Source organism: Rhizobium sp. 05L419 (assembly GCF_056397845.1).
On the sequence record NZ_JBFTOF010000019.1, the window covers coordinates 57,547 to 115,217 of the forward strand.

Below are 57,671 nucleotides of genomic sequence, written 5' to 3' on the forward strand. Positions count from 1 at the left end.
TCGTCATTGCGCTGAGACGCACCGTTGTTTTGAGACGTACCGAGACCAAGTGCCGTCTGACGGCCGCCGATCATTTCGATGTAGACTTCGGCCAAGAGTTCGGAGTCGAGAAGCGCGCCGTGTTTCGTGCGGTGCGAATTGTCGATCCCATAGCGGCGGCAGAGCGCATCGAGCGAATTCGGCCCCATCGGGTTCTTGCGACGCGCAAGCGAGAGCGTATCGGTCACGTGCTCGGGCAATATGGACGGCAGGCCGACGCGGGCGAGTTCCGAATTGATGAAACCCATATCGAACGTGGCATTGTGGGCGATCCACTTACCGTCGCCGAAGAAATCCAAAATCTCTTGCGCGACCTCAGCGAAGGGGCGTTTGTCCTTCAGAAATTCATCGGTTATGCCGTGCACCGCCAATGCATCCGGATGAACCTTCTGGTCGCCCGGGTTGATATAGATATGCAGCGTCCTGCCGGTCGGGAAATGATTGAAAAGCTCAATGCCCCCGATCTCGATGATGCGATCGATGCGGTTGTCCAGGCCAGTGGTTTCCGTATCGAAGATGATCTCACGCATTGGCGAATTCTCCGTCGGCAAGTCGCCGCTTCAGGTCCGAGACGATCTCTGCGACCCGCTGCCTCGCCATGTCGATGCTATGTCCGGTATCAATCACATAATCGGCCCGCGCGCGTTTTTCGGCATCCGGGGTCTGGCGCGAGAGAATCATGTTGAATTTGTCTTCCGTCATGTTCGGTCGCGCAAGCACCCGCTGCCGCTGAATCTGTGGATCGCAGCTTGCTACCACGATAGCATCCACCCTTTTTTCCGCGCCGCTTTCGAAAAGCAGCGGAATATCGAGGATCACCATCTCCGTACCCTTCGCCCGTTCGCGCTCGATGAACTCCACCTCACGCTGTCGGACGAGCGGGTGGACGATCGATTCAAGCTGCTTGAAACCGTCGGGTCTCAGGGCGAGTTGGCGGGCTAGCTCCTGCCGATCCACCGCGCCCTCCCTCATGGTCCCGGGAAAGACGGCGTCGACGAACGGTGCTGCCTCGCCCGAATAGAGATCGTGAACCACCGCATCGGCATCGTTCACCGGAAGGCCCGCTTCGGCAAACAGCTTTGCCATCGTCGACTTGCCCATTCCAATCGAGCCGGTGAGTCCAATCCGCAGCATCAATGGTGTTCCATATCGGCGATGATCAATGAACGAAGATCCTGGGTAACGACCGGCCGTTGCCCGAACCATTTCTCGAATCCCGGGACAGCCTGGTGCAGAAGCATGCCAAGGCCGTCGACCGTTGCAAAGCCCTGTTCTTGCGCCTGCGCCAAAATCGGCGTCTTCAACGGGATGTAGACGATATCGGTCACAACGGCGTTCGGCAGCAATGGGGAGAAGTCGATCCGTGGGGCTTCATCGCCATCCATCCCGAGCGATGTGGTATTGATGAAGAGACCGGCATCTTTCATGACATCGGTGAGCTCGCCCATGGGGTGAGCGCGTACAGTTGCCCCGAAGCGATCCGCCAGTTCCCTTGCCCGATCGATCGTTCGGTTGACCAGATGTATTTCCTTGAATCCGCGGTCACGCACCGCCTGGACAACCGCGCGGCTTGCGCCGCCCGCTCCAAGGACAACAGCGCAACGCGCTTTGTCCCAGCCGGGGTGGCGCTCGTCGAGATTTGCGGTGAAGCCTTGCCCGTCGGTATTTGTTGCCTTGAGCTTGCCGTCCTCGATCCAGAGCGTGTTCGAGGCGCCTAGTTCGCCTGACAATTCATCCGGCTGGTCCGCGAGCTTGAAGGCCATCTCTTTGTGCGGAATCGTGACGTTTCCGCCAACAAAGCCGGATTCCTGCCGCTTCAATGCGCCAATGAATGCGGGAAAGTCGTCCGGCGTCACCTCGTGGGCCCGGTAGCTTCCGGGCAGACCGAGCGTCTTCAGCCAATAGCCGTGGATGAGAGGGGACCGAGAGTGCCTGACGGGAAAGCCCGTCACGAAGGCTTTCGGCGCGAATGTTTCACGTGAATCATCCATCGATCGCACCGAGCGCTCTCAATTTTTCCAGAAGCGGCAGCATGGGCAGCCCCAGTATAGTGAAATAGTCTCCATCGATTTTGGAAAACAATTGTAGCCCCTCCCCTTCGAGCTGATAGGCACCGACACTGCTCAGGGCTCGCTCCCCGACGCGCTTGAGATGACGGTCGATAAAGTCGGCGCTGAGCGGCCGCATCGTTAGCTCGGCGTGGGACACATGCTCCCAGATTATGTCGCCGTTGTAGGCGAGCGCCACCGCACTGTTCAGCCGATGAGCCTTTGCCGAAAGTTGTGTCAGATGATTTGCGGCATCGTCCATGTTCCGGGGCTTGTGAAAGGTCCGCCCTGCCAGAGACATGGTTTGATCCGAACCGATGATCAACGCATCGCCAAAGCGGTCGCTCACCTCTCGGGCTTTGGCCTTGGCAAGGACGAGTGCGATAGCATCGGGTGTTGCTCCCTCCCGCTCCAGCGGCGCTTCGATCAGCCGCTCATCGAGCTTGGCAGGATGGGCTTCGAACGAAAGGCCGGCATTTTGCATCAGCATGCGACGGAACGGGCTGGAAGATGCGAGAATGAGCTTGGGGATCATGGTGGCCTCGGGGCAAATGATGCTGCAGCGCTTACCGCAGCTTCGGGCGGAGAGCAACGATCGCCGCTGCCGTCTCTTCGATGGAGCGTCGGGTGACGTCGATCAGCGGCCAGTTGTGACGTGCACAAAGAGACCGCGCATATTTGAGTTCCTCTGATATCGCGGCGCGATCGGTATAGTCCCCCCGGTCAAAGCCGGGTGTGGCACCAAGGACCCGGTTTTCGCGCACCTGCGAAATACGGTCCGTCGTGGCAATCAGGCACACGATCAGCGGCTTCGTTGCCGAGAACAGACTGTCGGGAAGCGGGACGCCGTAGACGACCGGTATGTTGGCTGTCTTGATGCCGCGGTTGGCGAGATAGATGCTCGTCGGAGTCTTGGATGTACGGCTGATACCGATGATGATGACATCGGCGTCGTTATAGTCATCGGGCATCTGACCATCGTCGTGGTCCATTGTAAAATTCAGGGCCTCGATGCGCGCGAAGTACCCGGCATTCATCACATGCTGGGCCCCGACGCGCCGGCGTGATGGCGCGCCGAGATAGATCTGGAATGCATTGATGACCGGCTCCAGCACATTGACCGACGCCACGCCCATCTCCGCACAGCGCTCATTGATAAGCGTGGCGAGTTCCCGATCGACAATCGTGTAGAGTACAATGCCCGGTTCGCTGTCGATCGCCTGCAGCACGCTCAGCAGTTGCTTTCGATTTCGGATGAGGGGGTAAACATGCTCGATGGATTGCGCGGACTTGAATTGTGCCGAAGCCGCCCGACCAGCGGAGATCAGAGTCTCRCCGGTYGAGTCAGAAATCAGATGCAGATGGAAGAAGTTCGTYCTGTTCTCCACGCTATTTTCCGCTGCCTGTTGAAAASACTGGATGACGGAGAGCTACGAGACCGGCGGCGGGTAAGGCAAGGGAAAACGTGCCTGGTTTTCCACATTTCGAGTTTTTGGGATGGCTTCGGCACTGGGCTGTTGCTTCTGTGGACAGCGGTGCGTTCACAGGACAAAGCCCACAGGTTTTCCACAGACGGCGTGGCAACAGGCGGGGCCGCATCGTGATGAAATCATTTGCTGTTTTTTCCTTGTCCACGATTTTTCGGCAAAACAGTGGTTTTTTGTCCAGTGCGTTCGGCTTGGGCGTGACAATTGGCGTCGGGCGTGGATGGATTTTAATCCTTGATAGTCACCGACTCTAAGAAATAGAAACCTTTTAGATATCTTTTATATTTTTTAAGGGAAGAAGCGCTTGAGCGATACGCGTCGGACGATAATGCGGGTTTTGGAAGGCGAGACAGTTACGCCTCCCCCGATCTGGTTGATGCGACAGGCCGGGCGATATCTTCCCGAGTATCGACAGACGAGAGCCAAGGCAGGCAGCTTCCTCGATCTCTGCTACACGCCCGACTATGCCGTCGAGGTCACGCTGCAGCCGATTCGTCGATATGGCTTTGACGCTGCCATCCTGTTTTCGGATATTCTCGTCATCCCGGATGCATTGAAGCGAAATGTGCGTTTCACGGAGGGCCATGGGCCGGAGATGGATCCGATCGATGCAGATGGGATAGGCGATCTTGATACCGATGGGGTCCTCCAGCACCTTGGACCGGTGCTGGAGACGGTTGGGCGGTTGCGGCGGGAACTGCCAGCGGCTACCACGCTGCTAGGCTTCTGTGGCGCTCCCTGGACCGTTGCGACCTATATGATCGCCGGGCACGGAACGCCGGATCAGGCGCCCGCACGGCTTTTCGCGTATAAATACCCCAAAGCGTTCGAAGCGCTGCTGATGTTGCTCGCCGACATATCGGCTGACTATCTGGTTGCGCAGATCGATGCCGGTGCCGATGCGGTCCAGATTTTCGATTCCTGGGCAGGCGTGCTTGGGGAGCGCGAGTTTTCTGCTTTCGCCGTGAAGCCGGTCGCTCGGATGATTGCGTCGATCCGGGAGCGCCGGCCGAAGGCTCGTATCATCGCCTTTGCGAAGGGCGCTGGATATCTCCTGAAGGATTACCGGAAAAGGACGGATGCGGACGCGATCGGTCTCGATTGGTCCGTGCCGCTCGACTTTGCCGTCGAGTTGCAGAAGGACGGGCCGGTTCAAGGCAATCTCGATCCGATGCGGGTGGTTGCAGGTGGTGTTGCCCTTGAGGATGGTATCGACGACATTCTTCAGCGGCTCGGCAATGGGCCTCTGATCTTCAATCTTGGCCATGGGATTACGCCGCAGGCCGATCCGGAGAACGTAAGGCTTCTGGTCGAACGTGTTCGCGGCGGGAGATCCTGAGGATGGGACGGCAGATTGACGAAAAGCCCGGGGCCTATGCGCGTCGCCGTGCGTTTCTGGCGATTGTCTGTTTCGGGCTTCTGGCAGTCGGTCTTTTTGCCTGGAACCCGGATACGCTCTACCTTTGGGTCAAAGCGCTTCATATCATCGCGGTTATCTCCTGGATGGCGGGGCTTTTCTACATGCCGCGGCTGTTCATCTACCACACCGATGCTGAACCGGGGTCGATCCAATCGGAAACGTTCAAGGTGATGGAGCGAAGGCTTCTCAAGGTCATCATGAACCCGGCGATGATGCTGAGCTGGATCCTTGGCCTCTACCTCGCCTGGTCGGTCTATGGTTTTCAGGGCGGGTGGTTGCACGCCAAGATCGGGCTTGTCGTGCTGATGACCGGAGTCCATGTCTTCTTCAGCCGTGCGGCAAAAGCCTTTGAACGCGACGAAAATCGGCGTTCCGCGCGTTATTGGCGGTTCATGAACGAGGCGCCGACGGTCCTGATGATCGCCATCGTCATCCTCGTTGTCGTGAAGCCATTCTGATACGCCGGCGTGAGGAGGTTAAATTCATTTCATTTTAAGCTGCCCTCTTGCAGGGACTGACCTTACTCGCTATTTTCCCCGCACCTCATCCTTGTGGCATGTATGTAAAGTTCGATCGTCTGCGGCTCTTTCGCAGGACCGGTTACTGCCTCGACATCGCCTTTCCCCTCCAAAATATAGAGTATTGGTCACTTCATGGCTGAAATGAAGCTTCAGGAACTTAAGAGTAAATCCCCGACGGATCTGCTGGCATTTGCCGAATCGCTCGAGGTCGAAAACGCGAGCACGATGCGCAAACAGGAGCTGATGTTTGCGATTTTGAAAGTGCTTGCCAGCCAGGATGTCGAAATTATCGGCGAAGGCGTTGTCGAGGTGCTTCAGGATGGTTTCGGCTTCCTTCGCTCCGCGAACGCCAACTATCTGCCCGGCCCGGACGATATCTATATTTCCCCTTCGCAGATTCGCCGCTTTTCGCTGAAGACGGGCGACACCGTGGAAGGCCCAATTCGCGGTCCCAAGGAAGGCGAACGCTACTTTGCGCTGCTGAAGGTCAATACGATCAATTTCGACGATCCCGAGAAGATCAGGCACAAGGTTCATTTCGACAATCTGACGCCGCTCTACCCGAACGAGCGCTTCAAGATGGAGCTGGATGTCCCGACGACGAAGGATCTGTCGCCGCGTGTGATCGATCTCGTTGCGCCGCTCGGCAAGGGACAGCGTGGCTTGATCGTCGCTCCGCCGCGCACCGGCAAGACGGTGCTGCTGCAGAACATCGCGCATTCGATCACCGCAAACCATCCAGAGTGTTATCTCATTGTTCTCCTGATCGACGAGCGCCCGGAAGAAGTGACGGACATGCAGCGTTCCGTTCGCGGAGAGGTCGTCTCGTCGACCTTCGACGAACCCGCAGTTCGCCACGTTCAGGTTGCCGAAATCGTGATCGAAAAAGCCAAGCGTCTGGTCGAGCATGGGAGAGACGTGGTTATTCTTCTCGACTCGATCACGCGTCTTGGTCGCGCCTACAACACGGTTGTCCCCTCCTCCGGCAAGGTCTTGACCGGCGGTGTTGACGCGAACGCGTTGCAGCGCCCGAAGCGCTTCTTCGGCGCTGCCCGCAATATCGAGGAAGGTGGTTCCTTGACGATTATCGCCACCGCGTTGATCGACACCGGCAGCCGCATGGACGAAGTTATCTTTGAAGAATTCAAGGGTACCGGCAACTCGGAAATCGTCCTCGACCGCAAGGTGGCCGACAAGCGCATCTTCCCGGCAATGGACATCCTCAAGTCCGGAACGCGCAAGGAGGATCTTCTGGTTCCACGGCAGGATCTGCAGAAGATCTTCGTGCTGCGTCGTATCCTGGCGCCGATGGGCACGACGGATGCGATCGAATTCCTCATCGACAAACTGAAGCAGACGAAGAGCAACCCGGATTTCTTCGAGTCGATGAATACCTAATTATTAGCCGGATTCAACCTATAAAGCCGGTCACAGCTGTGGCCGGCTTTGTCGTTTATAGGCCGCAATTGACCTGGTTTTCGGGCATTCCAATCGATGTGGTACAGACCATATTGCCCTGACCATGCGCCGATCGATTCGGGAACGAACCAAACAGGTAAGTGTGCAACAGTGATTGAGCCACGCCATACAATCTACGCTCTGTCCAGTGGTGCGGTGCCATCTGGCGTCGCCGTCGTTCGGTTGAGCGGCCCCGCGGCGCGGGGTGTTGCCAGCGATATGGTCGGCGGCGCTCTCAATCCCAGACAAGCCTATCTGAGAACGATTCGAACACGTAACGGTCTGATGCTCGACAAGGCGCTTGTCCTGTTCTTCCCCGCCCCTCATTCGTTTACCGGCGAGGATGTCCTGGAACTCCACATTCATGGCGGGCGTGCGGTAGTTGAGGCTCTCTATACCGAGCTTGGGTCGTTCCCCGGCCTCCGCCAGGCGATGGCGGGAGAGTTCTCCCGCCGCGCCTTCGAGAATGGCAAGCTCGATCTGCTGGAGATAGAGGGGCTGGCTGACCTCATTTCGGCCGAGACGGAGATGCAACGACGGCTTGCGCTGGAGCATAGCTCCGGCGGTCTGTCTGCTCTCTATTCGTCCTGGTCCGACCGCCTCATACGCGGCCGCGCTCTTGTTGAGGCCGAGCTCGATTTTCCCGACGAGGACGACGTGCCGGGCTCCGTATCGGATCAGGTCTGGGCGGATATGAGCAGACTCGCCGAGGAGATCGAGCAGCATCTGGGTCAGAGCGTCCAAGGCGAGATCATTCGAGATGGGTTCAAGGTCGTTATTGCCGGCGAACCCAATGCAGGCAAATCAAGTCTGATGAACGCGCTGGTCCGTCGTGACGTTGCAATCGTCACCGGCATCGCCGGCACAACGCGCGACGTTTTGAGCACGGACCTCGACATTGACGGGTTTCTGGTAAGGCTATTTGACACCGCCGGGCTCCGGGAGACCGATGAGGTTGTGGAACGCGAGGGGGTGCGCCGCGCCAGGATCGCCATCAGCGAGGCCGATCTGGTTCTATTTCTCGAGGACTCATCGGCCTATCCAACAATGGCGAGACTGCCGGCGGGTGCACTGTGGATCGGAACCAAATCCGATCTGCCGCAGAGGAGCGACAGCGCGTACGACCTTACGGTATCGACAGAGAGTGGGGCCGGCCTGGATCAGCTCAGAGCGCTGATTTCCGATCGGTTGAAGGCCAAGGTGCATCCGCAGTCGATGGCCATTCCAACCAGGGCGCGACACAGGGATTCGCTTGCGGAATGTTTGAAGGCTGTTCGAGCCGCCCTGTTGGCTTCTGACCGTGGGTTGGACCTCAGGGCTGAAGAACTGCGCGCAGCCGCGGACGCCCTCGGGAGGGTGACCGGCCGTATCGATGTCGAGAATCTGCTTGATGTTATATTCGGAGAGTTCTGCATAGGGAAATGATTCACGTGAAACACGCGGGATTGTCAGAAATTGACGGTTTCACGTGAAACACCTTGACTCGTTTACCGACTTCACTCATCACCGAGCGATCTCAGGAGCTTTGGAATGGATACTTCTCGGTTTGATGTCATCGTTATCGGTGGCGGACACGCGGGTTGCGAGGCGGCAGCAGCAGCAGCGCGCCTGGGTGCCAACACGGCGTTGGTCACGCACAAGAGAGATACAATCGGCGTGATGTCCTGCAACCCCGCCATTGGTGGTCTGGGCAAGGGCCATCTTGTCCGTGAGATCGATGCCCTGGACGGGCTAATGGGCCGCGTCGCTGATGCCGGCGGCATTCAATTCCGCATGCTCAATCGCAAGAAGGGCCCTGCTGTCCGGGGGCCAAGGACGCAGGCTGATCGGAAGCTCTATCGGCTGGCCATGCGTGCGGAAATCGAAGCGATCCCGAATCTCACGATTGTCGAAGGCGATGCTTTTGATCTGTCTATTATGGACGGTCGAGTTGCAGCGGTTGTCATGAAAGATAGCCGGATTCTTCCATGCGGCTCGGTGGTCCTGACCACGGGTACATTTCTGCGCGGTCTCATCCATATCGGTGACAAGAAGATACCTGCGGGACGCGCCGGAGAAGAGCCGTCCATCGGCCTGTCGCAGACGCTGCTTGGACTTGGCCTGCAGCTTGGGCGTCTGAAGACGGGCACCCCTGCCCGGCTGAGCGGCAGGACCATCGACTGGGCCGCAGTGGGGCGGCAGGGTGCCGATGATCAACCGATACCCTTCTCATTCATGACCGACCGGATTTCAAATCCGCAAATCGAATGCGGTGTGACCCGCACGACGGATTCTACCCATCGCATTATCGTCGACAACCTTAAGCTATCTGCAATGTATTCCGGGCAGATCGAGGGCGTGGGACCACGCTACTGCCCATCAATTGAAGATAAGCTGGTCAAGTTTGGCGAACGTGATGGCCACCAGATCTTCTTGGAACCCGAGGGTCTGGATGACGATACGGTCTATCCAAACGGCATTTCCACGTCGTTGCCCGCGGAGATACAGGAAGCGTTCATCCATACCATACCCGGTCTGGAGCGCGTTCAAATTTTGCATCCGGGGTATGCGATCGAGTACGACCACGTCGACCCCCGAGAGTTGAAGCCCTCGCTGGAAGTGAAAAAACTAAGAGGACTGTTTCTTGCCGGGCAGATCAACGGCACGACCGGTTACGAGGAAGCGGCAGCACAGGGACTGGTTGCTGGCGTCAACGCAGCGCGGCTTGCCGGCGGTGCCGAGGCAGTTCGCTTCAGCCGCACGGAATCGTATATAGGCGTTATGATCGACGATCTTACGTCACGGGGTGTGGCAGAGCCATACCGCATGTTTACGTCGCGAGCAGAGTATCGGTTATCGCTGCGTGCGGACAATGCCGATGTCAGGCTGACGCCGTTGGCGATAGAGATCGGCCTTGCCTCTGGCGAGCGGTCCAGCAGGTTCGGTCAGTATAGCCAGGCGCTGGACACTGGCCGGGATCTGTTGTCTTCATTGACGGTGACGCCCAATGAGGCAGGGCGGTCAGGGCTCAAGCTGAACCAGGACGGTCAGCGTCGGAATGCCTATGACCTATTGTCCTATCCCGACATCACGCTCGACGACCTGAAGAGGATTTGGCCACAGCTCAATGCGGTTGCTGGCCGTGTGGGGGAAGCTTTGGAGATCGAGGCTAACTACGCCGTCTATATGCAACGCCAGCAGGTTGACGTCGCACATATCAAGCGTGACGAGCGTCGCGTGATCCCTGCGGACTTCGATTTCGCTGGGTTGTCGGGTCTATCGAACGAACTCAAGCACAAGCTGAGCACCGTTCGGCCCTATGATGTGGCCCAGGCCGCGAAGGTTGACGGCATGACGCCTGCGGCAATTTCCTTGCTTCTCGTTCATCTGAGGCGGGGCGAGGCCGCCGCCTAGCTATTTCAATACACGATTTGAGAGTCCCGCCATGGATTTGAACGGCCGACGTGTTTCACGTGAAACACAGCAGCGCCTTGAACACTTTGTCTCCCTGTTCCAGAAATGGGCAAGGACCATCAATCTGACCGCACCCTCGACGATCGAGGACGCTTGGCGGCGGCACGTTGCTGATAGCGCACAGATATTCCAGCTCCAACCCGCGGCCAAGACCTGGATCGACCTCGGGAGTGGTGGCGGCTTCCCAGGCGTTGTCACGGCGATCCTTCTTGCCGAATCTCAAGCTGGATGGGTGCATCTGGTCGAGAGCAATCACAAGAAGGCGGCATTCCTGCGAACAGCGTTGAGAGAAACCGGGGCGCGTGGATCTGTGCATCCGATTCGAATCGAGGACGCGCCGTCTGCCATAGACGCGGCTGATTTCGTATCGGCCCGTGCCCTGGCGGAATTGGGCGTGCTTCTTGACTTTATCGAACCCTGGGTGCTCAGGAACGGAAACCTGCGCGCCTACCTTCATAAAGGCCGGGATTATCGTTTCGAAATTGACAAAGCGCGTAGTCGCTGGAATTTCGATCTGTTAGAACATAAGAGCGCTGTCGAGACGGACTCGGTCGTGCTGGAGATCTCCAATCTCCAGCGTTTGGTTTAACAGATCGGTATTGCGACAATGGTTGGTGCACGAAATCGAATTATTACCATTGCAAATCAAAAGGGCGGCGTTGGCAAAACAACGACGGCCATCAATCTTGCGACTGCCTTGGCTGCAATTGGTGAACGAGTTCTGATTGTCGACCTTGATCCGCAGGGAAACGCGAGTACGGGGCTTGGAATCGAACGCAAGCATCGCAAGCTGTCTTCGTATGATTTGCTTGTCGGAAACCAAGACATCTTGGATGTCGTTCAGGAGACCGCCGTCCCCAACCTCTTTATCGTCCCGTCGACGATGGACCTGTTGGGGATAGAGATGGAAATTGCGCAGCAAGGCGATCGGGTTTTCAAGCTTAAGAAAGCCCTCGCGCAGGAAAATGCGTTTCGCTTTTCCTACATCCTTGTCGATTGCCCTCCGTCGTTCAATCTTCTGACAATGAATGCGATGGCCGCGGCGCATTCGGTCCTTGTGCCTTTGCAGTGCGAATTTTTTGCCCTCGAGGGGCTCAGCCAGCTTCTGGAGACGGTCGATCAGGTTCGTCGCAGCGTGAATCCGGGGCTGGATATTCAGGGCATCGTTCTGACGATGTTCGATGCCAGAAACAATCTGGCGCAACAGGTCGTCAACGATGTTCGAACGCATCTGGGCGAGAAGGTGTATCATACATTGATACCGCGCAACGTCAGGGTCTCGGAGGCGCCGTCTTACGGCAAGCCCGCGATACTCTACGATCTGAAGTGTGCAGGAAGTCAGGCATATCTGCAGCTCGCATCTGAAGTGATACAACGCGAACGCCAGCGAGTGGCGGCCTAAGCGTAGGTTGGGAAGCATTGGGTTTGACGATGAATGATGATGTCTCGAAAAGAAGACTTGGACGCGGCCTCGCAGCGTTGATCGGTGAGATGGATCAACCGTTGCCGGTCGATTCCGATACACGCCCGGTCAGCGCTGACCGGCTTATTCCCATCGAGTTTATCAGCCGCAATCCGCGCAATCCCCGCCGCTTCTTCGATGATGGCGAGCTGCATGATCTCGCAAGCTCCATTCGGCAGCACGGCATCGTCCAACCGGTGGTGGTCCGGACACTTGCAGTCGGTCAGTATGAAATAATAGCCGGAGAACGACGTTGGAGAGCGGCACAGCTTGCCGGCCTGATTGAGATTCCGGTCATCGTCCGCGATGTCGACGACAAAACCGCTCTCGAGATAGCGATCGTCGAAAATGTCCAGCGCTCGGATCTCAATGCCCTCGAAGAGGCGCTCGGCTACGAGCAGCTGATTGCCGAATACGGATACACGCAGAACGATCTTGGTGAGATTATCGGCAAGAGCCGGAGCCATGTGGCGAATTCTCTCCGCCTCCTGAAGCTGCCGGAGCCTGTTCGCGATCTGCTTGCGGCAGGCAGCCTGTCTGCCGGGCACGCGCGCGCTCTTGTTCCGACCTCGGATCCCTCGACGCTTGCTCGCACCATCGTTTCCAAGGGTATGTCTGTTCGCGACGCAGAGCGGCTGGCGCAGAACGACATAAAAGCCCAGTCGGAGCCGAAGCTCGGGACGCACCAGCGCGATCACCAGAAGGATTCCGATACCGTGGCTCTCGAGCGAACCCTATCGGATACGCTGGGTCTCGACGTGACGATCAATCACAAAACGACGGGCGGCCAGATTCGAATCTCCTATAAGTCCTTGGAACAGCTGGAAGAAATCTGCCGTCTCCTCGAGCGACGGTAGCGCTCTATCGGCGGCCGGATTGCAAAGTCGTCGAGAGCAGCGTCTGAATTGCTATCGTGTCTTCCAAGGAGGGGCGTCTGCGTGTCTGCAGGATGGCCGACTGTAGCCGGTTTGTTTCACGCGCTACGGCGTCGGTAGACCAGGCCCGCAGTGCCTGCTCCATGATGGGTTTTCTTCGGAAATGGAGATGCCGACCGAGCGTCTGCATCACCTGCGTGGCGGGGATGCGCTTCTCCTCCATCTCAGCCTTCATCGCGTCAATGAGCTGAAACTGCTTCAAGCATGCCTGGATAACAAGAAAGATCGCGGTTTTGGACGCTGTGATTTTCTGCATGGCATGGAGAAAGTTGCCGGTGTTGCCGCTCAGGATGGCATCCACTGCATCATCGACGGATATGGCACTCGCATCGCCGATGATCTCCGTGACATGGTGCTCCTCGACGGTATCGCAACCACGGCAATAGAGCGCCAGTTTCTTCAATTCGTTGCGGGACGCAATTCGGTCGCCGCCGATCAGGTCGACAAGAGCTTGTCGCGCTGCTGGAGATATTCGCAAGCCAGCGGCCGCAAGCTCCGCATCAACAAGGGCGTTGAGCGCGCGCGTGTCGTCCGCATAGCATGGGATGGTGGCAATGCTGCGGGCCGCTTCGGCGGATTTTCGCAGAAGCGAGCCCTTCTTCAGATCCCCGGCTTCTACAATAAGGAAGGTGTCCTGCAGTGTCTTGGCGGACAGAAGTTGAAGTGGTTCGACGAGATATTTTTCATTGGCGGCGCCACGGATCCATATCAATTTCTCGCCGCCAAAGAGGCCGATCGCTCCCGCCTCATCGAGAAGCCGGCCCTGATCCTTCTGCAGATCGGCAATGTCGAGCTTGATCAGCGAGAACGGATCATTGAGAGATACGCCTGTTTTCGCCGCGATAAGGCCGGCTCGCTCCGACACCAGTCCTCGGTCTGGTCCGTAAATGACAAAGATTCGATAGTTGCGTGCGGATCTCTCGAGAAATCCTTCGAATTCATGCGATTTGATTTCCGCCACGCATCCGCTCCCTAGCGGCCGAGTGCGGCTGCGATATCTGCTGCCACGAACTCGGCGGCCTGACGTGCTGCCCGATCCTCGGCGTCGCGGATCGCGCGCAGTTTCGCAAACTCCTGATTGGGAAAATCGACAAGAGCCGTCGCCGACTGGTTTCCTGCCTTGATCACACTGCCGTCCTTTGTGGACTTCAACGTATAGTCTACGCTGACAGTCGCGCGACCGGCCCGCGATGTATCGGAGGATGCCACGAGCAAGGTGTCAATGACGCTGGAGCGAGCATTGAATTCGACCTTGTAGTCGGCTTTATCAGGTTCGCCGGCACCACGTGAAGCGAGGAATATCAGCCGATTTCGAACCTCCAGTTCAATGCGCGTGGATGCCTCGGCGAAACTGACTGAGGCCAGCTTGCCTGCGACGCCGGAGCCTTCGGAATAGAGCGGGCGCACCTGGCAGGAAGCGAGAAGAACCGTGGTTGCGAGCATCGCGGCGATAGCCGTGCCGCGAGCCAGCTTGGAAGCGATATTAAACGACAATGTTCACAATCCTTTGCGGAACCACGATGACCTTCTTAGGCGCTTGACCGTTCAGCACTCTCTTGACCTCATCCAGAGCGAGCGCGCTTTCGCTGACCGCACTTTGATCTGCGTCGCGAGATATTGTCAATTCAGCCCGCTTCTTGCCATTGATCTGAACAGGCAGGACGACGTCGTTTTCCATGACCAGCTTGTCGTCGTATGACGGCCAGGATTTCCTGGCGAGCAGCTCGGTCTTTCCAAGAACGACCCAGCACTCTTCAGCGAGATGCGGCGTCATCGGGGCGACCAACTGCACCAGGATTTCTGCAGCGTCTCGAACGGCAGAGCGGTAAGCGATGTCACCCTCACCTGCGGCGATCTTGGTGAGCGGCCCGGCAAGTGCGTTTACGAGCTCGTAGATACGCGCGACAGCCTTGTTGAACCAAAGCCTGTCGTAGTCGTTCTGAACGGCCTTCAAGGTCTTGTGGGCAATCTGTGAAATCGCCAGCGCGTCTCCATCTTTAGCCGGAGTCGCCTCCACACCCGCCAAACCATCGGCCGCCTCGCAGAGGAGACGCCACAGTCGCTGGGTGAAGCGGTGAGCACCTTCGACACCGGCCTCCGACCAGATGACGTCGCGTTCGGGCGGAGAATCGGAGAGAACGAAGAAGCGCGCCGTATCGGCACCGTAAGAGGCGATGATGTCATCCGGATCGACGACATTCTTCTTTGATTTCGACATCTTCTCGATCGCGCCGATCGCTACTTCTTCACCGCCGGCCAGAAGGTAAGCGCTGCGCTTTCCGTCAAGTTCCTCGATGCGAATGTCTGCCGGAGCGACCCACTCCCGGCTCATGCCCGATCCGCGGCTGTAGGTCTCGTGTACGACCATACCCTGGGTGAACAGTCCCTTGAATGGTTCCTTCACATCCACGTGCCCGGTCTCGCGCATGGCGCGCGTGAAGAATCGCGAATAGAGCAGGTGGAGAATCGCGTGTTCGATGCCGCCGATATATTGATCGACCGGCAGCCAGCGGTTTGCCGCCTGAGGGTCCGTTGGCTTGCCCTCCCATGGTGCCGTGAACCGGGTGAAGTACCAGCTGGAATCGACGAAGGTGTCCATCGTATCGGTTTCACGACGGGCGTCCTTGCCGCAGGTGGGGCACGCCACGTGACGCCAGGTCGGATGGCGATCAAGCGGGTTGCCGGGCTGGTCGAACGTCACATCTTCCGGGAGCTTCACCGGGAGGTCCTTTTTCGGAACCGGTATTACGCCGCAATCGTCGCAATGAATGACCGGAATGGGGCAACCCCAGTAGCGCTGCCGCGAAATGCCCCAGTCGCGCAGGCGGAAATTGACCTTGCGCTCACCCTGTGGCGCATTGCCGAGAGATGCCGAAGACAGGCGATCGGCGACGATATCGAAAGCTTCTTCGGTGGTCTTGCCATCGAGGAAGCGCGAATTGATCATCACACCGTCGCCATCATAGGCAACGTCGCCAACGCTGAAGCTTGCAGCGTCGCCGTCGACGGGCATGACAACAGGCACGACCGGCAGGCCATACTTGTGCGCAAAATCGAGGTCGCGTTGATCGCCCGAAGGGCAGCCGAAAATCGCGCCCGTTCCATAGTCCATAAGGACGAAGTTCGCGACATAGACCGGCAATTCCCAGGAAGGATCGAGCGGATGCTTGACCCGAATGCCGGTATCGACACCTTTCTTTTCGGCCGTTTCCAGCGCAGCCAGCGAGGTGCCGGCGCGGCGGCACTCGTCACAGAACGCATCGATAGCCGGATTCTTGGCGGAGGCCTCCTTCGCGAGCGGATGGTCGGCCGAGATTGCCAGGAACGACGCGCCAAACAGCGTATCGGGGCGCGTCGTATAGACCGTGACTTCGGTCTCTCCGGCCGGAGCCGTCCCGTCGACGAGCTCCCAACGGATGGTCATGCCTTCGGAGCGACCGATCCAGTTCTTCTGCATCAGCCGGACCTTTTCAGGCCACTGGTCGAGTGTCTCCAATGCGTCGAGCAGATCCTGGCTGAAATCGGTGATCTTGAAGAACCACTGCGTCAGTTCCCGCTGCTCGACCAGGGCACCGGAACGCCAGCCTCGACCATCGATGACCTGCTCGTTGGCGAGAACGGTATTGTCGACAGGGTCCCAGTTCACCTTGGATTGTTTGCGATAGACGAGGCCCTTTTCGAGAAAGTCCACAAACAGATGCTGCTGGTGCTGGTAATAGGCGACGTCACAGGTTGCGAATTCGCGACTCCAGTCCAGCGACAGGCCCATCGCCTTCAGCTGTGCCTTCATCGACGCAATGTTCTGATAGGTCCAGGATGCCGGGTGCACGCCGCGTTCCATGGCGGCATTTTCAGCCGGCATGCCGAACGCATCCCAACCCATCGGATGGAGCACGTTGTAGCCGCGCGCGCGCTTGTAGCGGGCGACAACGTCACCCATCGCATAGTTGCGCACATGCCCCATATGGATACGGCCGGAAGGATACGGGAACATTTCAAGCACGTAGTACTTCTCGCGCGGATCGCTATTGTCGGTCTCAAAGACCTTCTCTTCGTTCCATTTCTGCTGCCAGCGGGGCTCGGCATCGCGCGGGTTATAACGTTCGGTAGCCATCGTATTCGCATTTCCGGAAAATCATGGGAGGTTGGTGCTGACCTTCACCATGAAACTACCGAAGCGTCAAGTTTTGCGGCCATGGTAAGCGCCCGATCTGCGCTTGCGGGCGATAAATTCGAAACAGTGGGCCTTGGCAAGCACAGAGCCGGCGTTTAGTGGATTGTCATCCTTCCCGATGATCTGCTGAGGCGCGATGATGGAACTTCAAGAGCGACTGGACGAGGTGCGGTCGCGCATCGCGATGGTGGAACGCGAGGTGGGTCGGCCCGACGGGGCGGTTTGTCTTGTTGCGGTGTCAAAGACATTCGATGCCGATGCGATCCGTCTGGTTATCGCTGCGGGCCAGCGCGTGTTCGGTGAAAATCGGGTTCAGGAGAGTCAGGGAAAATGGCCTGGGCTGAAGGCAGAAACCGACGACATCGAGCTTCATCTAATCGGGCCGTTGCAATCAAACAAGGCCGCGGAAGCCGTCGCTCTATTTGACGTGATCGAAACGGTCGATCGCGAAAAGATCGCGCGCGCACTTGCAACGGAAATGAAACACCAGGGAAAGACACCTCGTCTCTACGTTCAGGTGAACACAGGTCTCGAACCGCAGAAGGCGGGCATCGCTCCCACTGAAACGCCTGCTTTCGTCACCTTCTGCCGAAACGAGCTTGGCCTCAGCATCGAGGGACTGATGTGCATCCCTCCGGCCGATGAAAATCCCGGTCCGCATTTCGCGCTTCTGGCAAAGCTCGCAAAGACATGTGGTGTCGAGAAACTCTCGATGGGCATGTCTGGCGACTACGAGATTGCGGTTGCCTTTGGTGCAACCAGCGTTCGCGTGGGCTCGGCCATTTTCGGTCTACGCTGACACGCTGCTTTCGTCGGGCTTTCGCTGCAAGCCGCACTCCCCTAGATTGGCTGGATAACTTGCATGTCCTGGGGAGGAGCAAATGCGAGGGAGCTATCAGCAGCTCTATGCAGAGTGGAAGAGGGATCCCGTAAACTTCTGGCGCGGCCCGGCGGAGGATATTGTTTGGTTCAAGGCCCCCGAACATGTCTTTTCGCCAGGGGATGGGCCATATGGGCGCTGGTTTGCCGGCGGCGAGACCAACACATGCTACAACTGCCTGGATCGGCATGTCCTTGGCGGCCGCGGTAGCGACACCGCCATTATCTTTGACAGCCCCATCAGCGGCGCCAAGCAGTCCTTCACCTATGACGATGCGCTCGGCGAAGTTAAGGTTATTGCCGCAACGCTGAGGCGACTCGCAATCACGAAAGGCGACCGGGTCATTCTTTACATGCCGATGGTTCCGGAGGCGATTTTCTCCATGCTGGCATGTGCCCGCATCGGCGCAGTGCATTCAGTCGTGTTCGGCGGGTTCGCCGCGAACGAACTTGCGGCCCGCATCGATGATTCGGGCGCGAAACTAATCATCACCGCGAGCTGCGGCCTGGAGCCAGGCAGGGTGATTGCCTATAAACCGCTTGTCGACCAGGCCATCGCGATCGCCAAGACCAAGCCCGAGCACTGCCTTGTGTTGCAAAGGCCGCAGCTTGTTGCAGACCTCACGCCTGATCGCGACCAGGATTTCGAGGTTGCGGTCGGTTATAATCGCGGGCTCGAGGTCGCCTGTGTTTCGCTCAAGGCGACGGATCCCCTGTATATTCTCTATACATCCGGGACCACGGGGCAGCCGAAGGGTGTCGTGCGCGACAACGGCGGTCACATGGTCGCGCTGAATTGGTCCATGGCGAATATCTACGGCATGAAGCCCGGCGAGGTCTTCTGGGCGGCCTCCGACATAGGCTGGGTCGTCGGCCATTCCTACATTGTCTACGCACCGCTGCTTGCCGGTGTAACTACGCTTATTTTCGAGGGAAAGCCGGTCGGAACGCCGGACGCCGGTGCCTTCTGGCGTATCGTCAGCGAGCACAAGGTGAGGGTGCTGTTCACAGCGCCCACTGCGTTCCGGGCCATTCGGCGGGAGGATAGCGATGGGCAGTTCATTCGTGCATTTCCGATGCCGGACTTCCGAGCACTGTTTTTGGCAGGTGAGCGGGCAGATCCGGAGACGTTGAAGTGGGCGGAGCACATGCTCGGCGTTCCTGTCATCGACCATTGGTGGCAAACGGAAACCGGATGGCCAGTTGCGGCGAACCCGCTGGGACTTGAGCGATTGCCGGTGAAGCACGGCTCGCCATCGGTACCGATGCCCGGATACGACATCGAGGTGGTGGACGACGCGGGCCACGCAGTGCCGACCGGTACGCTCGGCAACGTCGTCGTCAAGCTTCCACTTCCTCCCGGTTGCCTACCGACGCTCTGGAATGCCGACGAGCGTTTCTGCTCTGCCTATCTTGACGAGTTTCCAGGCTACTACAAAACGGCGGACGCCGGTTACATCGATGACGACGGTTATCTGTTCATCATGTCGAGAACCGACGACATCATCAATTGTGCCGGGCACAGGCTCTCGACGGGAGCGATGGAGGAAGTTTGCGCCATGCATCCCGATGTCGCAGAATGCGCCGTGGTGGGCATTGCGGATTCTCTCAAGGGCCAGGTGCCTTGCGGCTTTCTCGTGCTGAAGAAAAGTGTTTCACGGGAAACATCGGCGATCGAATCCGAGGTGGTGGCGCTGATTCGCGAGCAGATCGGGCCGGTGGCGGCTTTCAAAACCGCAATCACTGTCGAGCGGCTACCCAAAACCCGATCAGGCAAGATCCTGCGCGGCACGATGCAGAAGATCGCAGACGGCGTGCCTTGGAAGATGCCGGCAACGATCGACGATCCCGCTATTTTGGAAGAAATAGCCGCGGCACTGCGCGCCAGAGGCTTTGGGACGCTGCCCATCTGACGCTCGCAAAAAAAAGCCCCACAAAAGCAGGGCTCTGTCAGTCTCTGTGCAATGCCTCAGTACAATGCCTCAGTACTGGTCGTCGTCCTCGTCTTTCGGCGAGGATTTCAGCGACTTGAGCTTCGCAAAGACGGCATCGGCGTCGATTTCCTTTTCCTCTTCGCGCTCGTAGTTCGGTGCCAGACGCTCGGTCTCCTGCGCGGACTGCAGGGTCGCGCCGAGTTCTGCGGCGGTCGGGAGCGGACGGCCCTTGGAGGCTTTTTCGACTTCCATGTCGAGGTCGATCTGGCTGCAGAGGCCGAGCGTCACCGGATCCATCGGCGTGAGGTTGGCAGCGTTCCAGTGGGTGCGTTCGCGAATCTGCTCGATCGTCGATTTCGTCGTGCCGACCAGGCGCGAAATCTGAGCATCCTTCAGTTCCGGATGATTGCGCACCAGCCAGAGGATCGCGTTCGGGCGGTCCTGACGCTTGGAGACCGGCGTATAGCGCGGGCCGCGACGCTTGGATTCCGGTACGCGTACCTTCGGTTCCGAAAGCTTAAGCTTGTGAGCCGGATTTTTCTCGGCACGGGCGATTTCGTCGCGCGAAAGCTGGCCGGTGGAGATCGGATCCAGACCCTTGATGCCCTGTGCGGCTTCGCCATCGGCGATGGCTTTCACTTCGAGCGGATGCAGTCTGCAGAACTGAGCGATCTGGTCGAAAGACAGAGCTGTGTTATCGACGAGCCAGATAGCGGTCGCCTTCGGCATGAGCAGTTGTTGAGCCATGGATATAGTCCTTCTGTCGTCCGCGCCGGTGTCGCGGTCCGTGGGTTGTCACCACTATGTCCGGGAAATATGCCGCTATATAACCGCAGTGATGCATAATTGCAATTCATCGCGCACGAAATGACCTTTGTCTAATTGCCGGGCGAATGCGAGCTGCTATGAATGCCCTAAAAGGGCCGCAGCGCGTCGCTGCCGCCTGGTGCCTGAGTGAGGAGGAATTCAATGTCGCAGAAGATCTACCCGGTTCAAAAACCGGTTAAAAGCCAAGCGCTTATCGACAAGGCCAAGTACGAGAAATGGTACGAGGAAAGTGTCGAGAACCCCGATAAGTTCTGGGGCAAGCACGGCAAGCGGATCGACTGGTTCAAGCCCTACACCAAGGTCAAAAACACCTCCTTTACGGGCAAGGTGTCAATCAAGTGGTTCGAAGACGGGCAAACGAACGTCTCCTACAATTGCATCGACCGGCATCTGAAAACCAACGGCAATCAGGTCGCGATCATCTTCGAGGGAGACAACCCCTACATCGACAAGAAGGTGACCTATAACGAACTCTACGAGCATGTCTGCCGCATGGCGAACGTACTCAAGAAGCACGGCGTCAAGAAGGGCGACCGGGTCACCATCTACATGCCGATGATTCCGGAAGCGGCCTATGCGATGCTCGCCTGCGCCCGTATCGGCGCGGTGCATTCCGTTGTCTTCGGCGGGTTTTCGCCGGAAGCCCTGGCGGGCCGTATCGTCGATTGCGAATCCACCTTCGTCATTACCTGTGACGAAGGCGTGCGCGGCGGCAAGCCGGTAGCGCTGAAGGAGAACACGGATACCGCCATCCATATTGCAGCGCGCCAGCACGTCATCGTCGAAAAGGTGCTGGTTGTTCGCCGCACAGGCGGCAAAACCGGTTGGGCGCCGGGTCGCGACCTCTGGTACCACCAGGAGGTTGCAACGGTGAAGGCCGAATGCCCGCCGGTCAAGATGAAGGCGGAAGATCCGCTCTTCATCCTCTATACGTCGGGTTCCACCGGCAAGCCGAAGGGCGTTCTGCATACGACGGCTGGCTATCTCGTCTATGCCTCAATGACGCATGAGTATGTCTTCGACTATCATCCCGGCGATATCTACTGGTGCACAGCCGATGTTGGTTGGGTGACCGGCCATTCCTATATCGTCTACGGCCCGCTTTCGAACTGTGCGACGACGCTGATGTTCGAGGGTGTGCCAAACTTCCCGGATCAGGGCCGTTTCTGGGAAATCATCGACAAGCACAAAGTCAATATCTTCTACACCGCGCCAACGGCGATCCGCTCGCTGATGGGCGCTGGCGACCACTTCGTTACCCGCTCCGCCCGTTCTTCGCTGCGCGTGCTCGGCACTGTTGGCGAGCCGATCAATCCGGAAGCCTGGGAGTGGTACTACAACGTCGTCGGCGACAAGCGCTGCCCGGTCATCGATACCTGGTGGCAGACGGAAACCGGCGGTCACATGATTACGCCGCTGCCGGGTGCCACCGATCTCAAACCGGGCTCGGCAACGATGCCGTTCTTCGGCGTAAAGCCGGAGCTGGTCGACAACGAAGGCAAGCTACTGGAGGGTGCTGCGGACGGCAATCTGTGCATCTCCGACAGCTGGCCGGGCCAGATGCGCACGGTCTACGGCGATCACGAGCGCTTCATCCAGACCTACTTTTCCACCTACAAGGGCAAGTATTTCACCGGCGACGGCTGCCGCCGCGATGAGGACGGTTACTACTGGATCACCGGCCGCGTCGACGACGTGCTCAATGTTTCCGGCCATCGTCTCGGTACGGCGGAAGTGGAGTCTGCGCTGGTCTCGCACCAGCTGGTTTCCGAAGCCGCAGTGGTCGGTTATCCACATGCCATCAAGGGGCAAGGCATCTATTGCTATGTCACGCTGATGGCAGGCAACGAGGGTTCTGACGAACTGCGCCAGCAGCTCGTCAAGCACGTGCGCGCCGAAATCGGTCCTATCGCCGCACCTGACAAGATCCAGTTCGCGCCCGGCTTGCCGAAAACGCGCTCCGGCAAGATCATGCGCCGTATCCTGCGAAAGATTGCCGAAGATGATTTCGGATCGCTGGGCGACATATCGACACTTGCCGATCCTGCTGTCGTGGACGACCTGATCGCCAACCGCCAAAACAAGGCAACCGCCTGATCCAGACAGCCGCTGCGGGCAACCGGAGCGGCTTCAGCCGCAGGCCTTGCTTTGCCGCCACCGTCGCTTGCCGGTGAAGGTCGATAGAAATATTTACCTAGAAATCGATGGCTCGGCCATTGATCTCCCAATCACCGAAGCGGGCGGGGTCGGCACCGCCCCTGCCGCCGATTTCCGGTGGCATGTCGGCTGGTTGCTGGTTGCGGCGGCGCTCTTCGGCTTCGGCCAGAGCGCGCCTGGCAGCTGGCGACAGCAATTTGCGTGGCGGTTCGGAGCTTTCCGTTGTCGGGGTTTGCGTGTTGTCGTTGTCGGCTTCTTGCATCACGCGCTTTTGCCTGAAAATATTGAAAATAGCTTGCGAATAACCAAATCATAGTGCGCCGGCGCAACGATTGAAACCCTTCCGTATGCGGACTGCGCTCCGGCGGTTGATGGAGACACCGATGAACCTTGTTCGTACTGCCATGTTGCTTGCCTTCATGACCGCGCTGTTCATGGTCGTCGGCTTTATGATCGGCGGCCGAGGCGGGATGATGATTGCGTTCCTGATGGCTGCAGGCATGAATTTCTTTTCGTACTGGAATTCAGACCGGATGGTCCTTTCAGCATATCGCGCCCAGGAGGTTGATGAGCGAAACGCGCCGGAATTCTTTGCGATTATCCGCGACCTCGCCCGCAATGCCGGGCTACCCATGCCAAAAGTATATCTTTACGACAGCCCACAGCCAAACGCCTTCGCGACCGGCCGAAATCCGCAAAACGCGGCCGTCGCAGCCTCGACAGGCCTGTTGAGCGCGCTTTCGCCGGAGGAAGTTGCCGGCGTCATGGCGCACGAGCTCGCACATGTGCAAAACCGCGATACTTTGACGATGACGATCACAGCGACGCTTGCGGGTGCCATTTCCATGTTGGGTAATTTCGCCTTCTTTTTCGGGGGGCATCGGGAAAACAACAACAACCCGCTGGGATTCGTCGGTGTCCTGTTGGCGATGATCGTTGCTCCGCTGGCGGCCATGCTGGTGCAGATGGCGATCAGCCGCACGCGCGAATATTCCGCCGATCGGCGCGGCGCCGAAATCTGCGGCAATCCCCTTTGGCTTGCATCCGCACTCGGCAAGATCGCCCGCGGCGCTTCACAGATTCCAAATTATGACGCGGAGCGTAATCCGGCGACCGCCCATATGTTCATCATCAATCCCTTGACCGGTGCGGGGATGGACAACCTGTTTTCGACCCATCCCAACACCGAGAACCGGATTGCGGCGCTTCAGGAAATGGCGCATGGCTCGATGAATGCCTCGACGCAGGCGGCTCCTGCTGCTAATCCGATGCGCAAATCGCGCTCTGTTCCGGATGCGGGCCTTAGCCGCGGTGGTTCGCAACCGCCAAAGGGTCCTTGGTCTTGAATTCAGACGGCAAGAAGAAGCCATTCCGCAGACAAACGTCTCCCGTTTCTCGCGCCGACGCCGGTTCGGCAAAGCCCGGCCTCCAGGCTCGCGCGGCGGCGACGAAGATTCTGGCCGCTGTCGTCGATCGCAAGCTTCCGCTTGACGGCGCTCTCGACCACGAGCATGGCAATCCGGCCTATAAGGCGCTTCAAGACGATGACCGGGCGCTTGTCCGCGCTATCTTGAACACGACGCTTCGCCATTTGCCGCGCATCGAAGCTGCGATCGGTTCGTTGCTCAGTTCTCCCTTGCCAGACGGCGCGCGTGCCCTGCAACACGTGCTTGCCGTCGCGGCTGCTCAGATCCTCTATCTTGAGGTCCCGGATCACGCTGCGGTCGATATTGCCGTCGAGCAGGCAAATCATGATCCGCGCAGCCGTCGGTTTGCCAAGCTGGTGAATGCTGTTTTGCGTCGTCTCGGCCGAGAAAAGGAAGATATTCTCCGGCAGATCGACAATATCCCGGCCATGCCTGCCTGGTTTATCGAGCGCCTGGAACGAGCCTACGGCAGCGATGCCGCCCAGGCGATTTCGGATTCGCAGCTTCAGCCGGCTGCTATCGATCTCAGCGTCAAATCGGATGCCCAGGCCTGGGCGGAAAAGCTCAACGGCCTGGTCTTGCCCACCCACGGTATTCGTCTTGCAGCCTTCGCAGGAGGTATCCCCTCGCTCGAAGGATTCGAAGACGGCGCCTGGTGGGTGCAGGATGCGGCAGCCAGCATTCCAGCGCAGCTTTTCGGCGATCTAACGGGCAAGCGCGTTGCCGATCTTTGTGCTGCCCCTGGAGGCAAGACCGCTCAGCTTATTCTCGCAGGCGGTGCGGTCACGGCCGTCGAGCAATCCGAAAACCGGATCAGGCGGTTGCGGTCCAATCTCGATCGGTTGGGCCTAAACGCGGAAACGATTGCCGCTGATCTGACGCAATACAAGCCGGATGAGCTTTTCGACGCGATCCTTCTCGACGCGCCCTGTTCCTCGACGGGGACCACGCGCCGGCACCCGGATGTGCTGTGGACCAAGGGGCCGGAGGATATCGCAAAGCTTGCCGCCCTGCAGGAACGGCTTCTGCGGCACGCCCTGACACTGTTGAAGGCCGGCGGCACGATCGTCTTTTCGAACTGCTCGCTTGATCCGAGCGAGGGAGAAGAGGTCGTGGCTCGCGTGCTTGCGGATACGCCTGCGATCGAGCGGATCGCTATCGATCCGACGCGGTGGCGGGGGCTGGAGAGCGCAATCACATCGCTCGGCGAATTCCGCACGACACCCGACATGCTGGCAGTGCCTGCTGGCTTTGCGCCGGGACTTGACGGTTTCTATGCCGCGGTGCTGCGCCGTGTTGCCTGATGCAAAGGCAAATGGCATAGTTGAGCATTCGTCACAAATTCATAGACGGTCTGCGCCGTTTCCGGGCTTGTTCATCCAATCCTAACGATATGGGTCAATAGACGATAGACATGTGGTCCGGACGGTTTTCAGGTCTTTACCTTCGTGAGGCTTGGCGGCGTGTACTTCGTCGCGCAGCACTTCTGCGCCTGCGGTTATTTCGCCATACCGTCCATGCTCCGGAGCGCCTGATCGTGGCGCCCACCGATCTGCGCGCCGTCGATCCGCATGTTGCAGAGGAAATTCTCACCGGTCGATTTCCGCTTGCTGGCCGGATGCTTGAAACCGGCGGCAAATCGCCTTTCACATTCAGCCTTCCATCGCGTTCGTTCGCGTTGAGGCTTCATGGCTTCGGCTGGCTGCGCCATATGCGTGCCAAGAAGAGCGATCTTCACTCGAACGTTGCGCGTGCCATCGTCAACAGTTGGCTTTCCATCCATGGTGGAAGAATCGAAGGAATCGCATGGGAGATAGACGTTACCGCACAGCGCGTGATCGCCTGGCTTTCCCATTCGCCCGTCGTTCTGCAGAATGCGGATCGCGGCTTCTATCGCCGGTTTCTGCGCTCGCTTGCATTCCAGGTGCGCTTCCTGCGTCGCATGGCGAAATATGCTCCTGCGGGTGAAACGCGCTTCCGGCTGCGCGTTGCGCTCGCCATGGCTTCGATTGCGATGCCGGCGCGCGCAAGCGTGCTTCGAAAGGCGGCCGAGGCGCTCGATCTGGAGTTCGATAGCCAGATTCTCCCCGATGGCGGTCACATCTCCCGCAATCCGCGCGTGGGGCTTGAGCTGCTGCTGGACCTGCTTCCGCTGAGGCAGACCTATATCAACCTCGGGCACGATCTGCCGCAGAAGCTGATTTCGGGCATTGATCGCATGTATCCCGCCCTGCGGTTTTTCAGACACCAGGACGGCGACCTTGCCTTGTTCAACGGCGCCACGTCGACGCTGGCGACCGAGCTCGTCTCGTTGCTCCGGTATGACGAAACAGCAGGCGACCCGTTCAAGGCGTTGCCTCACTCGCGCTATCAGAGACTTGCTGCGGGGCGAACTGTCGTTATCGCCGATACGGGATTGCCTCCTTCCGGCACGCTATCGCGAACAGCCCATGCGGGCTGCCTGTCGTTTGAGATGTCATCGGGCCGGCATCGGTTCATCGTCAATTCCGGTTCCCCGAAGTTTGCCGGGTCGCGCTATGTGGAGATTGCTCGCACGACCGCTGCGCATACGACCGTCACGTTGAACGATACCTCGTCGAGCCGCTTTTCGGCTTCGGACTTTTTGTCCCGTATGATCATCGAGGCGATAAAGACAGTCGCCGTCGATCGCGCGGTGACCGATGACGGACGGGACGTTATCAGGGCTAGTCACGACGGCTATGTTAAGGCTTTTGGCGCCTTGCATGAGCGAGAGCTGACGTTGAACGCGACCGGCTCGATTATGACCGGCTGCGACCGCCTTGTTGTTTCTGAGGAACGCAAGAGCGATGAGGAATTGCGCGCGGTCGCACGGTTTCATGCGCATCCTTCGATCAACCTGAAACAGATGGACCGCGAGTCGGTATTGATGACGGCGCCCGACGGTGAAAGCTGGCTGTTTTCCTCGCCTGGAAATAGCGTTCAGATTTCGGAGGATGTCTTCTTTGCCGACGCCTCCGGGATCTGTGGCTCGGATCAGATGGAAATCAGCTTCTCCTACCCGGAACGACCGGAAATACGCTGGTTTTTGTCCCGCAGGAGCTAGTGACTGTTTCCGCCGGCTAAAAGCTGTGCTAACGCGGCGCCATAGTCCGTGCACCTCGCCGGATGTCTCCAGAAGACCGAACGGAGAAGCCTCATGGCCGTTGTTTCCAAGAAAATTCCCGCCCCTGACAAGGTTGAAGTGAAGACCGCTTTGCTGTCGGTGTCCGACAAAACCGGGATCGTCGACCTCGCGAGAGCGCTCGCCGAAAAGGGCGTTCGGCTGCTGTCGACTGGCGGCACGCACAAGGCCATCGCGGCGGCGGGACTGGCGGTCACCGATGTTTCCGACGTCACTGGCTTTCCGGAGATCATGGACGGTCGCGTCAAGACGCTGCATCCGAAGGTCCATGGTGGTCTGCTGGCAATCCGCGACGATGCCGAACACCAGGAAGCAATGAAAGCGCATGGCATCGAGGGCATCGATCTCGCCGTCATCAATCTCTATCCGTTCGAAGATGTGCGCGCAGCCGGCGGAGACTACCCGACGACAGTCGAAAACATCGACATTGGCGGCCCGGCGATGATCCGCGCATCGGCGAAGAACCACGCCTACGTCGCGATCCTCACCGATCCGGCCGATTATCCCGAGCTCTTGGCGCAGCTCTCGTCGGATGCCGCCCAGACGACTTATGCTTTCCGCCAGAGGCTGGCGGCGAAAGCCTTTGCCCGTACCGCCGCCTACGATACGATGATCTCCAACTGGTTTGCCGATGCCCTCGCTATCGACACGCCGCGCCATCGTGTGATCGGCGGCGCTTTGAAGGAAGAAATGCGCTACGGCGAAAATCCTCACCAGAAGGCCGCCTTCTACCTGACCGGCGAGCAGCGTCCCGGCGTGTCGACGGCAGCGCTTCTTCAGGGAAAGCAGCTCTCCTACAACAACATCAACGATACCGACGCGGCCTATGAACTCGTCGCCGAGTTCCTGCCCGAAAAGTCGGCCGCCTGCGCCATCATCAAGCACGCCAATCCGTGTGGTGTCGCGACCGGTTTAAACCTTCTCGACGCTTACAAGCGCGCACTCGCATGCGATTCCGTTTCGGCTTTCGGAGGGATCATCGCCCTCAATCAAACCCTGGATGCGGAAACGGCGGAAGAAATCATCAAGCTCTTCACCGAAGTCATCATCGCTCCCGATGTGACTGACGAGGCAAAGGCGATCGTCGCGCGCAAGGCCAATCTACGTCTTCTCGTGGCTGGGGGCCTTCCCGATCCGCGCTCTGCCGGATTGACGGCAAAGACGGTGTCTGGGGGTCTACTCGTTCAGAGCCGCGACAACGGCATGGTCGAAGACCTGGAACTCAAGGTCGTCACCAAGCGCGCGCCGACGGCACAGGAGCTTGAAGACATGAAGTTTGCCTTCAAGGTGGCCAAGCATGTCAAGTCGAACGCCGTCGTCTACGCCAAGGATGGCCAGACCGCCGGCATCGGAGCCGGTCAGATGAGCCGTGTCGACTCCGCCCGTATCGCCGGTCTGAAGGCCGAGGAAGCCGCAAGGGCTCTCGGTCTCGCGGTGCCGCTCACTTCCGGCTCGGCCGTCGCTTCCGAAGCGTTTCTTCCGTTTGCGGACGGCCTTTTGTCGATGATCGCGGCGGGCGCAACTTCCGTCATTCAGCCGGGTGGCTCGATGCGCGATCAGGAAGTGATCGACGCTGCCAACGAACACAATGTCGCGATGGTCTTCACCGGCATGCGCCATTTCCGCCACTGAACGAAAATGGATGCCGCTACGCCCTGTCCGCTGGATAGGGCGTACGGATCAATAAAATAAGTCCGCCGGCGAGGAACAGCACGAGTGTTGCCATGCCGAGGCGTGACGAGCCGGTCATGTAAGTGACGACTGAAAAGAAAAGCGTCGCCATAAAGCTCGTGGCGCGGCCAGACAGGGCATAGATACCGAAATAGCGGCCCGCTTCGCCCGGGCTGACGCTCCTTGCCAGATAAGATCGCGAGGAGGCCTGAACGGGACCAAAGGCGAGGCCGATCAGCAGGCCGTAAGCGATGTAGGCTTTTTCCGCAGCGGTTCCAAACAGCCCGCCGGTGTCGGCGGACGGCAACTCCAGCAATCCGAAGAATGTATAGCCGGGTCCGGTCGATACGATGCCGGCTGTCGCGATCAGCAGCATTGTGAGGCTGATGACGACCGTCGCCTTCGAGCCGATGCGCGCGTCCACGCGACTGGCAATCAGGCAGCCGAAAATCGCAACAACGTTGAGGATGATGCCGTATATGCCGATTTCGATGGTGGCCCAACCGAACATGGCCGCCGCAAACGCACCTCCGAGGATCAGCAGTCCATTGACGCCGTCCTGATAGATCATCCGAGCGAGGAGAAAGCGGAGGATAGCACGACGTGTCTTCAACTCTGCGAGGGTCTTTTTGACCTCGCCAAGGCCGGAGCGAACCGCAGCCGCAAACGGCAGGCCGCGCTTTGCATCGGGCGTGAAGAAGAACATCGGCAGGATGAAGACGAGATACCAGATGGCGGAGATCGGCCCGGTGACACGGGCGTCTTCGCCCGTATGCGGATCCAAGCCAAACAGTGGATCGAGGCCCAGGATCGTCCTTCCGGTTTCCGGGCTGGCGGCAAGCAGTGCCACCACGGCGATCAGCACGATCATCCCACCGAGATAGCCAAGGCCCCAGGCGGTATTCGACAGCTTTCCGACCTCGTCCCTGCTGACAAGACGCGGCATCATTGAGTCGTTGAAGACGATCGAGAACTCAGCGGCGATCGACGCCAGAATCATGAAGATCATCGGGTAGATCACGGGGGAACCCGGCGCCGCAAACCACAGGCCGCAGAGGCTCGCGATCTTGATCACGGCGAAGAAGCCGATCCACGGCTTTCTTGCCCCGGACTGGTCAGCGATCGAACCGAGAATCGGAGACAGGATGGCGATGATCACCGAGGAGATCGTCGCCATATTGCTCCACATGGTCTGGGCAGAAACCGGATCTTCCGTCAGCCGCGACACGAAGTACGGGCCGAAGATAAAGGTAGTGACCACCGTGAAAAACGGTTGGGCCGCCCAGTCGAAGAGCATCCAGCCCCAGATGCCCTTGCGCGAGGCCCTTGCAGGCTGAGTTCCCGTCCAGTCGATGCGATTCACCGGTCCGCTCCTGATTTCGGAGCGGACTGTCTCACCTCGTCCCGTCTCGTGCAAGATCGGTCAGCAACCCGGCTGCAACGGTTATGCGAGCAAGGTTGGGATCGCCGCTATCGCTCAGGCCGGATAGCTCTTCGGCGATACGGTTTATCCGTATCCTGTCGTTTCCATGCCACGCCTGAACCGGAAGTTTTTCCCGTCCGTGGTTGGACAACGCGGACGTGACGATATCGCGTCTTGCGCTGGCGATCTGGTCGAGGCTGCGCGCGAGTGCCAGGCTCTCGTAGTGGTCGGAGGTGACAATGCGGCCCCCTGCCGCAAGCAGCCTGCCGACGCGGAACGTCTGGCTGACGGCGAAGTAGCTTTCGGCGGCGCGAACCAGCGGTTCGCCGGTGCGTTCGGCGATCTGCATGATTTCAGGCACGAGAGCAAAGCCCAGCAGATGCGAGATTTCAGCAGCAAGCTTATCCGGCACACCGGCATTGCGATACTCGCTCTGGCGTGCTTCGAGTTCAGGCACCACCTGGCTGGCAAAGATCGGCTGGAGCTTCTTGAGCGCGATCCGCAACCGTTCAATGGTTTCGGCGATGTCGCCCTTGGCCATCTGCATCTTAAGCAGAAGCCGGGTCAGCACGGTGAATATATGGCTGATTTCCTCATAGATCCGGTTTTGCATCTGTCCCGAAATCTTGCCATCCAGCGCGTCGGTTTCGGCCCAGAGCCGTCCAAGGTCAAAACCGTCACGGGCGATGATCGCGGCGCGAACGACTTCCGGCGCCGCCGCCGCTGTCGCGTCCATCATGCTGACGGTAAAGCCCGGCCCGCCGCGGTTGATTGCTTCATTGGCCAGGACGGTGGCGATGATCTCGCGTTTCAGTCGGTGTCCGGTGATATCGGAAGCGTTCGTCTTGCGCATCTTTGCGGGAAAATATTGCGACAGCGTTGCCGAAAAATACGGATCGTCGGGCAAGTCGCTTGCGGCCAGGGCGTCGAAGAGGACGATCTTGGCGTAGGAGAGAAGCACACCGATCTCAGGTCGCGTCAACGGCTTGTCTGCCGCATAGCGCTCGACCATCGTGGGGTCGTCAGGCAGCATCTCCACTTTGCGATTGAGCTGTTTGCTGGTTTCGAGGACGTTCATAAACCGGGCGAGTTCAAGACCGTTTCTCGTCCCCTTGCGCTCCGTCAGCGATATTGCCAGGGACTGCAGGTAGTTGTTGCGCAGCACAAGTGCCGCCACTTCATCGGTCATCGAAGACAGCAGCTGATCGCGTTTCGCCCGGGTCAACCTGCCGTCATGCATGGCGGCCGCAAGCGCGATCTTGATGTTCACCTCGACGTCCGACGTATTGACGCCGGCAGAGTTGTCGATCGCATCCGAATTGCAGCGTCCGCCTTTCAGCCCATAGGCGATGCGGCCCCTTTGAGTGACGCCGAGGTTTGCGCCCTCGCCGATTACTTTGGCACGAACGTCGTCGGCGCTGACGCGTATCGAATCGTTGGCGCGGTCCCCAACGTCGGTGTCGGTTTCGGAGGCAGCCTTCACATAGGTCCCGATGCCGCCGAACCACAACAGGTCCACCGGGCTCTTCAGGATCGCCGTCATGACTTCAAAGGGCGTCGCTACCGTCCTGTCGATACCGATAGCAGCCGCGGCTTCCGGCGTCAGGGTCACCGACTTGGCGGATCGCGAGATGATCATCGCACCTTTCGAGAGGACGCTCCTGTCGAAATCCTGCCAACTCGATCGCGCAAGGTTGAAGAGGCGTCGCCGTTCGGCGAGCGTCTTGCCGATATCCGGATCAGGATCGATCAAGATGTCGCGGTGGTCGAAGGCTGCGAGGAGCCTGATCGCTGGCGACAACAGCATGCCATTGCCGAAAACATCACCCGACATGTCACCGACGCCGGCGACGGTGAAGGGCGTCGTCTGGATATCGATGTCCATCTCGCGGAAATGCCGCTTTACCGTCTCCCACGCGCCGCGGGCGGTGATGCCCATCTTCTTGTGATCGTATCCCGCCGAACCGCCGGACGCGAAAGCGTCGTCGAGCCAGAAGCCGGCTTCCTGGGCGAGAGCGTTGGCGGTATCGGAGAAGGTGGCTGTCCCCTTGTCCGCCGCGACGACGAAATAAGGGTCGTCGCCGTCGAGCCGCACGGTGTCTTCCGGCAGCACGATATCTGCGCCGGAGATGTTGTCGGTGATCGACAGGAGCGTCCGGATATAGGTCTTGTAGGCTTCGCGACCTGCGTTGAAAACCTCGTCGCGATTGCCGCCAATCGGAAGCTTCTTCGGATAGAAACCGCCTTTGGCACCGACCGGCACGATCACCGCATTCTTGACCTGTTGGGCTTTGACCAGCCCGAGCACTTCGGTGCGGTAATCTTCGGCACGATCCGACCAGCGAAGGCCGCCGCGCGCGACCTTGCCGAAGCGCAGATGGACGCCCTCCACCTCGGCGCCGTAGACGAACATTTCGCGGAATGGCCGAGGAGCAGGCAGGCCGTCGATCATGTTCGGATCGAGCTTGAAGGCGAGCATCGCCTTGGGCGTGCCGTCCTGGTTTCGCTGGAAGTAGTTCGTCCTCAGCGTTGCATCGACGACGTTGACGTATCGGCGCAGGATTCGGTCGTCGTCAAGGCTTGGAACATCCAAAAGCGCCGTCTCGATCTTGTCGTGAAGCTCTGCAGCCTTCCTGATCCGTGCCTTCTCAGGAAGTTTGGGATCAAGCCCATCGTGGAAGAGGCGAAAGATCAGTGCGGCGATCGCTGGATACTTGTCCAGAGTGGTTGCGATGTAGTCTTGCGAGTAAGCGATGCCTGCCTGCCGGAGGTAGCGGGCATAGGCGCGCAGGACACTTGTCTCGCGTGCCGAAAGGCCCGCCGAAATGATCAGGCGGTTGAAATTGTCGTTGTCGATGATCCCGCTGAACGCCGACAGGAAGGCTTCTTCCAGGGCAGCGGCGTGGCGTTCCAGATCGATCTGGCCGCCACCCCTCGCCTCAAGCTCCATGTCGTGCAGAACCACCAGCTTTTCGGAGCCGTCGGCGAGCGTCACATTGATGTCGAAGGTGCCCTCGGAGATGACGTTGAAGCCGAGATTCTCCAGCAACGGCACGCGCCGGGAGAGTGCAAGCTGGTCGGCCGCATGAAAGATCTTCAGGCACAGCAGCTGCTGATCGTCCTTGCTGCGCATATAGAAGGCGATGCGGATCTGTTCGCCGGCGGCGCAGGCGGAAATGTCATCGAGATCGCCAAAGGTCTCTTCGGGAGAGAAAAGATCCTGAAAGGCATGACTGACCAGGATCCGCGGCGCCTTTGGTCCTGCTAGTGCCTCGAAGCGGTCGTCCCACCGCGCGGTGATGGCGCGGATTGCTTCTTCCAGTCTTGCCTGGGGCACACGCGGTGTCTTGCCTCCGGAGCGGCCGATGATGAAGTGGACGCGTGCGACGCTGCCTTCCGGGAAGGCCGGATAATAGGCCGACACGCGGCCATCATAGATCGTCTTCAGATAAGCGCCGATCTTCTCGCGCACGATGGAATCGTACTCCTCGCGCGGGACATAGACGATAACAGACACGAACCGATCGAAGTGATCGATACGCGGCAGGACCCGCACCCGCGGCCTATCGGTGAGATCGTTGATCTGCTCGGCGAAGCTTGCGAGCAACGTCGTATCGATTTGAAAGAGATCGTCTCGCGGATAGGATTCCAGCGTGTTGTCCAACATGCGGCCGGAATGGCTCATCGGATCGAAGCCGAAATGATCTTTGACCTTTTCGATCTTCGAGCGAAGCAGAGGCACGTCGCTGGCCAATGAGGTGTAGGCGGTCGAGGTAAAAAGACCGACGATGCGCAGTTCGCCGGTCACGTTGCCGTCGGCGTCGAAGCGCTTCACTCCGACGTAGTCCATGTAGGCGCGACGATGAACCACCGACTTGACGTTGGCTTTGGTGACGATAAGGAAGTCGGGACCATCGAGGAAGGCAAGGATTTCAGGCGTCGTGGTAACGGCATCCTTGCCGGTGCGAAGGACCAGCACATCCGGGTTGGAGAGGATGCCGAGGCCTGTGCCCTTGTCGCGCTCGACTTTGGCGCTGGAGCCCTTGCCCGAGTAAACATACTCTCGCATTCCGAGGAATGTGAAATTGGCGTCGCGAAGCCAGGTCAAAAAGGCGATCGCCTCGTCCCGTTCTGCCTTTCGGCGGCCGGCGTTTCGCGATGACAGCTCGTCGATCGCGGTGCCGAGCTTTTCCAGCATCGGCTTCCAATCGGAGACCGCCTGCTGAACATGTTCGAGAACCGTCTCGACGCGCTTGATGAGGTCGGCTGACTGCGCTGCCGTCAGCGGCGCCAGATGCAGCTGGATGTGGCTGACCCGGTTTACCGGTGCGCCCGGCAAATCCGCGGTGTAAAGCTCAGGTGCCCTACCCTGCGTCATCACGAGGATCGGGTGAACGGCCATATAAAGGTCGCGATAGCTGCTGGTGACCTCACCCATGACGGATTCGTAGAGGAAGGGCATATTATGGTCGGTCACGGAGAGGATAGACACGGCGACGCCGTTCGGCTCGACATGGGCGACGGTCTTTATGCTTACACGCGGCGTCTTGCCGGTCCAGGCGGCAAGCTCATGCGCGCAATGGACGGCAGAAAGCGCAAGCATTTCCGACGTATAGAGTTCCAGATCGTCGCCGCTGGCGCGTCCGAACAAAATTTCCGGATCGAGGTAGCCTTCTCCGGTCGCCGCCGCGATCTTGCTCGCGCTTTCGATCTGTTTTTCCCGTCTCGGATTATTTCGAGCAGCCATTGCAGATGTTCCCTCATTCGCTTGCTTTTCGGCAGGTTAGCAGAAGATTCGGCGTAAAAATCGCTAAAAGAAGGTCGGCGTAGATAGTTTTCGTGCGTTTTTGCGCTGTCAGGCATCGAATTTGAAAATCCTGGTGCTTCCCCGCACGACCGATTGTTCCCGCGGGAACTCTGCGCATGTTCTCATGAAGGACGGTTGACAGCTGAGCAGCAAAAGGAGGATCAACGCTAGGTACAATTGGATCGGAACATATGCCGCAAAACGCAGCTGGAACAGTGATTGTCATATCGAGCCATGTGGTGCGAGGTTCGGTCGGAAACCGCGCGGCAGTCTTTGCACTGGAGACCCTTGGGCATCAGGTTTGGGCGCTGCCCACGATCGTGTTGCCGTGGCATCCCGGACATGGCCGATCGACGCGGCTAACGTTTGCCGAAGCCGATTTCGATGCCGCGATCGACGATCTTATCCGTGCGCCATGGATCGGCGAAGTGAAGGCCGTTCTTTCCGGCTATTTCGGCAATGGCGCACAGGCGCGTTCCGTGAGCCGCCTGGTCACTGCCTTGCGCCAGCAGAATCCTGAACTCTTCTATGTCTGCGATCCCGTCATGGGCGATCTCGGCGGCCTTTATGTGCCGGAGGCGACTGCCGAGGCGATCCGCGACCATCTGATCCCTTTGGCATCGCTGGCAACGCCCAACCGTTATGAGCTCTCGTGGCTTTCAGGGGCGCCGCTGGATAGCAATGCCTCGATCATGGACGCGGCGCTGTCGCTTGGCCCGTCCCGCATGCTGGTGACCTCTGCCGTGCCGATGATGGCCGGCGGCACCGGCAATCTCTATCTTTCCGGGCGCCACGCATTGCTTGCCGAACATCGGGTCATCGACAATCCGCCGAATGGCCTTGGCGACCTCCTGGCCGCCCTATTTCTTTCGCGGTTGCTCTCAGGCATGGAAGATGAAAAGGCGCTGCAGCTTGCCACGGCCAGTGTCTATGAGGTGCTTGCCCGGGCGGTCAAACGCGGCAGCGATGAATTGACGCTGGCAAGCGATGCGTCGAGCCTCTCCACTCCGATGGCGATGGTGCAGATGCGGCGCCTTATGCACCCGGCCCAAAGGCGCAGAAGCTAGCCCCCGTATTTCTGCCCAGTCATTCTGCCCAGTCATTCTGCTGCGTGATGGTTGATCTTGTCCGTCTCACGCTGTAATCGAAGAGTATGCAGCGTTTTCCAAATTCCCTTCTGGACGGTTATCGCAACTTCATGAGCGGGCGCTACGTCGATGCCCGGGATCGATATAGGACGCTCGCCGAAAACGGTCAGAATCCGAGTACTCTGGTGATTGCCTGTTCCGACTCGCGTGCGGCGCCCGAGCTTATTTTCGATGCCGGGCCGGGCGAGCTTTTCGTCATCCGCAATGTTGCCAACATGGTGCCGCCCTATGAGCCGGACGGACATTTCCATTCGACCTCCGCGGCGCTGGAATTCGCCGTCCAGGTATTGAAGGTTTCGGACATCGTCGTCATGGGACATGGCCGCTGCGGTGGTATTCGCGCTGCGCTTGACCCCAATGCCGAGCCGCTGTCGCCCGGGGATTTCATTGGCCGCTGGATGTCGCTGGTCAGGCCGGCGGCCGAACAGATCCAGAGCAACGATGTCATGACGCCAGCCGAGCGGCAGACAGCCCTCGAGCGTGTTTCGATTAGGAACTCGATCGATAATCTCAGGACATTTCCCGACATCAAGGCGCTGGAAGACGCCGGCTCGATCCATCTTCATGGTTCCTGGTTCGATATATCGACAGGCGAGCTCTGGGTCATGGATGCAGAGACGCGCGATTTCATTCGCCCCGAGATCTGAGCAGAATGAAAGCGCCGACGTTGCGGTCGGCGCTCTGCGAACAGGGTTTTATCCGCCTCAGTTTGCGTCGATCTGCTGACCGATATAGGCGATCGCCTGCTGGTAGACAGTCGCGGCGTTCCAGCCGGCAATGGCCGCAAAGTTCGGTTCGCCAGGCTGATAGCCGGCGCCAGCCTGCCAGCCGTGACCCCTGAGGAAGTTTGCGGTCGAGGCGAGTGCATCGGCACGCGAGCCAACCATGTCGACGCGGCCATCACCGTCGCCATCGGCACCGAAGCGAACGACGTTTCGAGGCAGAAACTGCGTCTGGCCGATTTCGCCGTGTGCAGCGCCGCGTGCCTGCGGATTGAGGTAACCTTCCGACACCAGCTGCAGGGCAGCGTATAGCTGATCGGTGAAGTAGTCGGATCGGCGGCAGTCATAGGCAAGTGTCGATACGGCTGACAGCGTATGCTGATTGCCCATATAGCTGCCGAAACCGGTCTCCATGCCCCAGATCGCGATCAGCGGGCCGGCGGGAACGCCGTACTTGCGTTCGATAGAGGCAAAAAGCGCCGCATTGGCACGCTTCATGTTCCTGCCGCGCGAGATGATTGCCGCGCCTCCGCGCTTTTGCATGAACGCATCGAAGGAGAGCTTGAAGCTCTTCTGGCCGCGGTCAGCTGAAATCGTCGGACGATTGTAACTGACGTTTGCAAAGGCTCGATCGAGGACAGAACGGCTTACACCACTTGCCGCGGCTTCCTGCTTGAATGCATCAACCCAGGCATCGAAGCCGGCGCCGGTGTTGCCGCACTGGGCTCCTTGAGCCGCCGCCGGGACTGCGTGAAGAATGGAAGCCGCCGCAGCTGCCGCCAGCAAAAATCGTGTCATGCGCATGGAGATACCCCGATCCCGATCTACCTAGCCTTGAACCGGGTTGAAACCCGTTATCGGCGATATTGTCATGCTTATCCTTTTGGCAAGCGCGGGACGCCAAATTGGCAACCCGCGCCCAGAATAAGCCAGAGCTTCATAAGCGGGCTTAGCAAGCCATGGTTAAGAATTCGTTCAGGCAGCCTGCTTGCGCGGCTTCAAGAGGCCACGATTGATGAGCAACTCGGCGATCTGGATCGCGTTGAGTGCTGCACCCTTGCGCAGGTTGTCCGAGACAACCCAAATGTTGAGGCCGTTCTCGACCGTTGCGTCTTCGCGAATTCGCGAAATGAAGGTCGCATCTTCACCCGCAGATTCGTAGGGCGTCATATACCCGCCGTTCTCGTGCTTGTCGATGACGAGGCAACCGGGCGCTTCGCGCAGGATATCGCGTGCCTGATCCGCAGTAATCTCGTTTTCGAACTCGATGTTGACCGACTCCGAATGGCCGATGAAGACCGGTACGCGCACGGCCGTGCAGGTGACCTTGATCTTGGGGTCCAGCATCTTCTTGGTTTCTGCCAGAACCTTCCATTCTTCCTTCGTGTAGCCGTCTTCCATGAAGCTATCGATATGCGGAATGACGTTGAAGGCGATGCGCTTGGTGAACTTCTTGTTTTCGATCGGATCGGCGACGAAGACCGCGCGCGTCTGGTTGAAGAGCTCGTCCATGCCATCCTTACCGGCGCCGGAAACGGACTGGTAGGTCGAGACGACGACGCGCTTGATCTTCGCGAAGTCGTGCAGCGGCTTCAGAGCCACGACGAGCTGGGCGGTCGAGCAATTCGGATTGGCGATGATGTTGCGCTTGGTGAACTGGGTAATGGCATCCGGATTCACTTCCGGCACGATCAAGGGAACGTCCTGATCATAGCGCCACGCGGAAGAATTATCGATGACGACACAGCCCTGCGCGCCGATCTTCGGAGACCACTTCTTGGAAATCTCGCCGCCGGCCGACATCAGGCAGATATCGGTGTCCGAAAAATCATAGTTTTCGAGATTGACGACCTTCAGCGTCTTGTCGCCGAAGGAGACCTCAGTGCCCTGCGAGCGCGCAGAGGCGAGCGCTACGACTTCATCGGCAGGAAAACCGCGCTCGGCGAGAATGTTGAGCATTTCACGGCCCACATTTCCGGTCGCTCCCGCAACTGCAACTTTAAAACCCATTTCTCAAGCTCTCTTTCTCATCTCTCCTCTTGTCCGGTGAGGGGGGAAAGGCGCGACACAATCGCGGCTTCCTGTCCCCAGCCGGGCCGGGGAGAGAGCGGCAGGCCAGAGACGTCAGACGGTTTTCGTCGTCGTTTTGGCCTTGGTTTTGGAAGAAACCGGAACGGCAATATCCATCCCGGCACTCAGTGCCCGGTCATTGCATGCAGCAATGGCGTGTTCATCGCGAACCATGGATATTCCTTTTCCAAAGCTGCTCATAAAAGGTTTTCCACAGGAGTCAAGGTTTTTGCTTTTGACGCGGGCCGGGATGGCGCTGCCGCCAGCGCCATCGCCCGGCTCATTTGCGGTCCATGCCGCGTCTGCGATCAGCGCGCACGGGTACTGCCCGCATTGACCCCAGCAGGAGCTGCTTGGCGCCGACGTGCCCGAGTTTGCGCTTGCGTTCGAGGTGATAGGCATATGCGAACTGCACGACGATGCCGAGCACGACAAAGATCGGTCCGACGATCTGATCGCGATTGTTGATGTAAAGCACGACCTGGCCGACCATCGCCAGGATCGTACCGGCGACGAAGATATTGAGCGAATGGCGGCCAAGAATGGCCAGCGGGTGGTCCTGCGGGCGGCGCAGCAGCCGCGAGATTGCTCCGATGTTCAGGACGATGTAAGTGAGCGCCAGGACGTGCAGCAGCCGCGGAAGCGATAAAAATGTCTTGTCAAATCCCGTCATTACCGGCGGCAGGCCGAGCGAAGCGAGTGCATTTCCAAAATCCCACAATTGTCCAAGAACCCAGACGAAGGACAACATCACGTAGCCTACGGCCAGGATCATGAGAGCCGGGTGTTGCGGCAGCCTGCCACCGCCACGCACATGCATCATCCCCACGATGCCGATCGCGAAGAGAAACTGCCAGGACAGCGGGTTGAGAAACCAATAGCCCTCGATCAGCATGTTGTGAGGGGCAATTTCGAAGACGCCTGCAAGCAGCCACACCGAACCCGACACGGCCAAGGCGAGAAACGGGCTCCTTGCGTTGAGGAGCAGGATGATTGGCACCATCAACATCAGTGCGCCATACATCGGCAGGATGTTGTTGTAACCGATCTGGTGTCCAAGAAGCAGCAGCGAGGGAATTCCCGCCTTCAGGTTGGTCAGTACGGCGAGAATATTGATCTCGCACAAAAGCCCCGGCCTATGGAAGATCCATGCGCCGGTCAAAAACAGCGCGAGCGTCATAAAGGTCGTGATCATGTGGGCGAGGTAAAGAGTGAAGGCGCGCCTTGCCGCCTTCTTTGTGGTTTGCAACCATTCGCCCGGCTGAAAACGCGCGCCGTAGGCGAGACCTACGGCGATGCCCGAGATCAGCACGAAGGCCTCGGCCGCATCTGAGAAGCCGAAGTTCTTGGTCGTCAGGTTTTCGAATATCTGCCCGGGGACGTGATTGATGAAGATCGTGATCAACGCCAGTCCGCGCAAGACGTCCAATCGCGTGTCGCGTTTCGATGCCGTGGCGGTCGCAAAACTGCGTCCGGCGCCGAAGGTTTTCTCGGGCGTTGCTGGCATTGACTTCTCCTGCTTTCCGTTTTTCAAACGCAGTTGCGGCCAAAAGGTTTCCCCTTTGGCCGCAACGAATCGCCGGATGGTTAGCGTGGAAAAGTGCTGTTATCCGACCGGATATCCCTCATCGGGATCGGTGACTTCGCGTCCGTTTATGGTGAGATCGTAGCCTCTCGGATGGGACGATTTTGAGACCGAAATGAGGTATTTAGCCCCCACATGCTCGATCTCTGCGGAGAAGCCTTCCCACGTGCTTGGAAGTGCCGGACGTACATGCAGGCGTCCGTTTTTCAAGCGAATGCCGAGGATGCCTTCAACGGCTGCGCGGTAAAGCCACCCCGCCGAGCCTGTATACCAGGTCCAGCCGCCGCGGCCGGTCAGCGCGCCCTCGCCATAGACGTCGGCGGCGATGATATACGGCTCCACACGATAGCGTTCGGCCGATTTCTGGTCGCGGGCATGGCTGATGGGGTTCAGCAGATCGAAGCATCGCATCGCATCGTCGCCGCGGTTCAGCTCAGCAAGCGCCATCACGACCCAAGTTGCCGCATGGGTGTACTGGCCGCCGTTTTCACGAACACCAGGGGGATAGGCCTTGATGTATCCTGGATCCTTGGCCGAGTTGGCAAACGGCGGCGTGAACAGCCGGATGATCCGTGCGTCCCGGTCGACAAGCTTTTCCAGGACCGAGTCCATTGCCTTTGCAGAGTGAGTGGGATCACCCTCGCCAGAAAGGACACTCCAGGACTGCGCGATCGAGTCGATCTGGCATTCAAGGCTTTCCTTCGAGCCGAGCAGGCTGCCGTCATCGAATGTTCCTCGACGATAGTATGAGCCATCCCAGGCCGCGGTTTCGAGAGCCGCTTTCAGTTCACCGAGATGTTTCGTCCACCGTTCGACGCGGGCCGTGTCGCCGCGCTCTTCGGCGTAGGCGCTGAACGAGCGCAGGGCGCCGGCGAGGAACCAGCCGAGCCAGACACTGGTACCCTTGCCGCCGATTCCGACACGGTTCATGCCGTCGTTCCAGTCGCCGCCGAGGAACAGCGGAAGACCGTTGGCACCCTTGCGGGCGATCGCCAGATCGAGCGCCACGGCGGCATGCTCGTAGACGCTGACCTTGTCTTCGGACACTTCCGGCCGATAAAACGAGTCGTGCTGACCCTCAAGAAGCGCCGGTCCTTCGATGAAGGCCAGTTGCTCGTCCAGTACGCTCTTGTCGCCCGTAACCGTGCAGTAGTGATGGACGGCATAGGCGAGCCACACAACGTCGTCGGAGATCAGCGTGCGAACGCCCGCACCTGTTCCGGGCAGCCACCAGTGTTGGACATCGCCCTCACGGAACTGGCGCGATGCGGCATTGAGGATCTGCGTGCGGGCAATCGACGGCTCATGCAGCACGAAGGCCAGAGTGTCCTGCAGCTGGTCACGGAAGCCGAAAGCGCCGCTTGCCTGGTAGAATGCGGTGCGCGCCATGATGCGGCAGCCGAGGCTCTGATAGGGCAGCCAGGTGTTGATCAGGTTGTTCATGGCCTGATCGGGCGTGGAAATCTGCACCTTACCGGTGAAGCCCTGCCAGAAGGCGCGGTTTGCCTGCACCACATCGTCGAACCGGGTCTTTCGGATATCGGCGATCAGTGCACGCGCTTCTTCCTTCGTTGCAGTGTCACCGAGATAGAGGAACACATCGCGTTCCTCGCCAGCCGCGATTTCTATATCGATCGCCAGCGCTGCTGCCGGATCGCCATCCAGTTCGGTGGTGCCGGACAGTTTGGCAGCCGCATTCAATGCTATCGGCGATTGGATCGTGCCTGTCTTGCCGATGAACTCCCGGCGGCTTGCCGTGAAACTCGATAGCGCCTCGCTGGCGGCGAAGAAGGCGACCCGACCGGAGTAGTCAATGCTGTAGTTGTTGCTCGCGAACAGGGCACCGGTCTCGTCGTCGAGCTCAGAAAGGATGAACGGCGCGGTCTTCTGCGCATTGTTGCCGAGGATCCACTCGAGATAGCCGTAAAGGCGCAGCTTGCGAGGCTTCGCTGCGGTGTTGCGCAGCCGCAGCCGTTGCAGCTTCACCGGCCGTTCGCGGTCCACCGTCTGCGTCAACTCAAGGGTCACATCGTTCTGGACGCTCGAGAAGACCGAATAGCCCAAGCCGTGCCGAGCCTCAAACCTGATGTCAGTCTGGCGCGAAAGGGAGGCAAAGGGCGTCATCACCACGCCGTTGTCGCGATCGACCACGTAGATTGCCTCGCCCGGACGGTTGATCACCGCGTCGTTCGACCAAGGTGTCAGCTGATAATCGCGCGAATTCGTGCTCCAGGTGAAGCCGGCACCTTCAGCCGAGACGTGAAAGCCGAATTTTTCGTTCGAGATCACGTTGATCCACGGCTGCGGTGTGGAATGACCGCCGGGAATGCGCACGACATACTCGCGTCCATCGCCGGAAAAGCCGCCGATACCGTTCCAGAAGTTGAGGTCGCCCTCCTCCTCGATGACAAGCATTGGGACGGCGGGAGCGACTGCGGGGACCACGCGCTTGGTCCGCGTCTTCGCGCTGTCAGCTTGCTCGAGCTCTAGTTGCTCTTCCTTCGTGGGAGCAAAAAGCGCGGCGGCTCGGTTGATCTGATCGATGATCTTGCCGTTCTTTGCATGGAAGGTGGCGCGCGAGGCAGCGATCAAGGCATGGTAGGTTGCCTCTTCCATCAAATCCTTGCGGACCGTGAAGATGTGCTGACGCAAGCCATCGGCCTGACCCAGGCGGCGCACGTTCTCTGCCATCTGGTCGACCGCATGCTGCATGTCCTGCGCGTAGGAGGACGCCCGCTCGTTCATGATGACGAGATCCGCCGTGACGCCGCGCGAACGCAGGTATTCCTGCGCAAGCAGCGCTTCGCGAGCGATGTCGAGATCCATGTCGTCGTTGATGCGCAGCGTGAAGATCGGGAAGTCGCCTGAAATCGCCAGCGGCCAGAGAGACGACTGGGATTGCATACCGGCCTCCACCGCGGCCGCATCCGCACGCAGATACATATCCGGGTAGACCAGGTGGCGACCGAGATGCTGGAACGCGGCTGCCTGCTGCGACGTGACACCGACATGGCGCATCTGAACTTGCGTACGGGTCCAGGCTTGAACGAGTTCATGGTTGAACGCATCGGCATGGCGATAACGGTCAACGGCCTGGTCGACCTCGTTGCGACTTGGAGCAGCGATCGTCCAGAAGATAACGCTGACCTTCTTGCCGGCCGGCACACGCACGGTGCGGCGAAGCGACAGGACGGGATCGAGCGTGAAGCCGTCCGTGCCGGAGAGCGTGGCACCGGCATCGAAGGCGGCGGCGTTGGCAAGGCTGCGGCCGCGGCCCAGGAACTTGCGCCGGTCGGTTTCGAACTCCGTGTGACGCGTGGTGCCGGCATTGTCGACGATCAGGTGGGCGACCGCCATATTCGGTTCATTCGGATCTCGCTTGTTGCGCTCGACGCGAATGACGTCGCCGCGCTTGCCGATTTCCGTTTTCACGAACATTCGGGCAAAGGCGGGATGCGCGTTGTCGGTGTCGTCGGAGGCGAGTACGGGCTCTAAATAGGAGGTCACCTCGATGAAGCGGTCTTCGGTGCCGGCGTTGATCAGCGTGAGGCGGCGGCCTTCGGCATCGTGCTCGGTTGCGACGATGCATTCGACCTCGCTGGTCAGATCACCGACGGTCTTGGTGAATTCGGCTTTTTCGTCGGCAAAGAGAACCTTGACGCGTTCACCCTCGACGCTTTTCGGCTCTGCCGTCGTCGACCACCATTCGTTGGTGGCTGTATCGCGCAGGAAGATGAAGGTACCCCAGCGATCCTCGGTGGGATCGGCCTTCCAACGCGATACGGACAGGCTGTTCCAGCGCGAATAACCAGCGCCGGTTGCGGTCAGCATCATCGAATAGTGACCGTTGGACAGGAAGACGAGTTCGCGATCGCGCGACGCCGGATCGTAGATCTTGCGCAGTTCAGGTCGCAGGAGGTCGTCCTGGATGCTGGCGGGGGTGTCGGACTCGTGCTTGCCGCTCATGACGGGGATGTCGCGCGGCGCCTTTTCCTGCAGCAACAGTTCGGCTGCTTCGATCACGGGATCGGAGTGGAAGAGTTCGCGCAGGTGGCCGTTGAAGGCGACGTTGGCGACGGCGGCGATCGACATGCCGTGATGGTGGGCATAGTAGTTGTGCACGACAGCGCAGGTCTTGCCTTCCGGCACGCGCGTCGGCGTGAAGTCGACGGCATCGTGGAAACCAAACTTGCCAAGCGCCCCAAGCTTGCGCAGGCGTTCAAGGTTTTCGATCGCTGCCGGCGGATTGTACTGGCTGGCGAGGATCGATGCGTAAGGTGCGATGACGGCATTGTGGCCAAGGCCGCGCTTGAGGCCGAGCGTCGGGACCCCGAAGTTGGTGTACTGGTAGTTGAGGTTGTGGTCACGGGCGTTGAACGCGGMTTCCGAGATGCCCCACGGGATACCCAGCTTGCGGGCGTAGTTCATCTGCTCGACCACGACCAGATTGTTGGTCTGGTTGAGGATGCCTCCACCGCGCTCCTGCATGACGAGAGGCGGCATCAGGTATTCGAACATCGAGCCGGACCAGGACACCAGCGCACCGCGCGAGCCCACCGGCACGACCTGGCGTCCGAGGCGATACCAGTGTTCCGTCGGCAGGTCGCCCTTGGCTATGCCGAAAAGGCTGGTGAGGCGGCATTCGGAGGCGAGAAGGTCGTAGCAGGCCTGGTCGAGCTCACCGCTTTCCACGCGATAGCCGATCGACAGCAGGCGCCGTTCCGGTCGGAACAAGAAGCCGAAGTCCATCGAGAAGGCAAGATCGCGTGCCTTGTCGCGAAGCGCGATCAGGCGGGGACGCAGAGGATCGATGTTGGAGAGGTCGAAGGTGCTGTCGGAAATGTGGGCTTCGCAGACCTTCACCAGCGATTCCGCCCAGCGGGTCACTTCGCCGCTCAGCGCCGACTTCACCTCGTGATCGAGGTTGGCCGCAAGCTTTTGAATGTCACGTGCAAGAACCGAGAGGTTGATGATGCGGATCGAGGCGAACTCATGCTCCCGCTTGACTGCTGCCAGGGCGTTCTGGAAGCCGATGATGCGTTCTTCCAGGCGGCGGCGCAGCGGGCGCACGGTCTTGCGATCGTCGGGCAGTTCGGCAAGCACTTCCGCAAGGATGCCGGCGGTGTCGCCGACGCCGTCGAGGTTGCCCTGCATGTGGGCCGAGGGTGCTTCCGCCCAGTTGCGGCAGGCAGACGAAATCGCGATCAAGTGGCCGGCGAGGTTGCCGCTGTCGACGGCGGACACATAGCGCGGTCCGAGCGTCTGAAGCGTATCGGTGTGGTACCAGTTGAACAGATGGCCGCGGAACTTCTCCATCTTGTCGATCGTGGCGATCGTCTGCTCCAGCCGTTCGATGGTTTCTTCGAACGAGAACCAGCCGAACTGCCGGCCGGACACGACGGACAAAAGGTACACGCCGATATTCGTCGGCGAGGTGCGCGCTGCGACGATGACATGGGGCGTTTCCTGGACGTTGTCCGGCGGCAGGTAGTTCTGCTCGGCGGTGGTGAACGTCTCGAAATAGCGCCATGTCCGGCGAGCGATCTTACGGAGCTCGTTGGAAACGGAATCGGCGACTTCCAGCCGGTCTTCCGTCTCTGCCGACTGGCTGACGTAGTAGGCGACGAGCGGCGAGAGGATCCACAGAATGGTAAAGGGAATGCCGACCAGGAAGGCCTTGTCGCCGGAGAGCACCGCGAAGCCGAGGGCCAGCAGCGCCAAAACCGGTGCGTGCCACATTGCCTTGTAGTAGGAGACAATCGTTCCCTGTCTGCCGGCCTGAACGCTTGCCGCCGTGCGCCATTGCAGCATCAGCTTGTGGCTGACGAAGAGACGATAGAGAGAACGGCCGATCGCATCGGCCATCATGCAGGCTGAGTCGGCGATGAAGACGATCCGCAGCGCCACCTGCGCGTTGGCTGCGCGAATATCGGACCACACGGTGTAGAGATGAGCGCGCGCCACGATATCGCTGGTGCGCGGAATGATGCCGTTGATGAGCGACAGGGTCGGAGCGACGAACAGGCAGAAAATCAGCAGAATCTGCCAGACGAGCGCGCCGAGCGGGTCCATGAAATACCAGCCGAGCACGGAGGCGAAGAACCAGGCGATCGGTGTCAGCGACCGGCGCAGATTGTCGAACATCTTCCAGCGGCCAAGGGCTGTGACCCCGTACTTCGCCTTGAACATGTAGGGCAGAAGCTGCCAGTCGCCGCGCGCCCAGCGATGCTGGCGCGAGGTTTCGACTTCGTAGCGGGTCGGAAAATCCTCGACGAGTTCCAGATCCGTCACAAGCGCGCAGCGCGCCATGGACCCTTCGAGAAGGTCGTGGCTGAGGACCGAGTTTTCCTCGATGCGACCCTTCAGAGACGTCTCGAAGGCGTCGACGTGATAGAGGCCCTTGCCGGTGAAGGTCCCCTCGCCGGCGAGGTCCTGATAGACGTCGGATACGGTAAAGACGTAGGGATCGAGGCCGCGGTTGATGGAAAACACGCGCTGGAAGACGGACGCATCCTTGCCTGTCGTAAGCGACGGCGTCACGCGCGGCTGCAATACGCCATAGCCGCTTTCGACGCGGCCGGTTTCCGGATTGATGACCGGGCGGTTGATCGGATGGTAGAGCTTGCCGACAAGCTTCGTGACGGTATCGCGCATCAGGCGGGTGTCTGCATCGAGTGTCATGACATACTGCACATCGGCAGGCACGACATTTGCTCCCGGCAGGTAGGTCGTGTCGCGGTCGCCACGCAGCAGCAAGTTCAGTTCATGCAGCTTGCCGCGCTTGCGTTCCCAGCCCATCCAGGCGCCTTCGGCCGGATTGTACAGTCGGCGGCGATGCAGAAGGTAGAAGCGGGTCTTGCCGTCATAGGCATACCGCGCAGACAGGTTTGCGACTTCGCGGCGGGCGTAGTCCAGGACCTCGAGGTCGGCAGACGTCTCTTCGACCTGGCTGTCGGGCCAGTCGCTGAGCAGCGCGAAGTAGATTTCGCCCCGTGGGTTTGCGAGATAATGCACTTCAAGATTGCGGACCAGCTCATCGACGCTGTCACGGTTCGAAATCAGGCAGGGAACGACAAGCAGCGTGCGGGCGTCTTCGGGAATCCCTTCCTTGAATTCGTAACCCACCAGCCGCGCCGGCGTGACGAAGAACGAGAGGACCGTATTGAAAAGTCCGGTTGCCCCTTCGGACGCGGGCAGCGAGAACATGGCCAGCAGCAGGATGATTTCCGCCGGTGCCATGCCGGCGTCCGCCATGAAGCGACCGACGATAAACATGGCAAGGACGGTGATCAGAAGAACCGGCACGGCGATCGACAGCCAGTTGAACTTGCGCACCGTGCGGACGAAATGCTGCGTCAATGTTGGGCTGTAGTTGGACCGCGCCTCGAGCATGGGCCTCTGCATCCCGGTGAGGAATCCGCCGACGTTGGGTTCGTGCGGCTGCTCCTCGCCGGAAGCCCTGGCTTCATCGGTCATGTCGAGGGCTAGCTGCGCGATCTCCATTTCGGTCATCGTGGAGCGCTTGGCGAGCTTCTCGATCTGCTTGCGATACTTGTTGCGTGAGCCGGAATCGAGAATGCCGTAGTCGGAATGCTCCCAAAGCAGCTTGTCGACATGGCTGACCTGCTCGACCCAGACCGACCATTCCGTATCATCGATCTCGCGCAGGCTGCGGATGATGTTGCCCATGGTGACGTTGCCGGACGACAGGCGGCTGTGCTCTGCCATCGTCGTCTCTTCGGTGTCGCGACCGAGGGCCTCCAATCGCTCATCCAGCCACGCGATGGCGACGCTTGATGCCTGCGATCCATCGCGCATCCGGTAGAGAAACTGTGTCGAGAAGGTGTTGTCTTCCGCAAGCGGCTCCAGGGTCCTCAGATATTCGGCGGCCTTGGCCGGGTCGGTCAGCCGGACAAGCTCATCGGCGGCCTCATTGGCACGGCGTCGCATGCGGCGGCTACGTTCGACGCGAATTGAGATACGGCGCAGATTTTCGACCAGCACATAGCGCACCAGCGACGGCAGCGCCCAGAGTTCGCCAATCCGCAGCGTCTCCAGTTCCTGAAAGCCATCGACGAGTGCCGTCAGGCTTTCCTGTGAGATGGTGCTGTGCGTGTGCGCCACATAGAGCCAGGCGAGCGCCAGCGTTCGCGGAATCTGCGCGCCGCCGACATTGATCGTTGGCAATTCGCGATAAAAGCGCGTTGGGAAGTCGCGTCGGATTTCCTGGATCGCCTCTTCGACAATATAGTGATTGTCGAGGAGCCATTCGGCGGCCGGCGTGATTGTTTCACCGGATTCCACGTCCGCTGCGGTCGTTCGATAGACCCGCAGGATTTCTTTCTCGTTCTCCTTGTGCCGCGCGAAGAAGTCGAAAGGCGCAAAAGCTGGCAGCGAAGCCACCCCGCCACTGGCAACGGATGCACCCATCGCCTTGATGTCTTCGATGGACATGTAGGCCGAGCGGATTGAATCGTTATGATCGATCTGCTTCGTTTCGGACTCGCGGGACGGGCTCGGAGAGGTGCTTGAAATAGACATGGGTTCGGTTCTGGATCCAAACGAAGTTATGGTAATTAAGGTTGCCTTTTGCACTGCCAAATATGACTGCCGCATGAACGCGCCGGGCTTTATCAAAAGCGACCGGACACGCTGCCAACGCCAATCAACAGACAATACGAAACGATTTAGACGCGAAGTTTCGAGCGGCTGCGCTAGAGGGTTTGGCTGAGTGGTGCTTCTCCCCCCGCAGAGCCAATCCGGAAAGTTGGACACTATTGCAATAATTCAAGTCAAGAGCTTTCGCCGAAGGAGACCTGTCGAGCGCCAACAATCGACTGTGTGGTACCCAGACATAAAAAATCCGGCGTCTTTCGGACGCCGGATTAGGTCGATACTCGCTGGTTCAGGCGCGGCGCAGGAAGCGCGCCACGATCGATACGACGAATAGCACCAGGAACAAAAAGAAGAGCACCTGAGCAATCGACGCCGACGCTCCTGCAATGCCGCCAAACCCCAGAACCCCTGCGATCAGCGCCACAACAAGAAATACGAGTGCATAGTAGAGCATTTCCATCTCCCTGGTCGTTTTGATGACAGGGTAACGATGGCTCGCGCTGTTGGTTCCGCCGATGGCGAAGGAGATTGTTTTACATCAATAAAGTGGCTGCGAGCTGGCCGCCCTCAGCCAATTATCCCACAGACAACAGCCGCCAGGAATGCAAAAGCCACCGTCACGAGTGTCGCATTCATCACAAGCTGAACCTTGCTGCGCGTTGTCGCAGGCTTCTTCGAGCGCGCGGAACCATACTGGTTCGCATGAGTATGCGATATACCCAAGTCTGCCATGTGTTGCCTCCGTCTGTTTTATCGCTCTTCACTTGAGCTTGTTGTTTTCACTTGAGCTTGTTGTTTTCTTACAATGTCTATCTGATTGGTAGAGATAAAATTCCACCGGATACCGTAGGATGAGAAAATCCGTTCGGATCCGACGGAGCTAGCACAGGGTGCGCCAGGCCCAAATCAAGGAACGCTCAACGGCGGTTTCCTGATGTGGTGTGTTGGGTGCCTCTATCATCCGCCGGTCTCGTTCGGCCGGTATGGAGGTTTCGTTCGCAGCCTTTTCGGCCTTGGCCGGAGGTGCGAGATATCCCATGGTCATGCCGCCGAGAAAGAACATGCCTCATCTCCATGATCACGAAAGCTAACAGTCGTTAACGCGATCATGACAGAAGCAAGGCAGCTGTCAATAGTCTAGTCGATTGGTCGTGTTTTAACGGACCGTTATTGTTAATGCGCCGGCCAGCGCCAGTGATTCCAATCACTTGAAAATACTGGCTTTCAGGCTTTCACGAAGCCCTTGCTCGCGATCATCAAATTTCTCGTGTAGTCCTCGCGAACAGCGGCCTGCGAGAGTTGTGCCGCCGTTAGTCGTTCCACGACTGCCCCATTGCGCATCACGGCAAGGCGCTCGCACATATGGGTGATCACTCCGAGATCGTGGCTGACCATGACAAATGTCAGCTTTCGATCGCGTCGGACTTCTTCCAGCAGATTGAGGACCTCGGCCTGCACGGACGCATCCAACGCAGACGTCGGCTCGTCGAGCAGAAGGATGGACGGCTCGACGATCAGTGCGCGGGCGATGGCAACGCGCTGCCGTTGACCGCCGGACAGCTGATGCGGATAGCGGAAACGGAAGCCGTTGCCGAGGCCGACCTCGTCGAGCGCGCGGGCGATGCGCCGTTCGCCGTCGCCGATGCCGTGGATCGCCAGGGGTTCGAGCAGAAGGCGATCGATGGTCTGTCGCGGGTGCAGCGAGCCGTACGGGTCCTGAAAGACCATCTGCACGTGCCGATAGAATTGCTTGCTGCGTCGCGAACCAAGCAACGGCTCGCCGTGAATTCTGATGGTGCCGCTTTTGACCGGTGCGAGACCGGCGACGGCGCGCAGCAACGTCGATTTTCCTGAGCCGGATTCGCCGACAAGTCCGAACGATTCTCCGGTTTCGATCTCTACACCTACTTCCTTCAGCGCGTAGAAATGGTCGTAGACGACACTGAGATTGTCGATGGAAAGGGCTGCGCTCATAGGGCCCACTCCGGTTTTCGATCCAGGACCGGCAGCGGATGCCTGTTTTCCCCAATCTGCGGCATGCAGTTCAAAAGCCCTTGCGTGTACGGATGTTGTGCATTCTTGAGGTCCGAGGCCTTCAGCTCCTCGACGACCTTTCCGGCATACATGACGATGACGCGGTCACAGAAGGAAGAGACGAGACGCAGGTCGTGAGAGACGAAAATCAGTCCCATACCCCGCTCGGAGACCAGCCGGTCCATGATCCGGAGAACGTCGAGCTGAACCGTGACATCCAGCGCCGATGTCGGTTCGTCGGCAATCAGCAGCTCCGGATCGGCAATCAGCATCATCGCGATCATGGCTCGCTGCCCCATACCGCCGGAAACCTCGTGCGGATAGAGATCGAACACGCGCTGCGGGTCGCGGATCTGTACTGCCTCCAGCATCGCAATGGCGCGGGCGCGCGCTTCGGCTTTGCCGACCTTCTCGTGCGTGCGCAGCGTTTCGCAGATCTGGCGGCCGATCGTCATGACAGGATCCAGCGAGTACTTCGGATCCTGCAGCACCATGGCGATGCGTTTTCCACGCAGCTGGCGCCGCTGCTTTGGCGATGCCGCCAGCAGGTCCATGCCGTTGAAATCGAGTGTATCGGCCGTCACGATAGCGTGCCCCGGCGTGAGCCCCATGATCGCACGCCCTGTCTGGGACTTTCCGGAGCCGGATTCGCCGACGATCCCCAGCCGCTCCTTGCCGAGCGTGAAGGAGACGCCACGCACGGCTTCGATGACGCCGGTGCGCGTGGGGTAGCTGACCCTGAGGTTTTTGACGGTGAGAAGAGCAGTCATTGTCCGCTCTCCTTGGGGTCAAGGGCGTCACGCAGCCCGTCGCCGAGCAGATTGAAGCCGAGGCTGACGATCAGGATCGCGATACCAGGCATCGCGGCAACCCACCACTGATCGAGGATGAAGCGGCGCCCCGAGGCGATCATAGCGCCCCATTCGGGAAGTGGCGGCTGTGCTCCGAGGCCGAGAAAGCCGAGGCCGGCTGCCGTCAGAATGATGCCTGCCATGTCGAGCGTCACGCGAACGATCAGCGAGGAGATGCAGAGCGGCATGACGTGGCGGATCACGATGCGGAGCGGCGAGGCCCCCATCAGTCTGACCGCAGAGATGTAGTCGGAGCGTCGGACCGTGAGGGTTTCGGCACGTGCTATGCGGGCGTATGGCGGCCATGACGTGATGGCAATCGCGATGATGGCGTTCTGGATCCCGGGGCCGAGCGCTGCCACGAAGGCAAGCGCCAGCACGAGCTTCGGGAAGGCGAGGAAGATATCGGTGATACGCATCAAGACGGCGTCGACCCAGCCGCCGGCGTAGCCCGACACCGTGCCGACGAGCAGACCGATCGGCGCGGAGATGACGGCAACGAGCACCACCACCATCAGCGTCAGGCGTGAGCCGTAAATCAGCCGGGAATAGATGTCGCGGCCCTGATCGTCCGAGCCAAGCAGGAAGCCGTCGGTGCCCGGCGGCAGCAGGCGAGCGTTCTTCAGGTCGCCGATGACGGGAGAATGTGTCGCGAGAACATCGGCGAATGCCGCGACGAGAAGCAGGGCGATGATGATTATCAGGCCGAGGACTGCGAGCCGGTTGGCGGTGAACTGGCGCCAGGTGACGTAAGCGCGTCCAAGGCGAGCCTGCGCGCGCGACTGCGGCCGATCCGACAGCAGCCACTCGCGGCGGCTCAAGGGTGGGTTTTGATTGGCGGGTACAGTCATCGGCTTCGCGTCCTGGGATCGAGGGACCGATAAAGAAGATCGGACAGAAGATTGATGCCGATGAAAACCGTGCCGATCACGATCGTACCGCCAAGCACGGCATTCATGTCTGCGTTCTGCAGCGAATTGGTGATGTATAGTCCGATGCCCGGCCATGAGAAGACCGTTTCCGTCAGAACCGAGCCTTCGAGCAGACCGGCGTAGGACAACGCGATGACGGTGACGAGCGGCACGGCGGCGTTGCGCAGCGCATGGCCCCAGATCACCCTCGTTTCCGACAGGCCCTTGGCACGTGCGGCGACGACATATTCCTGGCTGAGCTCGTTGAGCATGAAACTGCGCGTCATTCTGCTGATATAGGCCAGCGAGAAGTAGCCGAGCAACGATGCGGGCAAGATGATGTGCCTGAAGACGTCATAGAATACGTCCCATTGCCCCTGCATGGCGCTATCGATGAGATAGAAGCCGGTTATCGGGGTAAACGTGTATTCGAAGACAATGTCGATCCGCCCCGGGAAAGCCACCCAACGCAGCTTGGCGTAGAAGATTACAAGCGAGATCAGCGCCAGCCAGAAAATTGGGACGGAATAACCGATGAGACCGATGACGCGCACGATCTGGTCGGCAAAGCTGCCGCGCTTGACCGCGGCGAGGACGCCGAGCGGCACGCCGATCACCGAACCAATGATCGTTCCGAGGGTCGCAAGCTCGATGGTCGCGGGGAAGACGCGCCTGATATCGGTCATGACGGGGTTGGTGGTCAGCACCGAGGTGCCGAAATCACCAGAAAGGATGCTTCGGAGATAGATGTAAAACTGCTGGTAAAGCGGCAGATCGAAGCCGAGTTCGCGGCGGACACGCTCGACGACATGGGCCGGCGCTCGGTCGCCGAGGATCGCCAGAACCGGGTCGATCGGCACAACGCGGCCGATGAAGAATGTCACGGCCAGAAGGCCGAGATAAGTGGTTACCGCGGCGACAAGGAAGCGACCGACGGCTTTGGCAAAAGGAAGAGCACGGCCGGGTTTGGGCCGTGCTTCCGTCTTTGTTTCGACGATGCTCAATGGATCAATCCTGCCGGATCATTCCTTGCCGATCGGGCCGACGTAGTTGGTGTCGAAGCTCGGTCCCAGCTTGAAGCCGCTGAGTGCCTTGCGATAGCCGGCAACTTCCGTTTGCTGGAAGATGACCACGAAGGGGCTGTTGGCAAGGAACTTCTTCTGGATGTCTTCATACATCGCTGCACGCTTGGCGCTGTCGCGCTCCAGCAAGGCCGCCTTCGTCTCCTTCTCGAGCTCCGGTGCCTCCCAGGTGTTGCGCCATGCCAGCGTCTTCACCGTACCCGCGTCCGAATTATCGGGATTGGTGGTGAAGGTGTCGGCATTCGAGTTCGGGTCGAAGTAGTCCGAACCCCATTGGCCGATATACATGTCGTGGGTGCGTGCGCGGTACTTGGTGAGCGTCTGCTTGCCGTCGCCCGGGATGATTTCCATCTTGACGCCTGCCTGGGCGAGCGACTGCTGCATCGATTCCGCAATGCCGGTGACCGGCTGCGTATTGCGGACATCCATCGTTACCGAGAAGCCGTCCTTCAGACCAGCCTTGGCCAGAAGTTCCTTGGCCTTGGCGACATCGAGCTTGTAGGGGTTGTCGTTGAGCGCGCCGAGCTGGCCCTTTGGCAGGAAGCTCTGATGGATATCGCCGATGCCCTTGATAAGCGTTGCGCCGATCGCATCGTAATCGACCAGATATTTGAATGCTTCCTGGACTTCCGGCTTCTTCAGGTTCTCGTTCTTCGAGTTGAGGCTGACGTAGTAGACGGTGCCCTTCGGTGCACTTTCCTGGGCAAGATCGGCATTCTTGGCAACAGCATCGAGATCATTCGGCTCGAGGTTTCGCGCAATATCGATATCGCCGGATTCAAGCGCCAGACGCTGGGCGGAGCTTTCTTTCATGTAGCGGTAGATGACGCGATTGAGCTTGGTCTTTTCGCCGTAGTAGTTGTCGTTGCGCTCCAAGACGACAACTTCGTTGGCGCGCCATTCGCGCAGCTTGAAGGCACCCGAACCGGCATAGGCCGTCTTAAGCCACTCGTTGCCGAAATCGTTGTCGTATTTGTAGTCGGCGCTCGGCGTGACCGGCTTGACGTGATCCAGAACCAGCTTCTTGTCGACCACGGACGCAACCGTCGCGGTCAGGCAGTTCAAAACGAAGCTCGGTGCATACGGCTTGTCGACCGTGAAGACGAAGGTGCCCGCGTCGGTCGCCTTGGCCTTTTCGGCGACGTTGTCGCCGTTGATGCCGAACTGGGTGATGATGAAGGCCGGGCTCTTGTCGAGTTTGACGGCGCGCTCCAACGACCAGGCCACATCTTCGGCCGTAATCGGGTTGCCGGAGGCGAATTTCAGACCGGACTTCAGTTTGAAGGTGTAGGTCAGACCATCATCGGACACCGTCCAGCTATCGGCGAGGTCGCCCTTGACCTTCGAGGTGTCGTCCATGTCGAGGCGAACAAGAAGGCTATAGGTGTTGCTGGTGACTTCTGCGGTCGACAGCTCGAACGCCTCGCCGGGATCCATGGTGATGATGTCGTCGATTGCGAAGCCTTCGACCAAGGTGTCCTTTGGGGTCTCAGCGAAGGCGGCCGGTGCAGCCATCATCAGAATGGAAAGTGCGGCGCCTGCGGAAAGCAGGCGGAAACGGCTATTCAGCTTGTTCATTTTCACGGTTTTATTCCCCTTTTTTTCAGTTCGAATACAAAACGTTGCGAGCTCAGACGTCCTCTTCCCTCCACGCCGAAGCCAGGATCCGCAGCCAGTTCCCGCTGGCCAGCTTTTCAAGATCGCCCGCACCATATCCAGCACGCTGTAGTGCGGCAATCAGCCTCTGGTTGCCGGCTGCATCGCCGATGTCGTCGGGAATCGTCGCTCCATCGAAATCCGAACCGAGAGCCACGCAGTCGATGCCGACGCGTTCCACCAGGTAATCGATATGGCGTATCATGTCGCTGAGTGGTGTATCGCCGTCTGAGCGTCCATCGCTGCGCAGCATTGCAGTGGCGTAGTTGACACCGACGAGGCCGCGGCTTTCCTTGATCGCGTCCAGCTGCATGTCGGTCAAATTGCGGGCAACCGGCGTCAGCGCATGTGCATTGGAGTGGCTGGCGACAAGCGGCTGATCCGTGGTCTTTGCCACATCCCAGAAACCCTTCGCGGTTATGTGGGCGAGGTCGATCATGATCCCGAGGCGATTGCACTCCCGAACAAGTTCGAAGCCGGCTGCCGTGAGCCCAGGCGCCGTGTCTGGAGACATGGGGAAGGCGAACGGTACGCCGTGGCCGAAGATATTGTGGCGGCTCCAGACCGGGCCGAGCGACCGCAGACCGGCGGCATAGAACACTTCCAACGCAGCCAGATCGGCTCCGATCGCCTCACATCCTTCCATATGCATGACGGCGGCAAACACGCCGTCCGCCATGGCCTTTCTGATGTCCTTGACGGTGCGGCACAGACGCCAGGCGCCTGCGCAATCCAGACGCAGCGCGATGGCAGCCATTTCGGTCGCGATCCTCAGGGAAGGCAATGGCTCGAGCGGAGCGGCAAATGGCGTGACATAGTGGCCGTTCTTGTCGGGATCTGCAAAAACGAGGTCCCCTGACGGAACATAGATTGCGCACAACCCGCCCACGAGCCCGCCCGCCTTGGCGCGAGGAGCATCGATGTGGCCCGAAGCTATCCCGTTAGAAAACTCAGCGACTGGATCCTCGCCCTCCTGCTCGTGTGTCCAAAGCCGGAGAAGAACGTCATTGTGGCCGTCGAATACGAATTGCATGTATGTTCCTGTTTGCCCGGGCAGGCGTACCAAGAGCGCAGAATAGAAAAGTTGGCGAAATACGCTACCCCTTTTCTCATAAAGTTTGCTATTTCAGACAGGCGGTTGGCGGGATTGCAAGCAGGCCGTGGGGCTGCCTATATGATCCGGCGCTAGCGGCAGCCGATCCGCTGCCTTTGATGGAGAGACCTATGCCTATTTCGATGTATCGCCTGACGGTTCCCCTGTTCCAGCGCGGCTTGGCTACGCTGGGTGGCTATCTCGACAAGGCCGAAACGTTTGCCGGCGAGAAGGGCTTGAACCCTTCCGATTTGGTCGCCGCCCGCCTGAGCCCGGACATGCTCCCGCTCTCCGGGCAGTATCAACGGGCGACGGACACCGCAAAGCTCGCGATCTCACGCCTGACCGGTGTTGATGCGCCGAAATTCGAAGACAACGAGACGACGATAGCCGAATTGCGGGCGCGATTGGCCAAGACCGAGGCCTACCTTGCAACCATTGCGCCGGATGCGCTCGATGGAACGGAGACGCGCGAAGTTGTCATCGCGCCCGGTGGCAACAAGGTGATTTTCCGCGGCGACGAATATCTTGCGACCTTCGCGCTGCCGAACTTCTACTTCCATATATCGATGGCGCACGCGATCCTGCGCAATCAAGGCGTGTCCGTCGGAAAGATG

The 57,671-nt window shown here is 59.3% G+C and carries 44 protein-coding genes (2 of these 44 only partly in view); 18 read left to right on the top strand and 26 right to left on the bottom strand.

The window, feature by feature from the left end; all coding sequences use genetic code 11:
- The 5 genes in view from dnaQ to AC1DMK_RS21620 are tightly spaced (at most 31 nt apart) and all read right to left on the bottom strand, a layout consistent with a single transcriptional unit that may run on beyond the window.
- On the bottom strand, positions 1-569 hold the 5' portion of the coding sequence (gene dnaQ / locus AC1DMK_RS21600; RefSeq protein WP_037064587.1) for a DNA polymerase III subunit epsilon. The gene continues 145 nt to the left of window position 1, outside the view; the window shows 569 of its 714 coding nt (coding positions 1-569); its start codon is at positions 567-569; its stop codon lies off the left edge, out of view.
- A complete protein-coding gene (gene coaE / locus AC1DMK_RS21605) occupies positions 562-1,173 on the bottom strand; it encodes a dephospho-CoA kinase (RefSeq protein ID WP_477861860.1) in 612 nt (203 codons plus the stop codon). Before coaE ends, dnaQ begins: the two co-directional genes overlap by 8 nt.
- Positions 1,173-2,030 carry a shikimate dehydrogenase gene (locus AC1DMK_RS21610; RefSeq protein WP_037064592.1) on the bottom strand — a complete coding sequence of 286 codons (858 nt, stop codon included), beginning with the start codon at positions 2,028-2,030 and terminating at the stop codon, positions 1,173-1,175. The genes coaE and AC1DMK_RS21610 overlap by 1 nt, the downstream gene beginning before the upstream one ends.
- Positions 2,023-2,622 carry a Maf-like protein gene (locus tag AC1DMK_RS21615; protein ID WP_477861862.1) on the bottom strand — a complete coding sequence of 200 codons (600 nt, stop codon included), beginning with the start codon at positions 2,620-2,622 and terminating at the stop codon, positions 2,023-2,025. The genes AC1DMK_RS21610 and AC1DMK_RS21615 overlap by 8 nt, the downstream gene beginning before the upstream one ends.
- Before the next feature lie 31 nt (positions 2,623-2,653).
- Positions 2,654-3,475 carry a pyruvate, water dikinase regulatory protein gene (locus tag AC1DMK_RS21620; protein WP_477861864.1) on the bottom strand — a complete coding sequence of 274 codons (822 nt, stop codon included), beginning with the start codon at positions 3,473-3,475 and terminating at the stop codon, positions 2,654-2,656.
- A 403-nt stretch (positions 3,476-3,878) separates the two neighbouring features.
- On the opposite strand from AC1DMK_RS21620, the gene hemE reads away from it, so the two are divergent.
- The 8 genes from hemE (at position 3,879) to AC1DMK_RS21660 (ending at position 12,745) form a co-directional block, all read left to right on the top strand.
- Positions 3,879-4,913 (top strand): uroporphyrinogen decarboxylase, encoded by a 1,035-nt coding sequence (gene hemE, locus AC1DMK_RS21625; protein ID WP_477861865.1) that lies wholly within the window; start codon positions 3,879-3,881, stop codon positions 4,911-4,913.
- 2 nt (positions 4,914-4,915) lie between these two features.
- Positions 4,916-5,452: a protoporphyrinogen oxidase HemJ gene (gene hemJ / locus AC1DMK_RS21630; RefSeq protein WP_037064601.1), complete on the top strand. Its 537-nt coding sequence runs from the start codon at positions 4,916-4,918 to the stop codon at positions 5,450-5,452.
- Between the two features lie 195 nt (positions 5,453-5,647).
- Entirely contained in the window at positions 5,648-6,913 is a 1,266-nt protein-coding gene (gene rho, locus AC1DMK_RS21635) for a transcription termination factor Rho (RefSeq protein WP_113000628.1), read from the top strand.
- Between the two features lie 171 nt (positions 6,914-7,084).
- Positions 7,085-8,398: a tRNA uridine-5-carboxymethylaminomethyl(34) synthesis GTPase MnmE gene (mnmE, locus tag AC1DMK_RS21640; protein WP_477861868.1), complete on the top strand. Its 1,314-nt coding sequence runs from the start codon at positions 7,085-7,087 to the stop codon at positions 8,396-8,398.
- A gap of 105 nt (positions 8,399-8,503) precedes the next feature.
- The gene (mnmG, locus tag AC1DMK_RS21645; RefSeq protein WP_477861870.1) at positions 8,504-10,366 is read left to right on the top strand and encodes a tRNA uridine-5-carboxymethylaminomethyl(34) synthesis enzyme MnmG; all 1,863 of its coding nucleotides are present in this window, start codon (positions 8,504-8,506) and stop codon (positions 10,364-10,366) included.
- 31 nt (positions 10,367-10,397) lie between these two features.
- Entirely contained in the window at positions 10,398-11,015 is a 618-nt protein-coding gene (gene rsmG, locus AC1DMK_RS21650) for a 16S rRNA (guanine(527)-N(7))-methyltransferase RsmG (protein ID WP_477861872.1), read from the top strand.
- A gap of 18 nt (positions 11,016-11,033) precedes the next feature.
- Positions 11,034-11,828: a ParA family protein gene (locus tag AC1DMK_RS21655; RefSeq protein ID WP_477861874.1), complete on the top strand. Its 795-nt coding sequence runs from the start codon at positions 11,034-11,036 to the stop codon at positions 11,826-11,828.
- A 29-nt stretch (positions 11,829-11,857) separates the two neighbouring features.
- Positions 11,858-12,745 (top strand): ParB/RepB/Spo0J family partition protein, encoded by an 888-nt coding sequence (locus AC1DMK_RS21660; RefSeq protein WP_037064611.1) that lies wholly within the window; start codon positions 11,858-11,860, stop codon positions 12,743-12,745.
- A 4-nt stretch (positions 12,746-12,749) separates the two neighbouring features.
- On the opposite strand, the gene holA is transcribed toward AC1DMK_RS21660, so the two are convergent.
- The 3 genes from holA to leuS are packed head-to-tail and all read right to left on the bottom strand — an operon-like array spanning position 12,750 to position 16,937.
- The gene (gene holA, locus AC1DMK_RS21665) at positions 12,750-13,784 is read right to left on the bottom strand and encodes a DNA polymerase III subunit delta (protein WP_477861876.1); all 1,035 of its coding nucleotides are present in this window, start codon (positions 13,782-13,784) and stop codon (positions 12,750-12,752) included.
- A gap of 11 nt (positions 13,785-13,795) precedes the next feature.
- The gene (gene lptE / locus AC1DMK_RS21670) at positions 13,796-14,317 is read right to left on the bottom strand and encodes an LPS assembly lipoprotein LptE (RefSeq protein ID WP_477861878.1); all 522 of its coding nucleotides are present in this window, start codon (positions 14,315-14,317) and stop codon (positions 13,796-13,798) included.
- On the bottom strand, positions 14,307-16,937 hold the full coding sequence (gene leuS, locus AC1DMK_RS21675; protein ID WP_477861880.1) for a leucine--tRNA ligase: 2,631 nt from the start codon (positions 16,935-16,937) through the stop codon (positions 14,307-14,309). Before leuS ends, lptE begins: the two co-directional genes overlap by 11 nt.
- 199 nt (positions 16,938-17,136) lie before the next feature.
- Here leuS and AC1DMK_RS21680 point away from each other — a divergent pair, with 199 nt between their 5' ends.
- Together AC1DMK_RS21680 and AC1DMK_RS21685 are read left to right on the top strand one after the other, a co-directional pair.
- Positions 17,137-17,796 carry a YggS family pyridoxal phosphate-dependent enzyme gene (locus AC1DMK_RS21680; protein ID WP_477861942.1) on the top strand — a complete coding sequence of 220 codons (660 nt, stop codon included), beginning with the start codon at positions 17,137-17,139 and terminating at the stop codon, positions 17,794-17,796.
- Between the two features lie 82 nt (positions 17,797-17,878).
- Positions 17,879-19,789, top strand: coding sequence for a propionyl-CoA synthetase (locus AC1DMK_RS21685; protein ID WP_477861882.1), 1,911 nt, complete (start codon positions 17,879-17,881; stop codon positions 19,787-19,789).
- A 69-nt stretch (positions 19,790-19,858) separates the two neighbouring features.
- Here AC1DMK_RS21685 and AC1DMK_RS21690 read toward each other — a convergent pair whose 3' ends face one another.
- Positions 19,859-20,557: a DUF1013 domain-containing protein gene (locus tag AC1DMK_RS21690; RefSeq protein ID WP_037064624.1), complete on the bottom strand. Its 699-nt coding sequence runs from the start codon at positions 20,555-20,557 to the stop codon at positions 19,859-19,861.
- 222 nt (positions 20,558-20,779) lie between these two features.
- Between AC1DMK_RS21690 and acs the strand changes: the two genes are divergently transcribed.
- On the top strand, positions 20,780-22,735 hold the full coding sequence (gene acs, locus AC1DMK_RS21695; RefSeq protein ID WP_037064627.1) for an acetate--CoA ligase: 1,956 nt from the start codon (positions 20,780-20,782) through the stop codon (positions 22,733-22,735).
- Positions 22,736-22,832: 97 nt separating this feature from the next.
- On the opposite strand, the gene AC1DMK_RS21700 is transcribed toward acs, so the two are convergent.
- Positions 22,833-23,057: a DUF1674 domain-containing protein gene (locus AC1DMK_RS21700; protein WP_477861944.1), complete on the bottom strand. Its 225-nt coding sequence runs from the start codon at positions 23,055-23,057 to the stop codon at positions 22,833-22,835.
- A 121-nt stretch (positions 23,058-23,178) separates the two neighbouring features.
- Here AC1DMK_RS21700 and htpX point away from each other — a divergent pair, with 121 nt between their 5' ends.
- The 4 genes from htpX to purH all read left to right on the top strand — a co-directional run bounded on the left by htpX (position 23,179) and on the right by purH (position 29,017).
- On the top strand, positions 23,179-24,141 hold the full coding sequence (htpX, locus tag AC1DMK_RS21705; RefSeq protein ID WP_477861884.1) for a zinc metalloprotease HtpX: 963 nt from the start codon (positions 23,179-23,181) through the stop codon (positions 24,139-24,141).
- Entirely contained in the window at positions 24,132-25,526 is a 1,395-nt protein-coding gene (locus tag AC1DMK_RS21710) for an RsmB/NOP family class I SAM-dependent RNA methyltransferase (protein WP_477861886.1), read from the top strand. Before htpX ends, AC1DMK_RS21710 begins: the two co-directional genes overlap by 10 nt.
- A 110-nt stretch (positions 25,527-25,636) precedes the next feature.
- On the top strand, positions 25,637-27,307 hold the full coding sequence (locus AC1DMK_RS21715; RefSeq protein ID WP_477861888.1) for a heparinase II/III family protein: 1,671 nt from the start codon (positions 25,637-25,639) through the stop codon (positions 27,305-27,307).
- 93 nt (positions 27,308-27,400) lie between these two features.
- Positions 27,401-29,017, top strand: a complete 1,617-nt coding sequence (gene purH / locus AC1DMK_RS21720) for a bifunctional phosphoribosylaminoimidazolecarboxamide formyltransferase/IMP cyclohydrolase (RefSeq protein WP_477861890.1) — start codon at positions 27,401-27,403, stop codon at positions 29,015-29,017.
- 16 nt (positions 29,018-29,033) lie between these two features.
- Here the strand turns inward: purH and AC1DMK_RS21725 are convergent, their stop codons facing one another.
- Positions 29,034-30,419, bottom strand: coding sequence for an MFS transporter (locus AC1DMK_RS21725; RefSeq protein ID WP_477861891.1), 1,386 nt, complete (start codon positions 30,417-30,419; stop codon positions 29,034-29,036).
- A gap of 31 nt (positions 30,420-30,450) precedes the next feature.
- Positions 30,451-35,226: an NAD-glutamate dehydrogenase gene (locus AC1DMK_RS21730; RefSeq protein WP_477861893.1), complete on the bottom strand. Its 4,776-nt coding sequence runs from the start codon at positions 35,224-35,226 to the stop codon at positions 30,451-30,453.
- Positions 35,227-35,477: 251 nt separating this feature from the next.
- On the opposite strand from AC1DMK_RS21730, the gene pdxY reads away from it, so the two are divergent.
- Both pdxY and AC1DMK_RS21740 read left to right on the top strand, forming a co-directional pair.
- Entirely contained in the window at positions 35,478-36,353 is an 876-nt protein-coding gene (gene pdxY / locus AC1DMK_RS21735) for a pyridoxal kinase PdxY (protein ID WP_477861895.1), read from the top strand.
- Between the two features lie 86 nt (positions 36,354-36,439).
- Positions 36,440-37,081: a carbonic anhydrase gene (locus tag AC1DMK_RS21740; RefSeq protein ID WP_037064641.1), complete on the top strand. Its 642-nt coding sequence runs from the start codon at positions 36,440-36,442 to the stop codon at positions 37,079-37,081.
- 57 nt (positions 37,082-37,138) lie between these two features.
- Here AC1DMK_RS21740 and AC1DMK_RS21745 read toward each other — a convergent pair whose 3' ends face one another.
- The 14 genes from AC1DMK_RS21745 to AC1DMK_RS21810 all read right to left on the bottom strand — a co-directional run bounded on the left by AC1DMK_RS21745 (position 37,139) and on the right by AC1DMK_RS21810 (position 56,994).
- The gene (locus tag AC1DMK_RS21745; RefSeq protein ID WP_477861896.1) at positions 37,139-37,960 is read right to left on the bottom strand and encodes a lytic murein transglycosylase; all 822 of its coding nucleotides are present in this window, start codon (positions 37,958-37,960) and stop codon (positions 37,139-37,141) included.
- 171 nt (positions 37,961-38,131) lie between these two features.
- Positions 38,132-39,166, bottom strand: coding sequence for an aspartate-semialdehyde dehydrogenase (locus AC1DMK_RS21750; protein WP_477861898.1), 1,035 nt, complete (start codon positions 39,164-39,166; stop codon positions 38,132-38,134).
- 114 nt (positions 39,167-39,280) lie between these two features.
- On the bottom strand, positions 39,281-39,478 hold the full coding sequence (locus AC1DMK_RS21755) for a hypothetical protein (RefSeq protein ID WP_477861946.1): 198 nt from the start codon (positions 39,476-39,478) through the stop codon (positions 39,281-39,283).
- A 28-nt stretch (positions 39,479-39,506) separates the two neighbouring features.
- Positions 39,507-40,733, bottom strand: coding sequence for an OpgC family protein (locus AC1DMK_RS21760; RefSeq protein ID WP_477861900.1), 1,227 nt, complete (start codon positions 40,731-40,733; stop codon positions 39,507-39,509).
- Positions 40,734-40,832: 99 nt separating this feature from the next.
- A complete protein-coding gene (locus AC1DMK_RS21765; RefSeq protein ID WP_477861902.1) occupies positions 40,833-49,352 on the bottom strand; it encodes a glycoside hydrolase family 94 protein in 8,520 nt (2,839 codons plus the stop codon).
- Between the two features lie 364 nt (positions 49,353-49,716).
- The gene (locus tag AC1DMK_RS21770; protein ID WP_037064713.1) at positions 49,717-49,881 is read right to left on the bottom strand and encodes a DUF1328 domain-containing protein; all 165 of its coding nucleotides are present in this window, start codon (positions 49,879-49,881) and stop codon (positions 49,717-49,719) included.
- A gap of 113 nt (positions 49,882-49,994) precedes the next feature.
- A complete protein-coding gene (locus tag AC1DMK_RS21775) occupies positions 49,995-50,159 on the bottom strand; it encodes a hypothetical protein (RefSeq protein WP_477861905.1) in 165 nt (54 codons plus the stop codon).
- A gap of 148 nt (positions 50,160-50,307) precedes the next feature.
- Complete coding sequence (locus AC1DMK_RS21780; protein ID WP_037064653.1) at positions 50,308-50,490, bottom strand: hypothetical protein; 183 nt, start codon at positions 50,488-50,490, stop codon at positions 50,308-50,310.
- Positions 50,491-50,651: 161 nt separating this feature from the next.
- Positions 50,652-51,401 carry an ABC transporter ATP-binding protein gene (locus AC1DMK_RS21785; protein ID WP_037064655.1) on the bottom strand — a complete coding sequence of 250 codons (750 nt, stop codon included), beginning with the start codon at positions 51,399-51,401 and terminating at the stop codon, positions 50,652-50,654.
- Positions 51,398-52,231, bottom strand: coding sequence for an ABC transporter ATP-binding protein (locus AC1DMK_RS21790; RefSeq protein WP_037064657.1), 834 nt, complete (start codon positions 52,229-52,231; stop codon positions 51,398-51,400). The genes AC1DMK_RS21785 and AC1DMK_RS21790 overlap by 4 nt, the downstream gene beginning before the upstream one ends.
- Positions 52,228-53,163 carry an ABC transporter permease gene (locus AC1DMK_RS21795; RefSeq protein WP_477861908.1) on the bottom strand — a complete coding sequence of 312 codons (936 nt, stop codon included), beginning with the start codon at positions 53,161-53,163 and terminating at the stop codon, positions 52,228-52,230. The genes AC1DMK_RS21790 and AC1DMK_RS21795 overlap by 4 nt, the downstream gene beginning before the upstream one ends.
- Positions 53,160-54,227 (bottom strand): ABC transporter permease, encoded by a 1,068-nt coding sequence (locus tag AC1DMK_RS21800; protein ID WP_477861910.1) that lies wholly within the window; start codon positions 54,225-54,227, stop codon positions 53,160-53,162. The genes AC1DMK_RS21795 and AC1DMK_RS21800 overlap by 4 nt, the downstream gene beginning before the upstream one ends.
- Positions 54,228-54,245: 18 nt before the next feature.
- Positions 54,246-55,883 carry an ABC transporter substrate-binding protein gene (locus tag AC1DMK_RS21805; RefSeq protein ID WP_477861912.1) on the bottom strand — a complete coding sequence of 546 codons (1,638 nt, stop codon included), beginning with the start codon at positions 55,881-55,883 and terminating at the stop codon, positions 54,246-54,248.
- A 52-nt stretch (positions 55,884-55,935) separates the two neighbouring features.
- On the bottom strand, positions 55,936-56,994 hold the full coding sequence (locus AC1DMK_RS21810; protein WP_477861914.1) for a dipeptidase: 1,059 nt from the start codon (positions 56,992-56,994) through the stop codon (positions 55,936-55,938).
- Positions 56,995-57,185: 191 nt separating this feature from the next.
- Between AC1DMK_RS21810 and AC1DMK_RS21815 the strand changes: the two genes are divergently transcribed.
- A protein-coding gene (locus AC1DMK_RS21815) for a DUF1993 domain-containing protein (RefSeq protein WP_477861916.1) crosses the window boundary here: on the top strand, positions 57,186-57,671 show its 5' portion. The gene runs 24 nt beyond the window's last position; 486 of the gene's 510 nt are visible here — the first part of the coding sequence; the start codon lies at positions 57,186-57,188; its stop codon lies off the right edge, out of view.

Coding starts and splice junctions, on each gene's coding strand:
- acs (WP_037064627.1), top strand. CDS start 20,780: ATGTCGCAGAAGATCTACCCGGTTCAAAAACCGGTTAAAAGCCAAGCG.
- purH (WP_477861890.1), top strand. CDS start 27,401: ATGGCCGTTGTTTCCAAGAAAATTCCCGCCCCTGACAAGGTTGAAGTG.
- AC1DMK_RS21700 (WP_477861944.1), bottom strand. CDS start 23,057: ATGCAAGAAGCCGACAACGACAACACGCAAACCCCGACAACGGAAAGC.
- mnmG (WP_477861870.1), top strand. CDS start 8,504: ATGGATACTTCTCGGTTTGATGTCATCGTTATCGGTGGCGGACACGCG.
- AC1DMK_RS21615 (WP_477861862.1), bottom strand. CDS start 2,622: ATGATCCCCAAGCTCATTCTCGCATCTTCCAGCCCGTTCCGTCGCATG.
- htpX (WP_477861884.1), top strand. CDS start 23,179: ATGAACCTTGTTCGTACTGCCATGTTGCTTGCCTTCATGACCGCGCTG.
- AC1DMK_RS21680 (WP_477861942.1), top strand. CDS start 17,137: ATGGAACTTCAAGAGCGACTGGACGAGGTGCGGTCGCGCATCGCGATG.
- AC1DMK_RS21780 (WP_037064653.1), bottom strand. CDS start 50,490: ATGTTCTTTCTCGGCGGCATGACCATGGGATATCTCGCACCTCCGGCC.
- pdxY (WP_477861895.1), top strand. CDS start 35,478: ATGCCGCAAAACGCAGCTGGAACAGTGATTGTCATATCGAGCCATGTG.
- AC1DMK_RS21660 (WP_037064611.1), top strand. CDS start 11,858: ATGAATGATGATGTCTCGAAAAGAAGACTTGGACGCGGCCTCGCAGCG.
- AC1DMK_RS21610 (WP_037064592.1), bottom strand. CDS start 2,030: ATGGATGATTCACGTGAAACATTCGCGCCGAAAGCCTTCGTGACGGGC.
- AC1DMK_RS21715 (WP_477861888.1), top strand. CDS start 25,637: ATGTGGTCCGGACGGTTTTCAGGTCTTTACCTTCGTGAGGCTTGGCGG.
- AC1DMK_RS21785 (WP_037064655.1), bottom strand. CDS start 51,401: ATGAGCGCAGCCCTTTCCATCGACAATCTCAGTGTCGTCTACGACCAT.
- coaE (WP_477861860.1), bottom strand. CDS start 1,173: ATGCTGCGGATTGGACTCACCGGCTCGATTGGAATGGGCAAGTCGACG.
- rho (WP_113000628.1), top strand. CDS start 5,648: ATGGCTGAAATGAAGCTTCAGGAACTTAAGAGTAAATCCCCGACGGAT.
- AC1DMK_RS21805 (WP_477861912.1), bottom strand. CDS start 55,883: ATGAACAAGCTGAATAGCCGTTTCCGCCTGCTTTCCGCAGGCGCCGCA.
- AC1DMK_RS21760 (WP_477861900.1), bottom strand. CDS start 40,733: ATGCCAGCAACGCCCGAGAAAACCTTCGGCGCCGGACGCAGTTTTGCG.
- rsmG (WP_477861872.1), top strand. CDS start 10,398: ATGGATTTGAACGGCCGACGTGTTTCACGTGAAACACAGCAGCGCCTT.
- AC1DMK_RS21775 (WP_477861905.1), bottom strand. CDS start 50,159: ATGGCAGACTTGGGTATATCGCATACTCATGCGAACCAGTATGGTTCC.
- hemJ (WP_037064601.1), top strand. CDS start 4,916: ATGGGACGGCAGATTGACGAAAAGCCCGGGGCCTATGCGCGTCGCCGT.
- AC1DMK_RS21770 (WP_037064713.1), bottom strand. CDS start 49,881: ATGCTCTACTATGCACTCGTATTTCTTGTTGTGGCGCTGATCGCAGGG.
- AC1DMK_RS21745 (WP_477861896.1), bottom strand. CDS start 37,960: ATGCGCATGACACGATTTTTGCTGGCGGCAGCTGCGGCGGCTTCCATT.
- leuS (WP_477861880.1), bottom strand. CDS start 16,937: ATGGCTACCGAACGTTATAACCCGCGCGATGCCGAGCCCCGCTGGCAG.
- AC1DMK_RS21730 (WP_477861893.1), bottom strand. CDS start 35,226: ATGGCTGCTCGAAATAATCCGAGACGGGAAAAACAGATCGAAAGCGCG.
- AC1DMK_RS21795 (WP_477861908.1), bottom strand. CDS start 53,163: ATGACTGTACCCGCCAATCAAAACCCACCCTTGAGCCGCCGCGAGTGG.
- AC1DMK_RS21655 (WP_477861874.1), top strand. CDS start 11,034: ATGGTTGGTGCACGAAATCGAATTATTACCATTGCAAATCAAAAGGGC.
- AC1DMK_RS21790 (WP_037064657.1), bottom strand. CDS start 52,231: ATGACTGCTCTTCTCACCGTCAAAAACCTCAGGGTCAGCTACCCCACG.
- AC1DMK_RS21685 (WP_477861882.1), top strand. CDS start 17,879: ATGCGAGGGAGCTATCAGCAGCTCTATGCAGAGTGGAAGAGGGATCCC.
- AC1DMK_RS21750 (WP_477861898.1), bottom strand. CDS start 39,166: ATGGGTTTTAAAGTTGCAGTTGCGGGAGCGACCGGAAATGTGGGCCGT.
- AC1DMK_RS21810 (WP_477861914.1), bottom strand. CDS start 56,994: ATGCAATTCGTATTCGACGGCCACAATGACGTTCTTCTCCGGCTTTGG.
- AC1DMK_RS21690 (WP_037064624.1), bottom strand. CDS start 20,557: ATGGCTCAACAACTGCTCATGCCGAAGGCGACCGCTATCTGGCTCGTC.
- AC1DMK_RS21740 (WP_037064641.1), top strand. CDS start 36,440: ATGCAGCGTTTTCCAAATTCCCTTCTGGACGGTTATCGCAACTTCATG.